Annotated in this window: 51 protein-coding genes; 24 read left to right on the top strand and 27 right to left on the bottom strand. The window is 65.9% G+C overall.

Annotated elements, in window-relative coordinates; all coding sequences use genetic code 11:
- Nucleotides 1-90: 90 nt before the first annotated feature.
- Genes AC3WOH_RS13445 through AC3WOH_RS13420 form a run of 6 tightly spaced genes read right to left on the bottom strand, consistent with a single transcriptional unit; the run spans nt 91 to nt 6,707 of the window.
- Nucleotides 91-1,632 carry an Ig domain-containing protein gene (locus AC3WOH_RS13445; RefSeq protein ID WP_492229831.1) on the bottom strand — a complete coding sequence of 514 codons (1,542 nt, stop codon included), beginning with the start codon at nt 1,630-1,632 and terminating at the stop codon, nt 91-93.
- 11 nt (nt 1,633-1,643) lie between these two features.
- Entirely contained in the window at nt 1,644-3,782 is a 2,139-nt protein-coding gene (locus tag AC3WOH_RS13440) for a type IV pilus secretin PilQ (RefSeq protein ID WP_492229830.1), read from the bottom strand.
- Nucleotides 3,779-4,324 (bottom strand): pilus assembly protein PilP, encoded by a 546-nt coding sequence (locus AC3WOH_RS13435; protein ID WP_492229829.1) that lies wholly within the window; start codon nt 4,322-4,324, stop codon nt 3,779-3,781. The genes AC3WOH_RS13440 and AC3WOH_RS13435 overlap by 4 nt, the downstream gene beginning before the upstream one ends.
- Nucleotides 4,321-5,019 (bottom strand): type IV pilus inner membrane component PilO, encoded by a 699-nt coding sequence (locus AC3WOH_RS13430; protein ID WP_492229828.1) that lies wholly within the window; start codon nt 5,017-5,019, stop codon nt 4,321-4,323. Before AC3WOH_RS13430 ends, AC3WOH_RS13435 begins: the two co-directional genes overlap by 4 nt.
- 3 nt (nt 5,020-5,022) lie before the next feature.
- Complete coding sequence (locus AC3WOH_RS13425; RefSeq protein ID WP_492229827.1) at nt 5,023-5,631, bottom strand: PilN domain-containing protein; 609 nt, start codon at nt 5,629-5,631, stop codon at nt 5,023-5,025.
- Nucleotides 5,628-6,707 (bottom strand): pilus assembly protein PilM, encoded by a 1,080-nt coding sequence (locus tag AC3WOH_RS13420; RefSeq protein WP_007855788.1) that lies wholly within the window; start codon nt 6,705-6,707, stop codon nt 5,628-5,630. Before AC3WOH_RS13420 ends, AC3WOH_RS13425 begins: the two co-directional genes overlap by 4 nt.
- A gap of 265 nt (nt 6,708-6,972) precedes the next feature.
- On the opposite strand from AC3WOH_RS13420, the gene AC3WOH_RS13415 reads away from it, so the two are divergent.
- The gene (locus tag AC3WOH_RS13415; protein WP_492229826.1) at nt 6,973-9,384 is read left to right on the top strand and encodes a penicillin-binding protein 1A; all 2,412 of its coding nucleotides are present in this window, start codon (nt 6,973-6,975) and stop codon (nt 9,382-9,384) included.
- Nucleotides 9,385-9,444: 60 nt separating this feature from the next.
- Here the strand turns inward: AC3WOH_RS13415 and cyaY are convergent, their stop codons facing one another.
- A complete protein-coding gene (gene cyaY / locus AC3WOH_RS13410) occupies nt 9,445-9,774 on the bottom strand; it encodes an iron donor protein CyaY (protein ID WP_492229825.1) in 330 nt (109 codons plus the stop codon).
- Between the two features lie 12 nt (nt 9,775-9,786).
- Between cyaY and lptM the strand changes: the two genes are divergently transcribed.
- Together lptM and AC3WOH_RS13400 are read left to right on the top strand one after the other, a co-directional pair.
- The gene (gene lptM, locus AC3WOH_RS13405; RefSeq protein ID WP_492229824.1) at nt 9,787-9,996 is read left to right on the top strand and encodes an LPS translocon maturation chaperone LptM; all 210 of its coding nucleotides are present in this window, start codon (nt 9,787-9,789) and stop codon (nt 9,994-9,996) included.
- Between the two features lie 110 nt (nt 9,997-10,106).
- On the top strand, nt 10,107-10,931 hold the full coding sequence (locus AC3WOH_RS13400; RefSeq protein WP_492229823.1) for an oxygen-binding di-iron domain-containing protein: 825 nt from the start codon (nt 10,107-10,109) through the stop codon (nt 10,929-10,931).
- Between the two features lie 20 nt (nt 10,932-10,951).
- On the opposite strand, the gene msrQ is transcribed toward AC3WOH_RS13400, so the two are convergent.
- From msrQ to AC3WOH_RS13375, 5 genes are all read right to left on the bottom strand, one after another.
- Nucleotides 10,952-11,587, bottom strand: coding sequence for a protein-methionine-sulfoxide reductase heme-binding subunit MsrQ (msrQ, locus tag AC3WOH_RS13395; RefSeq protein WP_184859700.1), 636 nt, complete (start codon nt 11,585-11,587; stop codon nt 10,952-10,954).
- A gap of 22 nt (nt 11,588-11,609) precedes the next feature.
- Entirely contained in the window at nt 11,610-12,614 is a 1,005-nt protein-coding gene (gene msrP, locus AC3WOH_RS13390; protein WP_492229822.1) for a protein-methionine-sulfoxide reductase catalytic subunit MsrP, read from the bottom strand.
- Nucleotides 12,615-12,753: 139 nt separating this feature from the next.
- Nucleotides 12,754-14,094 (bottom strand): c-type cytochrome biogenesis protein CcsB, encoded by a 1,341-nt coding sequence (gene ccsB, locus AC3WOH_RS13385; protein ID WP_184859696.1) that lies wholly within the window; start codon nt 14,092-14,094, stop codon nt 12,754-12,756.
- Complete coding sequence (locus AC3WOH_RS13380) at nt 14,091-16,244, bottom strand: cytochrome c biogenesis protein ResB (protein ID WP_492229821.1); 2,154 nt, start codon at nt 16,242-16,244, stop codon at nt 14,091-14,093. Before AC3WOH_RS13380 ends, ccsB begins: the two co-directional genes overlap by 4 nt.
- Before the next feature lie 149 nt (nt 16,245-16,393).
- Nucleotides 16,394-17,038, bottom strand: a complete 645-nt coding sequence (locus tag AC3WOH_RS13375) for a c-type cytochrome (protein WP_184859692.1) — start codon at nt 17,036-17,038, stop codon at nt 16,394-16,396.
- 75 nt (nt 17,039-17,113) lie between these two features.
- Between AC3WOH_RS13375 and yihA the strand changes: the two genes are divergently transcribed.
- Both yihA and AC3WOH_RS13365 read left to right on the top strand, forming a co-directional pair.
- Nucleotides 17,114-17,857: a ribosome biogenesis GTP-binding protein YihA/YsxC gene (yihA, locus tag AC3WOH_RS13370; RefSeq protein WP_492229820.1), complete on the top strand. Its 744-nt coding sequence runs from the start codon at nt 17,114-17,116 to the stop codon at nt 17,855-17,857.
- 54 nt (nt 17,858-17,911) lie between these two features.
- On the top strand, nt 17,912-18,817 hold the full coding sequence (locus AC3WOH_RS13365) for an alpha/beta fold hydrolase (RefSeq protein ID WP_492229819.1): 906 nt from the start codon (nt 17,912-17,914) through the stop codon (nt 18,815-18,817).
- A gap of 12 nt (nt 18,818-18,829) precedes the next feature.
- Here AC3WOH_RS13365 and AC3WOH_RS13360 read toward each other — a convergent pair whose 3' ends face one another.
- Nucleotides 18,830-19,696 (bottom strand): lysophospholipid acyltransferase family protein, encoded by an 867-nt coding sequence (locus AC3WOH_RS13360; RefSeq protein ID WP_492229818.1) that lies wholly within the window; start codon nt 19,694-19,696, stop codon nt 18,830-18,832.
- The gene (locus tag AC3WOH_RS13355) at nt 19,693-20,547 is read right to left on the bottom strand and encodes a lysophospholipid acyltransferase family protein (protein ID WP_492229817.1); all 855 of its coding nucleotides are present in this window, start codon (nt 20,545-20,547) and stop codon (nt 19,693-19,695) included. The genes AC3WOH_RS13360 and AC3WOH_RS13355 overlap by 4 nt, the downstream gene beginning before the upstream one ends.
- Before the next feature lie 132 nt (nt 20,548-20,679).
- Here AC3WOH_RS13355 and metK point away from each other — a divergent pair, with 132 nt between their 5' ends.
- From metK to AC3WOH_RS13340, 3 genes are all read left to right on the top strand, one after another.
- Nucleotides 20,680-21,861 (top strand): methionine adenosyltransferase, encoded by a 1,182-nt coding sequence (metK, locus tag AC3WOH_RS13350; protein ID WP_184859682.1) that lies wholly within the window; start codon nt 20,680-20,682, stop codon nt 21,859-21,861.
- 341 nt (nt 21,862-22,202) lie between these two features.
- Nucleotides 22,203-22,388 (top strand): DUF1328 domain-containing protein, encoded by a 186-nt coding sequence (locus tag AC3WOH_RS13345; protein WP_492229816.1) that lies wholly within the window; start codon nt 22,203-22,205, stop codon nt 22,386-22,388.
- An 86-nt stretch (nt 22,389-22,474) separates the two neighbouring features.
- Nucleotides 22,475-22,930 carry a hemerythrin domain-containing protein gene (locus AC3WOH_RS13340; protein ID WP_492229815.1) on the top strand — a complete coding sequence of 152 codons (456 nt, stop codon included), beginning with the start codon at nt 22,475-22,477 and terminating at the stop codon, nt 22,928-22,930.
- 31 nt (nt 22,931-22,961) lie between these two features.
- On the opposite strand, the gene AC3WOH_RS13335 is transcribed toward AC3WOH_RS13340, so the two are convergent.
- Nucleotides 22,962-24,203 (bottom strand): diguanylate cyclase, encoded by a 1,242-nt coding sequence (locus AC3WOH_RS13335; RefSeq protein ID WP_492229814.1) that lies wholly within the window; start codon nt 24,201-24,203, stop codon nt 22,962-22,964.
- A 310-nt stretch (nt 24,204-24,513) separates the two neighbouring features.
- Between AC3WOH_RS13335 and AC3WOH_RS13330 the strand changes: the two genes are divergently transcribed.
- From AC3WOH_RS13330 to AC3WOH_RS13315, 4 genes are read left to right on the top strand one after another with little or no spacing between them, the layout of a single operon-like run.
- Nucleotides 24,514-25,368, top strand: a complete 855-nt coding sequence (locus tag AC3WOH_RS13330; protein WP_492229813.1) for a cysteine hydrolase family protein — start codon at nt 24,514-24,516, stop codon at nt 25,366-25,368.
- Between the two features lie 11 nt (nt 25,369-25,379).
- The gene (gene pncB / locus AC3WOH_RS13325; RefSeq protein WP_492229812.1) at nt 25,380-26,570 is read left to right on the top strand and encodes a nicotinate phosphoribosyltransferase; all 1,191 of its coding nucleotides are present in this window, start codon (nt 25,380-25,382) and stop codon (nt 26,568-26,570) included.
- Between the two features lie 31 nt (nt 26,571-26,601).
- Nucleotides 26,602-28,302: an NAD+ synthase gene (locus tag AC3WOH_RS13320; protein ID WP_492229811.1), complete on the top strand. Its 1,701-nt coding sequence runs from the start codon at nt 26,602-26,604 to the stop codon at nt 28,300-28,302.
- Between the two features lie 14 nt (nt 28,303-28,316).
- Nucleotides 28,317-29,369: a bifunctional nicotinamide-nucleotide adenylyltransferase/Nudix hydroxylase gene (locus AC3WOH_RS13315; protein WP_492229810.1), complete on the top strand. Its 1,053-nt coding sequence runs from the start codon at nt 28,317-28,319 to the stop codon at nt 29,367-29,369.
- Between the two features lie 33 nt (nt 29,370-29,402).
- Here AC3WOH_RS13315 and AC3WOH_RS13310 read toward each other — a convergent pair whose 3' ends face one another.
- From AC3WOH_RS13310 to AC3WOH_RS13280, 7 genes are all read right to left on the bottom strand, one after another.
- Nucleotides 29,403-31,526, bottom strand: a complete 2,124-nt coding sequence (locus AC3WOH_RS13310) for a putative bifunctional diguanylate cyclase/phosphodiesterase (RefSeq protein ID WP_492229809.1) — start codon at nt 31,524-31,526, stop codon at nt 29,403-29,405.
- A 146-nt stretch (nt 31,527-31,672) separates the two neighbouring features.
- Nucleotides 31,673-33,196 (bottom strand): methyl-accepting chemotaxis protein, encoded by a 1,524-nt coding sequence (locus AC3WOH_RS13305; protein WP_492229808.1) that lies wholly within the window; start codon nt 33,194-33,196, stop codon nt 31,673-31,675.
- Nucleotides 33,197-33,696: 500 nt separating this feature from the next.
- Nucleotides 33,697-34,953 (bottom strand): Zn-dependent hydrolase, encoded by a 1,257-nt coding sequence (locus AC3WOH_RS13300; RefSeq protein WP_492229807.1) that lies wholly within the window; start codon nt 34,951-34,953, stop codon nt 33,697-33,699.
- A 16-nt stretch (nt 34,954-34,969) separates the two neighbouring features.
- On the bottom strand, nt 34,970-36,442 hold the full coding sequence (gene hydA, locus AC3WOH_RS13295) for a dihydropyrimidinase (protein WP_492229806.1): 1,473 nt from the start codon (nt 36,440-36,442) through the stop codon (nt 34,970-34,972).
- A gap of 84 nt (nt 36,443-36,526) precedes the next feature.
- Entirely contained in the window at nt 36,527-38,020 is a 1,494-nt protein-coding gene (locus AC3WOH_RS13290; RefSeq protein ID WP_492229805.1) for an NCS1 family nucleobase:cation symporter-1, read from the bottom strand.
- Between the two features lie 137 nt (nt 38,021-38,157).
- On the bottom strand, nt 38,158-39,471 hold the full coding sequence (preA, locus tag AC3WOH_RS13285) for an NAD-dependent dihydropyrimidine dehydrogenase subunit PreA (protein WP_492229804.1): 1,314 nt from the start codon (nt 39,469-39,471) through the stop codon (nt 38,158-38,160).
- Between the two features lie 42 nt (nt 39,472-39,513).
- A complete protein-coding gene (locus AC3WOH_RS13280; protein WP_492229803.1) occupies nt 39,514-40,866 on the bottom strand; it encodes an NAD(P)-dependent oxidoreductase in 1,353 nt (450 codons plus the stop codon).
- A 343-nt stretch (nt 40,867-41,209) separates the two neighbouring features.
- On the opposite strand from AC3WOH_RS13280, the gene AC3WOH_RS13275 reads away from it, so the two are divergent.
- Nucleotides 41,210-41,938 (top strand): TetR/AcrR family transcriptional regulator, encoded by a 729-nt coding sequence (locus tag AC3WOH_RS13275; RefSeq protein WP_492229802.1) that lies wholly within the window; start codon nt 41,210-41,212, stop codon nt 41,936-41,938.
- 1 nt (nt 41,939) lies between these two features.
- Here AC3WOH_RS13275 and AC3WOH_RS13270 read toward each other — a convergent pair whose 3' ends face one another.
- Nucleotides 41,940-42,650 (bottom strand): Crp/Fnr family transcriptional regulator, encoded by a 711-nt coding sequence (locus tag AC3WOH_RS13270; RefSeq protein WP_492229801.1) that lies wholly within the window; start codon nt 42,648-42,650, stop codon nt 41,940-41,942.
- A gap of 205 nt (nt 42,651-42,855) precedes the next feature.
- Between AC3WOH_RS13270 and AC3WOH_RS13265 the strand changes: the two genes are divergently transcribed.
- The 8 genes from AC3WOH_RS13265 to AC3WOH_RS13230 all read left to right on the top strand — a co-directional run bounded on the left by AC3WOH_RS13265 (nt 42,856) and on the right by AC3WOH_RS13230 (nt 50,455).
- Complete coding sequence (locus tag AC3WOH_RS13265; RefSeq protein WP_492229800.1) at nt 42,856-43,383, top strand: ester cyclase; 528 nt, start codon at nt 42,856-42,858, stop codon at nt 43,381-43,383.
- A complete protein-coding gene (locus tag AC3WOH_RS13260) occupies nt 43,380-44,165 on the top strand; it encodes an SDR family NAD(P)-dependent oxidoreductase (RefSeq protein WP_492229799.1) in 786 nt (261 codons plus the stop codon). The genes AC3WOH_RS13265 and AC3WOH_RS13260 overlap by 4 nt, the downstream gene beginning before the upstream one ends.
- A gap of 10 nt (nt 44,166-44,175) precedes the next feature.
- Nucleotides 44,176-45,267, top strand: coding sequence for an MBL fold metallo-hydrolase (locus tag AC3WOH_RS13255; RefSeq protein WP_492229798.1), 1,092 nt, complete (start codon nt 44,176-44,178; stop codon nt 45,265-45,267).
- Nucleotides 45,268-45,321: 54 nt separating this feature from the next.
- Nucleotides 45,322-46,650: an MFS transporter gene (locus AC3WOH_RS13250; protein ID WP_492229797.1), complete on the top strand. Its 1,329-nt coding sequence runs from the start codon at nt 45,322-45,324 to the stop codon at nt 46,648-46,650.
- A 66-nt stretch (nt 46,651-46,716) separates the two neighbouring features.
- Nucleotides 46,717-47,079: a hypothetical protein gene (locus tag AC3WOH_RS13245; protein WP_492229796.1), complete on the top strand. Its 363-nt coding sequence runs from the start codon at nt 46,717-46,719 to the stop codon at nt 47,077-47,079.
- 143 nt (nt 47,080-47,222) lie between these two features.
- On the top strand, nt 47,223-47,834 hold the full coding sequence (locus AC3WOH_RS13240) for an SCO family protein (RefSeq protein ID WP_492229795.1): 612 nt from the start codon (nt 47,223-47,225) through the stop codon (nt 47,832-47,834).
- 30 nt (nt 47,835-47,864) lie between these two features.
- The gene (locus AC3WOH_RS13235; protein WP_492229794.1) at nt 47,865-48,341 is read left to right on the top strand and encodes a copper chaperone PCu(A)C; all 477 of its coding nucleotides are present in this window, start codon (nt 47,865-47,867) and stop codon (nt 48,339-48,341) included.
- 8 nt (nt 48,342-48,349) lie between these two features.
- A complete protein-coding gene (locus tag AC3WOH_RS13230) occupies nt 48,350-50,455 on the top strand; it encodes a TonB-dependent receptor (RefSeq protein ID WP_492229793.1) in 2,106 nt (701 codons plus the stop codon).
- A 170-nt stretch (nt 50,456-50,625) separates the two neighbouring features.
- On the opposite strand, the gene AC3WOH_RS13225 is transcribed toward AC3WOH_RS13230, so the two are convergent.
- Nucleotides 50,626-51,633, bottom strand: a complete 1,008-nt coding sequence (locus AC3WOH_RS13225; RefSeq protein WP_492229792.1) for a zinc-dependent alcohol dehydrogenase family protein — start codon at nt 51,631-51,633, stop codon at nt 50,626-50,628.
- Nucleotides 51,634-51,730: 97 nt separating this feature from the next.
- Between AC3WOH_RS13225 and AC3WOH_RS13220 the strand changes: the two genes are divergently transcribed.
- Complete coding sequence (locus AC3WOH_RS13220; protein ID WP_492229791.1) at nt 51,731-52,621, top strand: LysR family transcriptional regulator; 891 nt, start codon at nt 51,731-51,733, stop codon at nt 52,619-52,621.
- Nucleotides 52,622-52,636: 15 nt separating this feature from the next.
- On the opposite strand, the gene AC3WOH_RS13215 is transcribed toward AC3WOH_RS13220, so the two are convergent.
- Entirely contained in the window at nt 52,637-53,275 is a 639-nt protein-coding gene (locus AC3WOH_RS13215) for an FMN-dependent NADH-azoreductase (RefSeq protein ID WP_492229790.1), read from the bottom strand.
- A 25-nt stretch (nt 53,276-53,300) separates the two neighbouring features.
- A complete protein-coding gene (locus AC3WOH_RS13210) occupies nt 53,301-53,624 on the bottom strand; it encodes a DMT family transporter (RefSeq protein ID WP_492229789.1) in 324 nt (107 codons plus the stop codon).
- A gap of 85 nt (nt 53,625-53,709) precedes the next feature.
- Between AC3WOH_RS13210 and AC3WOH_RS13205 the strand changes: the two genes are divergently transcribed.
- The gene (locus AC3WOH_RS13205; protein WP_492229788.1) at nt 53,710-54,099 is read left to right on the top strand and encodes a winged helix-turn-helix transcriptional regulator; all 390 of its coding nucleotides are present in this window, start codon (nt 53,710-53,712) and stop codon (nt 54,097-54,099) included.
- A 104-nt stretch (nt 54,100-54,203) separates the two neighbouring features.
- Nucleotides 54,204-55,634: a GGDEF domain-containing protein gene (locus AC3WOH_RS13200; RefSeq protein ID WP_492229787.1), complete on the top strand. Its 1,431-nt coding sequence runs from the start codon at nt 54,204-54,206 to the stop codon at nt 55,632-55,634.
- Between the two features lie 61 nt (nt 55,635-55,695).
- Here AC3WOH_RS13200 and AC3WOH_RS13195 read toward each other — a convergent pair.
- On the bottom strand, nt 55,696-56,057 hold a 362-nt coding region (locus tag AC3WOH_RS13195; RefSeq protein ID WP_492229786.1), incomplete at its 5' end, for a hypothetical protein.

Raw genomic sequence — 56,057 nt, 5'->3', positions numbered from 1 at the left:
CGGGCCTGGGCCTGCGGGGTTCTTCAATTGGGTAGTGCAGGACTCAGCAGATGCGAGAAACTCGACCTGCCAAGCCCGCCACCAGACTTATCAAGGGCAAGCTGCCGTATTGGCACCGATCTGCACGGCCACTTGCTGGGTCACGGACACCGCGCCGCGGGTCGCAGTCACCAAGAACCTGGCGTTGCACGAGGCCGTGGGAGTACCGCTGATCACGCCGCTGTTACCCGTGCTGCTGCCACGCAGACCTGCAGGCAGTGGAGTCGGTGCAAAGGTCCATACCACGGGGTCCGTCGCATTTCCACCGGTCACTGTCAAGCTATACAAATAGGCCTCGCCGACGTTCCCAGCAGGCAGCGAGCACACAGCACTGCCGTTGCTTACGCAGCCATTCACCGTCAGAGGATTAGGCACCGATGCGCCAGCAGCCACTGTGAATGAGATATTGCCCATGACCTTGGCACCACGAGCGTCGACCACCGTGACTACCCCACGGTACAAACCAGGACCTTGTGGTACGCCACTGATAATGCCGTCATTGCTTATCGAAAGCCCACTTGGCAAAGCGATAGCTGACCAAGTATAGGGAGCCACACCGCCTTGTATAGGGAACACAGCGGCAAAAGGCAGGCCAACTACCGCATCTTGGTCCTCCATTGGGGGCAAGGAAAGTGGGGCCAACGCTATCGAATCATTCACAGGAATTGAATGAAGGGAAGTTACTGGATCCTGAATGCCATTGGTAACATCGTTGTCAAACCGGTCAGTCACATACTCCAGCACGATAGCGCCAGGATTGGGTCCGCTAGAAAGCGAGAACAGTCCTATGCCACCGATGGTGCGCACCTGCAACACGCTGCCCGACTGGTTTCCTTGCAACAAGCGCGCGCCTACTGCAGCCTGACCCAACGGACGGATGCTGATTTGCAAATTAGGAGCAGAGGGAGCCGGAATAGGCTGGTTGGCATCATCCATGACAAACGCCTGGATGCCGATGTTGTTACGGTATGCCGGGTTGGGAAGATTGACTGGTGGGTCGATTGGCGGTCGGTTAGTACTATCGCGGGTGAGAAGTGCAAATGGGGCTTCAGCTCTGCCGATGACGCTCGCGACCTTGCCTGTTGCAGCCCCAACAGCGATATCCACACTAGCACTGTAGACCTTTTTGTCGCGAGGATCGGTCACCGAGCACACGACACGTGCCGTGCCCGCTTGGTTAGATGCGTGGAAGTGAAAGGACGCACCGCCAGCGTTCGCGCCCAGAACTACGGAACGGAAAGCGGCAGGATTACCATTGTCGTCCTCGTGCTCGTCATCGCCGTCCATGTAATACAGAGCACCCGAATCCAGCCCTTGGACGATATTGCATGCAAAAATGTCCTCGCCGCCAGGAATCGGGTTAGAACCAACGCGCGCATCCACATACAACGTGGTTGTGTAAGGCGCAAAAGCACCAGTACTAGGCGGCAAATCCGAGATATTAATAGGCAGTTGCGATTTAGCGGTACTCAATGTAATGCGGTACTGCAGTGCCGACTCACCACCACTCCCCCCCCCGCCACCGCATGCTGCCAGCATCGCAGCAGAAGCGAGAAGAAGGCTCTTCCATAATTTTTTCATTTTCTTTCCCATTTCAAAAAACTTTAACGGAATGCCGAACGGTCGGTAATGACTTTGGGCGTGATGAAGATCAGCATTTCCTGCTTGTTGGCAGACTTCGAACGGGTCTTGAACAAGTTTCCGACACCAGGAAGATCACCCAAGAAAGGGACCTTGGTTTCACTGTTGTCTTCAAACAACTCAAAAATACCACCAATCACCACCGTCCCGCCATTTTCAACCAGCACTTGCGTCTTGATGTGCTTGGTGTTGATCGCCCGCACGTTGTTAAGCACCTCACCCGGGCTGTCCTTGTTGACATCCAGGTCCAGAATGATATTGCCTTCGGGAGTGATCTGCGGGAGCACTTCCAGCTTGAGCACAGCCTTCTTGAACGCAATCACCGTGCCGCCGTTTGGAGCCGTCACCGGATAAGGAAACTCCGTACCTTGCTCGATGGAAGCCTTGGTCTGATCCGCTGTCACAACCCGAGGGCTGGACACGATCTTGCCTTTGCCATCCGCCTCCAGCGCCGAGATCTCCAGATTCAGGAATCGGTTTGCGGCCGAGTTGAAAATAGATATCGCGAAGCTGGAAGGATCGTAACCGCCAAGCGCAGTGGCCGGCAGATTCACAAAGTTACCATTTGTATTAACTACCCCACCAGCAGATGTGGATGCAACGGCGTTGCTGTAATTGGTACCAAAACCGATTCGGTTACCGCTGGTTCCCAACGAGTATCCACCATCGCCACCACGGGCAGCGCGAAGGTCGGTCGCGCCCAGGCGGACGCCAAGAGAGCGCCCAAAAGTATCAGAGGCTTCTACGATCCGCGCTTCAATCATCACCTGGCGAACCGCTACATCCAGGGTGGAAAGGAGTTGGCGTACCTCTTCCAACTTGGTGGGCGTATCCGTCACAAACAACTGATTGGTCCGAGGCTCGGCAATCGCGCTGCCACGCTCACTCAGGAAACGATTGGACACCCCGCCGGAGCCCCCAACCGTAGTCGACAGCTGTACAACCATATCCACGGCCTTGGCATAGTTCATCTGGAACGCTTGTGTCCGCAGCGGCTCCAGCTTCTGTATGGCCTGCAAAGCTTCGAAATCTTTCTTTGTCCTGTCGTCGATCTCATCTTTGGGAGCGATCCAGAGAACGGAGCCGTTCTTTCGCATGCCAAGGCCCTTGGCATCCATGATGATTTGAAGTGCCTGATCCCATGGAACGTCTTTCAGTCGCAGGGTCAACGCGCCCGTCACCGTGTCAGACGTCACGATATTGAAGTTGGTGAAATCAGCGATCACCTGCAACAGCGAACGCACCTCGATGTTCTGGAAATTCAGCGACAGCTTTTCGCCGCTGTAGCCAGGACCCTGGGTCAGCTTGGTCAAATCCACCTTCTTCTGGCGCACTTCGACCACAAATTGGTTATCGCTTTGGTAGGCACTGTGCTCCCACTCACCGACCGGTTCGATCACCATCCTCACCCGTTCACCCTGCTGGGTGGTGGAGATGATCTGCACCGGCGTTCCAAAGTCTGTGACATCCAAACGCCGGCGCAGGCCTTCCGACAACGAGGACTTCAGGAAGTCCACCGTCAAACCCTTGCCAACAGGTCTCAGATCCACACCGATTTGGTTGTTGGGCAAGGTAACGATGACCCGCCCGGAGCCATCGGCTCCGCGACGAAAATCAACGTCTTTGATCGCCATGATTTCGGTGTTGGCACTCTCAGCAAAGCTCACCGGCTGCGCAGTGGTGGCAGCCATGGGAGCCGCATTCGTATCCAGGTACACCAATACCGATTTGCCCTGCAGTTCCGTACGGTAGGAGGACGCCTGCTTCAGGTTCAGTACCACCCGAGAGCGTCCAGGCGCCTGCACGAGATTGGCGGACCGGATATTTCCCTGATTGATCTGCACCGCCGACTTGCCCATGGCACTCGTGGTGTCAGGAAAATCCAGGGCAATGCGGGCCGGAGATTGGGTCACGAAGCCCGTCGGGAGCGCCGAAACAGGCTCCGAAAAATCAATCCGGACAATTTCCACCCCGCCTTGCATGGCACCTGAAATATTCTCGATGGAGCCTTGCGCCCATGCCAGCGAGGACGCAGCAATCGACGTCGCAAGAAGTACGCCCCGATTGAAAAATCGCATCATTTCGAAACTGTTTTGCTTCATTTTTTCACCCCTTCTTGCAACTCAAGCGACGTCGTACGTTCAATCCAGTCTCCCGTCGCATCCTGCACGATCTCACGCAGTTGAATGGCTGTTTCATTGATGGACGTGATACGCCCATAACTCTGCCCAAGGTACTGCCCTACCGTGACCTGGTAAAGCAGCTTGTCGGCGGTTACGAGCGCGGCAGGCTGCCCCTTCTTCTGCAGGCTGCCCACCATCTTGATGGTGTCCAGCGGATAAGCCTCCAAGGGCTCCTTGCGCCGCGCCATTTCGGGAGCAATCAGCGCGGCATTGGAAGCCAGCTGCGAAGAATCCCTGCGCAGGGCCTGTGTCAACTTCAGGGGATTGAAGGGCTCCAATTGCGCATCCGCTGCATAGGCTTCGGGCTTGAACTGCTTGGGCTCTGTAATGGGAGTCACACGCGACTTGGCCTGCGCACGCTCTTCACTGATCCATTGCCGGACCTCATCCTCACCTGAGCCAACGCAACCGCTCAGCACCGCCACACAGGCCAGCAGCAGACTACTTTTTAGGAATCTCATTTTGCAGCTCCCTTCGCTGCAGCCTTGCGCTGTGCTTGGATTTCTTCGGTATCCAGGTACCGGAAAGTCCGTGCCGTGGCATCCATGACCAGAACCCCATTGGCGATATCCCGCTCCTTGTCTTTGCCTTGCGGCGCGGAAATTGCCACATCGTTCAAGGTAACGATGCGCGACAGGTGGGCGATGTCCGAGGCAAATGCCCCCATGTCGTGGTAACGCCCAGTGACCCGCACTGAAATAGGCAATTCCGCATAGTATTCGCGAACCACAACCTGCCCTGGCCGGAAAAGCTCAAACTGCAGACTGCGACCCAAGCCGGATTGGTTGATATCGGAGAGGAGCGCAGCCATTTCTGCCTTGCTGGGCAATTGCTTTTCCAACTGGATCACGTATTGCTGGACCTGCTCACGCTGCTTTTTCAAGGCATCCAGGCTGACCGCCTTTTGGAGCTTTGTTTTGTAGTCCTCGCGCAGCGTCAGCTCGGTAGCCTGTTCCGTCTTCAGTTCGGTTTCATAGTCCGTCAGCTTGACAAACCAAAGAACCACCGCGACCGCCACCACGATGAGCAGGCACAACATATACCGAGGCACCGGCGGCCACAGTGACGGATCCTTGGTATCCAGGTTGGTGAACTGGCGCTGCAGGTTTGCAAACTGCTCAGAAACGTCGACTTTTTGAACTTTATTTTTCGCCATGGGTCAGCCTTTAGCAGAGCTTGCCGCTGTTTCCATCGCCTTGCGCGCTTCGCTGGACTTCACCAATTGGAAGCGAAGGTTGAACGACGCCACACGCCTGGTGTCCCGAGGACTCAGCGCCACGTTGCTGGCCACGATCTCGACCAGTTCCGGCTTGGACAACCAGGGGGTGTTGTTGGAAAGATTGCGCAGCATTTCCGAGATTCGCTCATTGGACTGCGCGACCCCCTTGATTTCAATCGACTGGTTGGTCTGCTTCAGGCTGGTGACATACACCCCGTCAGGCAACTGCTTGACCAATTCCGTCAACAGGTGAACCGGCAGATTGCGGTCCGCCTGCAGGTCTTCCACCGCTTTTTGGCGCGCGCGCAGCGCCGCAATTTCCTCTTCAATATTGGCGATTTCCTTGATTTGCCCCTCAAGCACTTGAATTTCAGCTTTGAGGACACCATTTCTTGCTTGCTGGTCCGCAATCAGCGTCTGCAAGACCCAATAGATAAGCCCTGCAATCAGCAAGCCGACAATAGCGGAAGCCACCATCGTCGCCTGAAAGGTTTCACGGCGGCGTTTTCTAGCGGCTTCCCGGTGGGGAAGTAGGTTAATCAAAATCACTGCAGGAACCTCCGCATGGCCAAGCCGCACGATGTCAGATAGGACGGCGCTTCGCGCACCATCTTCTTGAGCCGCACCGAGTTGCCGATTTCCATGCCATCAAAGGGATTGGCCAGGCTGCAGGCGAAGCCTGTTTGCTGGGTGACGGCCTCTGTCAGACCCGGCAATGGCGCCGAACCGCCCGCCAAGACAATGTGATCGATGCGGTTGTGGGGTGTGCTGGTGAAGAAGAATTGCAGCGCACGGCCGATTTCCTGGGCCATGTTGTCCACAAAAGGACGCAGTACCGCAGCCTGATAGTCCTCGGGCAGGTCGCCACTGCGCTTCTTGTTCTCGGCCTCTTCTACCGAAAAACCATATTGGCGCACGATCAATTGGGTCAGCTGCGCGCCACCGAATGCCTGGTCGCGGTCGTACACCACTTCCTCATTGCGGATGACCTGCATGCTGGTGGTCACGGCGCCCACTTCGAACAAGGCCACCAAGGCATCCACGCCCTTGTTGGGCAAGGCTTCGATCAGGCGCCCGGCCGCCAGGCGCGAGGCATTGGATTCAATATCCACCACCACGGGCTTGAGACCGGCAGCTTCTGCCAGACCCTGGCGGTCCTGTACCTTTTCCTTGCGGGAAGCGGCAATCAACACCTCCACATCTCCCGGGGAACTCTTGCTGGGGCCTATGACACAAAAGTCCAGGCTCACCTCGTCCAGAGAGAAAGGAATGTACTGATTTGCTTCGGACTCGACCTGGACTTCGAGCTCCTGCTCGGTCATCCCGCCGGGCAGGGTGATCTTTTTGGTGATCACCGCCGAAGGCGGCAAAGCCAGCGCCACATTTTTGGTGCGGGTGCCGCTTTTCTTGACGAGGCGACGCAGGGCTTCAGCCACTTCGTCGAACTTTTCGATATTGCCATCGGTGATCCAGCCGCGTTCCAGCGGCTCGATGGCACAGCGCTCAAGGACCAGGCCTCCCGCCTTGTCCCGCCCCAACTCGACCAACTTGACGCTGGATGAGCTGATGTCGATACCCAGCAGAGGCGCAGCCTGGCGACTGAACAAAGATCCCGTTGAGATCAAGATTGGTCCCCTGTAACTTGTCAAAATGACGCAACAAAACTTAACACTTCACATGAATGCTATCAGTAAGGTAGTTCACCGGCAAAGAATTTTCCCCATCTGAACCGTTCCGAGCGTTGCCAAAACCACACGATCGGTTGGGCATGCTCGGCGCAATTGCAAGACCGTAAAGCGGCCGCCGAGACCGCTGGTCGGAGCCTTTGGGCCGTTTCCACTGAAAGAGGCGCGAGATTTTTATAATGGCGTCTCCACCAATCGGAGCGATATGCCGCCGTCCTCTTCTCCACAGCAAAAGCCAGCCGACTCCTCGACCACTGCTTCCGCGCCTTCCCGTCCCACTTGGCTCCGCTGGCTGATCCGCTTCGTGCTGTGGACCACAGGCCTTGCCGTCGCCGGAGCACTCGGCCTGTTGCTGACCATTGCCGTGGCACTGTCGGTGGCCTACCCCAACCTGCCCGACATCTCGGACCTGGCGGACTACCGCCCCAAGCTGCCGCTGCGGGTCTATTCGTCGGAAGGCGCCCTACTGGGCGAGTTCGGCGAAGAGCGGCGCAACCTCACCCCGATCCAGGAGATCCCCAAGGTCATGAAGGACGCGGTGCTGGCCATCGAGGACGCGCGCTTCTTCCAGCACGGCGGTGTGGACTACAAGGGCGTGATTCGCGCGGGTCTGGCCAATCTGGGCCGTGTGAAAAGCCAGGGCGCCTCCACTATCACAATGCAGGTGGCGCGCAATGTTTATCTGTCGTCAGAGAAAACATTTACTCGCAAAATTTACGAAATATTACTGACATTCAAACTGGAACATATGTTGTCCAAGGACCAGATCCTTGAGATTTACATGAACCAGATTTACCTGGGCAACCGCGCTTACGGATTTTCTGCGGCTGCAGAGGCTTACTTCGGCAAGCCACTCAAATCCATTTCGATTGCCGAGGCGGCGATGCTGGCCGGCCTGCCCAAGGCGCCCTCGGCCTACAACCCCATCAGCAACCCCAAGCGCGCGCGCTCACGCCAGCTCTACATCATCGAGCGCATGGAAGAGAACGGCTTCATCACCGCCCAGGAAGCCGCCGCCGCCAAGAAGGAAGACCTCAAGATCCGCAGCGGCCCGGACAACACGCGCATCCATGCCGAGTACGTGGCCGAGATGGCCCGCCAGCTCATCTTCACGCAGTATGGCAACGAGGCCTATACCCGCGGTTTGAATGTCTACACGACCCTGAACGCCGGCGAACAGGAAGCCGCGTACACCGCCCTGCGCCGCGGCATCATGGACTACGAGCGCCGCCAGCAGTACCGCGGCCCCGAGAAGTTCGTGGTGCTGCCCACCGCTGCGGCCGAGGTGGAGGACGCCGTGGACGACGCCCTGGCCAACCACCCCGACAATGGCGATGTGATGGCGGCCGTGGTGCTTGAAGCCGGCCCGCGCAAGATCCTTGCGGCCCGCGCGAATGGCGACAACCTGGAGATCACGGGCGACGGCTTGAAGCCCGCCCAGTCCGGCCTGAGCGACAAGGCACCGCCCAACATCAAGATCCGCCGTGGCGCCGTGATCCGCGTGGTCAAGACCCCCAAGGGCGCCTGGGAGATCACCCAGCTGCCTGAGGTCGAAGGCGCGTTCGTGGCGCTCGACCCGCGCAATGGATCGATCCGCGCCCTGGTCGGGGGCTTCGACTTCGACAAGAACAAGTTCAACCATGCGGCGCAGGCCTGGCGCCAGCCGGGCTCCAGCTTCAAGCCCTTCATTTACTCGGCGGCGCTGGAAAAGGGCTTCACTCCCGCCACCGTGGTCAACGATGCGCCGCTGTTCTTCGATGCCGGCACTACCGGCGGCCAGCCCTGGGAGCCCAAGAACTACGACGGCAAGTACGACGGCCCCATGACCTTGCGCACGGGCCTGGCCAAGTCCAAGAACATGATCTCCATCCGCATCCTGCAGGCCGTCGGACCCAAGACCGCGCAGGAATGGGTATCGCGCTTCGGTTTCGATGCCGAGAAACACCCCGCCTACCTGACCATGGCTCTGGGCGCCGGCTCGGTCACACCGCTGCAGATGGCATCGGCGTACGCGGTCTTCGCCAACGGAGGCTACCGCGTCAATCCCTGGCTGATCGCCAAGGTCACCGACCACAAGGGCCGCGTCATCTCCGAAGTCACTCCACCGACCACGGCCGAACTGCCGCGCGCCATCGATGCGCGCAATGCCTTCGTGATGAACAGCCTGCTGCAGGAGGTCACCCGCTCCGGCACGGCGGCGCGCGCCCAGGGCACCTTGAAGCGGCCGGACCTGGCCGGCAAGACCGGCACCACCAACGACTCGGTGGACGCCTGGTTTGCCGGCTACCAGCCGACCATCGCCGCCGTCACCTGGATCGGCTACGACACGCCGCGCAACCTGGGCAGCCGCGAAACCGGTGGTGGCCTCAGCCTGCCGGTGTGGATCAGCTTCATGGAACGCGCACTCAAGGGCGTCCCGGTGAGCGAGCCTGTCGTGCCGCCCGGCGTGGTCAACGTGGGCGGAGAATGGTTCTACGAGGAATATGCGCGCAACTCCGGCATCGCCAGTGTGGGGCTGGAAGAACAGCAGCGCAGCACCGGCGGGCCCGATGTGGCCCCGCACGCTCCACCGCCCACGGAAGAGCGCAACCGCATTCTCGATCTGTTCCGGAATTGACCGCCGGGGATTCTTGAACCGAGAGCCGCACCATGCGGCCCTCGGTTTTTTGGAAGGCCCTCAGGGCGCGAAAACCAGCGGCAACCCCGACTGCGTTCGCGCGTCCTGGGTCAGCCGCGCAAAGAACTCACCACCACCCTTGGTGTCTTGCCACACCGCGCCATCGAACTTGTAGTGGTAGCCGCCCGACTTGGCCGCCATCCACACTTCGTGCAGCGGCTTTTGCAGGTTGATGACGATCTGGCTGCGGTTGGCAAAGCTCAGCGTGATCATGCCACCCGAGCGCTGGTTGTCGATGTCGGCGTCTGTGGTGTCGTTGAGCTCATCGCAACTGCGCTCGACAGCTGCCAGCAGTTTCTCGGCCTGGTCCTGGAATTCAAGGTCAGTCATTACAATTTGCGCATGTTGAAAGCATCCCAAATTCTAGTCAGGACGCTTGTCCTTGCTGCCAGTGCGGCAGCCATCTCGGGTTGTGGCCAGCGCGGCCCGCTGTACCTGCCCTCCGGTCCCGCCGCGGCCCAGCGTGCCACCTTGCCTGAAACACTCACCCCGGGCGCAGCCCCTTCGACGGCCACCGCCGCACCCCAGGCCCCCGCTTCCGCGGCGCGCTGATCGACCCTGGCGGCACGCAAGGCCGCCCTGATTGCCTGCCGCTTGATCTCCATCAAGCACGGCAGGGCGTCCCCGGCCTACAGTCGCGGCTTTAGCACTGCAGCATTGCCATGGCCATCGAACTGTACCGAGACAAGAACCACGCCTGCCTGATGTTCACCGACCTGATCGAGGAGGATGGTCAGGCGGTGCAGGCCAACCAGTTCCTGATCGTGGACGACGACACCGGTGCCATCATCGATCCGGGCGGCAACCTCGCGTTCAACGAGCTGTTCATCGGCATGACCAAGCACTTCGCGCCGCACAAGCTCTCGTACCTGATCGCCTCACACGCCGACCCGGACATCATTGCCTCGCTGGACCGCTGGATGACCAGCACCAAGGCCTCGCTCGTGATCTCGCGCGTCTGGGAGCGCTTCGCGCCCCACTTCACCAAGGTTGGCAAGACCGAGAACCGTGTGATCGGCGTGCCCGACAGCGGCGGCCACCTGCCCCTGGGGCGCCATGAACTGGTGCTGCTGCCCGCCCATTTCCTGCACTCGGAGGGCAACTTCCACTTCTACGACCCGGTGAGCCGCATCCTCTTCACGGGCGATCTGGGCGTGTCCATGATGTCGGGGGCCGAGGCCAGCATCCCCGTGACAGACCTCGCGGCCCACATTCCCCGCATGGAGGGCTTTCACCGCCGCTACATGGTGTCCAACAAGATCCTGCGCCTGTGGGTTCGCATGGCGCGGCAGCTCGATATTTCCATGCTGGTCCCGCAGCATGGCGCGCCCATCCTGGGCAAACGGGCCATCAACGACTTCCTCGACTGGGTGGAAAACCTCATGTGCGGCATCGACCTCTTCGACGACCGCGCCTACCAGATTCCCACCGCGCACATCGATCCAGTCACGCGCCAGATGCGCCCTGCCCTGCGCGCCGTGGGCTGACACCTACGGAGGCGGACCCTCTAGCGTGATACCGCAGCGGCGGCGCCGGCCTTCACCGCGCGCTTGCGCGCCGCTTGCCACACGCGCCAGCCCAGCAATGCCGCCAGGATGGCCGCATACACCGCCACCTCGCCAAAATTGTTCTTGCCCGCGCGCATCCAGAAGAAGTGCAGCACGGCCAGGCCGGCCACGGCATAGACCGTGCGGTGCAGCGCCTGCCAGCGCTTGGCCCCGAGGGCGCGGATGGCACGGTTGAACGACGTGGCCGCCATCAGCAAGAGCAGAACGAAGGCCGCGAACCCCACCAGAATAAAGGGGCGCTTGGCAATGTCCGCCGCGATCTCGGACAGCTCAAAACCCATGTCGAACCAACCGTAGCCCAACAGGTGCAACAGCGCATAGAAGAACACGAACAGGCCCAGCATGCGCCGAAAGCGCGCCAGCTGCGGCGTCGATGTCATGACCCGCAGCGGCGTCACCGCGAGCACCAGGCACAGGGCACGCAGCGTCCAGTCGCCGGTAGAGCGGATCAGGGCCTCGGCGGGGTTGGCACCCAACTGGTTGGACACCGCGGCATAGACCAGCCATGCCAGAGGCAGCAGGCACAGCACGAACACCACCGGCTTGGCCAGGGGATGGAGCAACAGCTTTCGCATGGGAGCATGCCCGGCGGGCGGCTCAGTAGAACTTCTTGAGATCCATGCCCGCGTAGAGCTGGCCCACCTGGGCCTCATAGCCGTTGAACATCAGCGTCTTGCGCTTCTTGGCGAACAGGCCGTCCTCGCCGATGCGCCGCTCGGTCGCCTGGCTCCAGCGCGGGTGGTCCACGTTGGGGTTCACATTGGAATAGAAGCCATATTCCTGCTGCGCCGCCTTGTTCCAGGCCGTGCCCGGCTCCTTGTCGGTGAAGCGGATCTTGACAATGCTCTTGGCGCTCTTGAAGCCATACTTCCATGGCACCACCAGGCGCACCGGCGCGCCGTTCTGGTTGGGCAACACCTCGCCATACATGCCAAAGGCCAGCAGCGTCAGCGGGTGCATGGCCTCGTCCATGCGCAGGCCTTCCACATAGGGCCATTCGAGCACGCGCGAGCCCACGAAGGGCATGGTCGCCTTGTCCGCCAAGGTCACGAATTCCACATACTTGGCACTGCCCTGCGGCTCCACGCGCTTGATGAGCTCGGCCAGCGAGTAGCCCACCCAGGGGATCACCATGGACCAGCCCTCCACGCAGCGCAGGCGGTAGATGCGCTCTTCCTGCGCGCTGAGCTTGAGCAGGTCCTCGATGCCGTACTTGCCCGGCTTCTTGACCATGCCCTCGACTTCCACCGTCCACGGCGAGGTCTTGAGCGTGTGCGCGTTGCGCGCGGGGTCGGCCTTGTCGGTACCGAACTCGTAGAAGTTGTTGTAGGTGCTGGCGTCCTTGTAGTCCGTCAGCTTCTCCATGGACACGGCCCCTGGCACGGCAGACTTGGCGCCGGCCAGCGCCGCCAGCTTGCCCGGCCGGGCCGGGGTCGCGGCCTGCGCCAGCGCCTCGCGCCCCGCCCAGGCCGCCACGGCTGCGCCCGCCGCACCACCGGCCATCAGGCGCAGCATGTCACGGCGCCCCTCATAGGCCGCGCGCGGCGTGATCTCGGAAGAATGCGGGTGGTTGAAACCCGGATTGCGGGAATGGAAGGGCATGGGGGCTCCGATCAGGCGGTGGTGGTTTCGGCTACGGGTAGAGCCAGTCCACCCCTAGTTCGTTCCAGATACGCAGCAGGTTACACCGCAGATGCAATATTTGCAGGACCCCGCCCTTTCGCCCCCGCGCACGGGTGCCTCACAGGGTGCCGTAGCTGTGCAGGCCGCTCAGGAACATGTTGACGCCGAGGAAGGCGAAGGTCGTGACCGCCAGGCCCACCAGCGCCCACCAGGCCGACACCGTGCCCCGCAGGCCCTTCATGAGGCGCATGTGCAGCCAGGCCGCGTAGTTGAGCCAGACGATCAGCGCCCAGGTCTCCTTGGGGTCCCAGCTCCAGTAGCCGCCCCAGGCCTCGGCGGCCCAGAGCGCGCCCAACACCGTGGCGATGGTGAAGAAGGCAAAGCCCACGGCGATGGACTTGTACATCACATCGTCGAGGATCTCGAACGAGGGCAGGCGCTCGGCGATGCGGCGGCGCCCGAAGAGGATGCCCGCGACGATCAGCGCCGAAATACCGAAGTACACCATCCAGTAGCCGCCGCCATTCTCGGTGGCGCCCTGGCGGAACACGATGGGCTCAAAGCACAGTACCACGCCCAGCAGCCACAGCGGTGCCAGCTTGTACCAACGGGTCTCCGTGGCCTGCTGCTTGATCAGGTAGGCGAACGCCACCATCGCCGACAGCGCGAAAGTGCCGTAGCCGATGAAATTGGCCGGCACATGCAGCTTCATCCACCAGCTCTTGAGCGCCGGCACCAGGGGCTGGATCTCATGCGCCTCGCGCACCACCGTGTACCACAGCAGAAAACCCACGGCCGCGCTCACCACCAGCATCACAAAACCGCCCAGCGCGCGCGTCTTGTACTGCGCCTCGTAGTACAGGTAGAAAGCCGCCGTCATCCAGCAGAACAGCACGAACACCTCGTACAGGTTGCTCACCGGGATGTGGCCGATGTCCGGGCCGATCAGGTAGCTCTCGTACCAGCGCACCAGGGTGCCGATCAGCGCCATGCCCACCGCCACCCAGGCCAGGCGCGAACCGATGAGGTTCATCGCATGGCCTTCGCCGCGCGCGAACATGCCGATCCAGTAGAACACCGTGCTCATGAAGAACAGCACGCTCATCCACAGGATGGCCGACTGGCTCGACAGGAAGTACTTGAGGCCGAAGACCGTGTCGGCGCGCGCCAGGCTGCCGGCACCATCGACCTGGTACAGGCCGATGGCCATCAGCGCCACCGCCGACACCACCAGCATCAGGGTGCGCAGCGGGCGCCAGAACCAGCCCAGCCAGATGGCCGACGGGATCGTGCCCAGCAGGATGCCCTTTTCGTAGCCGTCCATGAAGCTGCCATAGCGCTGCAGCGCGAACAGTCCGCCCGCCGCCACAATGGCGGCGAAAGCCCAGTCCAGCCAGTTGCGGCGGGAGAAATACCCCTCGTTCAGGGTGATCGTGGTGTTGCGGGTGGCCGTGTTCATGGGTTGCCTTGCAGGGGCTTGGCCCCGATCAGTTTTTCTGCGAGCTGCACAAACTCGTTGTCTCCGTCCAGGGTCTTGCGGTTGGCCGACAAGGCCATGGTGGCATGCGTTCTGCCATCCTGCGGCGCCACCCAGATCCAGATGCGGCGCTCGCGGATGTAGAGCATGGCAAAAACGCCCAGAATGAGCAAGGCACAGCCCAGGTAGACGATGTTCCTGCCGGGCGCACGCGCCACCTGGAACACACTGGCCTGCACCTGCGTGAAATCCTTGAGTTCGAAGGCAATGGCGGCCGGGTAGACCTGCGCATCGCTGAGCGAGAGCACGGCCTGGGTCATGAAGCCACGGGTCTTGTCGTCCGGCGCAAGGGGTGCCAGACCGGCGTTCTTGCGCGACAGCTGCGCCAGTTCGAACAGGCTGCCGTTCAGGATGCGGATCAGCACCTCGCCGGCCCGGCCCCGCTCGGCCTCAGGGACATTGGCCTCCATGAAGTCGGAGATCGCCTGCAGGCCGCCCGTGGGCTTGCCCTCCACCATGCCGCTGCCGGCAAACAGTGCCAGCGCACGCAGCGCCGATTGCGCCAGTTGCTCGCCCACATCGGGGCGCGAGGGATCGATGGCCTGCGCCACATAGCTGCGCACCGCCTGCTCGCGCGCCGCCGGATCGGCCAGGGCGTTGCGCAAACGCAAGAAGCCCTCCATGCCGCCCTGGTCGTCAGTGGGAATGCGCAGGTAGCGGAACGGGTCGGCCGGTGTCTCGCGCACGCCCAGCAGGTACACCGGCACGCCATCGCCCGTGTCCACGGGCAGCATGTAGTTGTGGAACTCGCGCGCCTGGCCTGCCGCGTCGCGCAGCTTGTAGCTCACGCTCGGGCCGACATTGCGCAGCTCCTTCTTGGTCACGGTCTTGTTGGCCGCGCCCAGGCGCGACTCCACGGCCTCGCGCAGGTCCACCTTGCGCACATCCACCCCACTGGCACCGGGGCCGGCACCACCGAAGTTCTCGACGTTGATGGTGCGCAGCGCCGTGAATTCCAGCGTCATCGTGTCACTGCCCGGCATGCCGCCCTTGTTGGTCAGCTGGGTCGAATCGCCGACCACGCCCTCCACGTCGAAGGCCTTGGCACCCGGCGCCATGGGCACGGCGCGCAGCTTCAGGTGCGAGCCCCCGTCATCGAAGCTCGACTGGTAGATCTCCACGCCCTTGTAGCTGGCCGGGTGGTTCACCTCCACGCGGGCCGGCGTCTTCTCGCCCGTGGCCTTGTCATGGATGACGATCTCGCTGGCGAACAGCTTGGGCATGCCCGTGGAATAGTGCTCCACGATGAACTTCTTGAGCTCGATGGCAAAGGGCAACTCTTGCAGCAGCACCCCGTCGGACTGGTTCAGCAGCGCGATGCTCGACTGCGTGCCCTCGGCCACCAGCAGGTTGCCGCGGAAGGTGGGGTTGCGCTCGGACAGCCGGTGTTCGGGCTTCACATCGGCGATCAGGCCACCGCCGGCATAGGGCGTCTTGCCGCCCAGCAGCATCTGCGCGCGCACGATCAGGTCGCCATCGAGCAGCCCGCCCACGCAGACCAGCACGATGGCGCTGTGCGCCGCGATGTAGCCGATCTTGTTGGCGGCGCCCGCCTTGGCCGCCACCATCCAGCCCGTGCCGGCACCGGCCGCCGTATCGCGCTGCTGCAGGCGCACCTTCCAGCCACCGCCGGCGAGCATCTGGCCGATGCGCCGCGCCTCGGCCTCGGCGCTCTCGGGCAGCTCGGCCTCGGCCTTGTGGTGGAAGGCCTTGAGGCTCTGCTCGCGGATGTTCTCCTTGTAGACGCGCAGGTCCACCAGGATCTTGGGCGTGTTGCGGGCGATGCACAGCGAGGTGCTCAGCACCAGGAAGGCCAGGATCAGCAGGAACCACCACGCGCTGTACACCGCATTGAGCTGGATGGCGCCGAACAGTGCCGCCCAGAACGGGCCGAACTGGTTGACATAGTTGGCAGCGGGCTCGTGCTGCTTGAGCACCGTGCCGATCACCGAGGCGATGCAGATCACCGTCAGCAGCGAAATCGCGAACCGCATCGAGGACAGCAGTTCGATCCCTGCTCGCAAGGCCTGGGAGCCGTACTGGACGCGAACGCCTTGGGTGTTGTCAGACATGGGGGAGAGCAAAGGAGCGGAGGGGCACGCAAAGAAAAAGGGCGGGACCATCGGCTCGATGGACCCGCCCTTTTTGGGTTTGTTATTGGCGGTTGGTTCCGTGCGGCCCGCGTCAGGTGGGCTGCACTTGATGAAGATCGGTCAATCAATCAGCGCAGGCCGGCGATGTAGTCCGCCACGGCCTTGATCTCGCGATCGTTCAGCTTGGCGGCCACCTGGGTCATCTGCAGGCTGTTGGCACGCTTGCCATCGCGGAAGGCGACCAGCTGCGTGGCCGTGTAGTCGGCGTGCTGGCCCGACAGGCGGGGGTACTGGGCGGGGATGCCGGCACCATTGGGGCTGTGACAGCCTGCGCAGGCGGCGATCTGGCGGTCGGCGATGCCTCCGCGGTAGATGCGCTCACCCAGGGACACCAGGGCCTTGTCCTTGGCAAAGCCGGGCTTGGCCGCCTTGGATGTCACCCAGTAGGCAATGTTCTTCATGTCCTCGTCCGACAGGGCCATGGCAAAGCCCTTCATGACGGGGTCGTTGCGTTTGCCCGACTTGAACTCCTGCAGCTGCTTGACCAGGTACTCGGGATGCTGCTGCGACAGCTTGGGGTTGGCAGCGATGGCCGAATTGCCATCTGCGCCGTGGCAGGCTGCACACACGGCCGTGAAGCTGGCCTCGCCCTTGACCAGATCAGGCTTGGCTGCCGCTTTGGGCGGCGCTGCGGGTGTCTCGCCCGCGGAAAAGGCCGGAAGAGCAGGTGCTGCCAGCGCGGCAGCTATCAGCATAGAGGCGAGCAACTTCATATCGAGGGTCTGTGTGTTTATGTACGCAAATCTCCACGATTCTACAATGAGGCCCCACTCGCATCTCAACTTCTCATGACGACCACCCCTTCCGCGCCAGTTGCTGGCCCTCTTCCGCCCGCACCCGACGCCAAGATCGCCATGGGTTGGATGCACACGGCCAAATTCCTCACCACGGCGGCGCAACTGCACCACCTGCCCCCCATCACGGTGCCAGAGATTGCCTTCGTGGGCCGTTCCAATGCCGGCAAATCCACCTGCATCAACACGCTGACCCAGCAAAAACAGCTCGCCTTCGCCTCCAAGAAGCCCGGCCGCACCCAGCACATCAACCTGTTTTCCCTGGGCAAGCAGGGCGTGATGGACGCCGTGCTGGCCGACCTGCCGGGTTACGGCTACGCCGCCGTGTCGCGCTCGGACAAGGTGCGCTGGCAGCAGGTGATGGTCAACTATCTGGTCAGCCGCCCGGGCCTTACCGGCATCGTGCTGCTGTGCGACCCGCGCCTGGGCCTCACGGAACTCGACGAAGCACTGCTCGAAGCGGTGCGCCCGCGGGTCGAAGAGGGCCTGAAATTCCTCATCGTGCTCACCAAGGCCGACAAGCTCACGCGCGCCGAGCAGGCCAAGGTGCTGTCGATTACGCGACTGCAGGCCGGCGGCGGCGAGGTGAAGATGTTCTCGGCCCTGAAGAAACAGGGCGTGAACGAGGTGGCCCAGTTGCTGTGGCAATGGGCCCACCCTTTGCCTGGCGCCGAACCGGCTGGCGGCGATGCCCCGGCTATGGACCCGGCCAGCGACCAGGAACCCGAGAAAGACTGAGCGCCCGCGCCGGGTCCCTTGGCGTTGGCTGCCCCCAACGACAGCAACAACGCCATGATCCAGACCCGCGACATCCCCCTGCCCCACGGCACCACCCTGCAGTGCCGCGAAAGTGGCAGCACCGGCCGGCCGGTGCTGCTGTTCCTGCACGGCTTTCCCGAAGGCGCGTTCATCTGGGATGCCCTGCTGGCCCATTTTGCGCGGCCCGAAAACGGCGGCTACCACTGCGTGGCCCCTTATCTGCGCGGGTTTGGCGCGTCCAGCAGCCCCAGGGAGGTCGAGGCCTACCGGGCCAAACACCTGGTGCAGGACCTGGCAGCGCTGATCGATGCCGTGAGCCCCGGCCAGCCACTGGCCTGCCTGGTGGCCCATGACTGGGGAGGCGCCGTGGCCTGGAACCTGGCCAACCAGCACCCGAAGCGGATGGAACGCCTGGCCATCGTCAACTCCCCCCACCCCGGCGCTTTCCTGCGCGAGCTGCAGCACAACCCGGCGCAACAGGCCAACAGCCAGTACATGCACTTCCTGTGCCGGCCCGATGCTGAAACCTTGCTGGCCGAGAACGATTTCGCGCGCCTGTTCGCCTTCTTCGACGACCCCGAGGGGCGTGCCCCTGCCTGGCTGACCGCAGAAGTGCGTGCCCGCTACCGCGCTCTGTGGCAGCAAGGCTTGACCGGCGCCTGCAACTACTACCGTGCCAGCCCTCTGCGCCCGCCCCGCGGCGACGACAACACCATCGCCGGCATCACCTTGCCCGAGAGCATGCTGACCGTGTCCATCCCCACCCTGGTGGTCTGGGCCATGCAGGATCCGGCCCTCTTGCCCGGTTTGCTCGACGGCCTGCCCGGCTGGATCCCCCAGCTGCAGATCGACCGCGTAGAAGGCGCCTCCCACTGGGTGGTGCACGAGCAGCCGGAGCGGGTGATGAGTGCGCTGGGGCGCTTTCTTGGCCAGGCCTGAGCCCGCCGCGCCTCAGTAGATGGAGGGATCGCCCTCAGGCCGGGTCTTGAAGCGCTTGTGCACCCAGTAATACTGGCCGGGCGAGACGTCGATGTAAGACTGCAGATGCCGGTTCATGAGCGCCGTGTCGGCCTCGGCATCTTCGGTGGGATAGCCGGGCCAGGCCGGCGAGATCTCGGCCAGGTAGCCCGTGGGCGTGATGCGCGTGACCATGGAGATCACCTTCGCGCGCCCCAGCCGCGCAAAGCGCGAGAGCGAGGGCACGGTGGCCGCCGTGACCCCGTAGAACGGCACGAACAGCGAATCGTTGCGCCCGAAATCCATGTCGGGTAGCAGGTACAAGAGGCCGCCCTTGCGCAGACCGCTCAGGATGGGCTTGACGCCATCGCCGCGATTGAGCATGCGCACATTGCCAAAGCGCTGGCGCCCGTTGCGGATCCAGACATCCACCGCCGGATCGGGCTGGGGGGTGAAGATCGATGTGAAGGCCCGGTCGGTGTGCAGGGTGAGCGCCGAGCCCCCTGCGTCCATGCCGTAGAAATGCGGAGCGAAGATGATGGTGGGCGTGTCGCCCAGCAATTCGTCCAGCGCACCCTGCAGCTTGACCCGCTTGAGCACCGTCTCGCGCGGCGCGAACCACAGCCAGCTGCGGTCCAGCCAGGTCTGGCAAAAACCGACAAAGCTCTCGCGCGCCCACTGGCGCCGCTGGGCCTCGGTGAACTCCGGGAAGCACAATTCCAGGTTACGCAGCGCCACCCTGCGCCGCGGCGCCGCCAGCAGGTACAGCGCCTGGCCGATCAGCCAGCCCATGGCCCGCAGCACGCGCAATGGCAGCAGGGCCAGCACGCGCATGAACCACACCCCCAGGCGACCGGTCATGCGGCACCTCCGGCGGGGGCTGCTTCCACGCGGGGCTCCTTGTAGCGGCCGTAGCCCCACAGGTATTGGTCGGGGGACTGTCGTATCAAATGTTCCATGGCCTGGTTGATCTGCAGCAGGGCTGCGTCAGCGTCTGGTGCCAGCGGGGCTGCGGGCAGGGGTTCGAAATGCACGACATAACCACGGCCCCAGGACAGGCGCTCGCAGCGCGCCAGCACCACGCTCGCACCCGTCTGGTGGGCCAGGCGCACGGCCAGCGTCATGGTGTAGGCGTCCTTGCCGAAGAACGGGCTCCACTGGCCCTGTCCATGCGGCGGCACCTGGTCGGGCAGCAGGCCCACGGCCTCGCCGCGGCGCAATGCCTTGATCATCTGGCGCACGCCAGAAAGATTGGTCGGCACGGCCAGCATGCCGGGCCGGTTGCGCGCGGTTTCCATCACCTTGGCCAGCCAGGGCTGGCGGGCGGGGCGGTAGAGCACGGTGATGGGGCCGTGCTCGGCGCTCCAGCGCTGGGCTGCCGCCTGGGCCGAGAACTCGAAGCAGCCCAGGTGTGGCGTGAGGTACAGGATGCCGCGGCCCTGGGCATAGGCCGCCTCCACGCAGGCGCCACCCTCGATGCGGTAGGGCAGTGGCGCCCCCAGCCACAGGCGCGGCAGCTCGGCCACCATGCGGCCTGCATGGGCCACCGCACCGCGCACCTCGCCAAAGCGGTAACCCGCCAGGGCGGCATTGGCCCGGAAACGCCCGCGGTAGATCGGCGAGGCCAGAAATGCCAGCCAGCCCATGGCAGCGCCCAGGCCATGGAGCAGCCACAGTGGGAACACGGAAAAGAGACGGAACAAAGATGGCATTAAAATGTCGGGGTCGCTGAGTTAAATGAGCAACTTGCAGGGCGACGGTAAATATTTCTGCTAAAGCGTTCGCCAAAGCTCCTTCGGGGTGAGGGCAACGCCCCAAATGCCGGAACACAGGAGTTTATTCAAATGGCGAACGACTTTCTCTTTACCTCGGAATCCGTCTCCGAAGGCCACCCCGACAAGGTGGCTGACCAGATCTCGGACGCGATTCTCGATGCCATCTTCAAGCAAGACCCGCGCAGTCGCGTCGCCGCCGAAACGCTGACCAACACCGGTCTCGTGGTGCTGGCAGGTGAAATCACGACCAACGCCCATGTGGACTACATCCAGGTGGCACGCGACACCATCAAGCGCATCGGTTACGACAACACCGACTACGGCATCGACTACAAGGGCTGCGCCGTGCTCGTGGCCTACGACAAGCAGTCCAACGACATCGCCCAGGGCGTGGACCATGCCAGCGACGACCACCTGAACACCGGCGCCGGCGACCAGGGTCTGATGTTCGGCTACGCCTGCGACGAGACGCCCGAGCTGATGCCCGCGCCCATCTACTACGCCCACCGCCTCGTGGAGCGCCAGGCCCAGCTGCGCAAGGACGGCCGCCTGCCCTTCCTGCGCCCTGACGCCAAGAGCCAGGTGACCATGCGCTACGTGGACGGCAAGCCCCACAGCATCGACACCGTGGTGCTCTCCACCCAGCACCACCCCGATCAGAGCGAATCGCAGACCAAGATGAAGGCCTCGTTCACCGAAGCCGTCATCGAGGAAATCATCAAGCCCGTGCTGCCCAAGGAATGGCTGCAGGACACGCGCTACCTGATCAACCCCACCGGCCGCTTCGTCATCGGCGGCCCGCAAGGCGACTGTGGCCTCACGGGCCGCAAGATCATCGTCGACACCTACGGCGGTGCCTGCCCCCACGGCGGCGGCGCCTTCAGCGGCAAGGATCCAACGAAGGTAGACCGCTCGGCCGCCTATGCCGCCCGCTACGTGGCCAAGAACATCGTGGCCGCCGGCCTGGCCCGCCAGTGCCAGATCCAGGTGGCGTACGCGATCGGCGTGGCCGAGCCGATGAACATCACGGTCTACACCGAAGGCACGGGCGTCATCCCCGACGACCAGATCGCCAAGCTGGTGCGCGCGCACTTCGACCTGCGCCCCAAGGGCATCATCCAGATGCTGGACCTGCTGCGCCCGATCTACGAAAAGACCGCCGCCTACGGCCACTTCGGCCGCGAAGAACCCGAGTTCACCTGGGAACGTACGGACAAGGCTGCTGCACTCCGTGCAGCAGCAGGGCTGTAAGCCCTCCGCGCGCAGGCGCGGCTTGTCGGTACGTGGGCGAAGCTCATATCGCGCAAGCGATGTGAGCGCAGACCAGAAGACCGACAAAGCTGCTGCGCTTCGCGCGGCAGCCGGGCTGTAAAGTCACACACATCCCACTCGGCCTGCTTGGCCGATGGTTGAAAGGAAAGCCGCAGCGCTCACGCGCTGCGGCTTTTTTCATTGGCGTGTGTTCCGCTCAGTGGGCGCCCTCCTACATCCGCATCCCACACCTGCCGACGGCACTGGCAAAGGCACCCCGGTATCGTTCCGTCACACCCTTTCGCAGCAGCCGCTGCACCCACTGCAAGGAAGACACCATCATGCTCAAGTACGCCATCATTTTTGCCCTGATCTCGCTGGTTGCTGGTGCCATGGGCTTCACCGGCGTGGCCGCAGGCACCGCTGGCATCGCCAAGGTCCTGTTCGTGCTGTTCCTGGTGCTGGCGGCCATCTTCGTGGTGCTGGCGGTCCTCGGCGTCGGGGCCGCCCGCAAGGCGCTCAAGTAGCAAGCCCGAGCGCTCGCAGGGCCGGCAAGGCTGCATGCCCTCGCCTGCCCATGAATCAATGACAAAGAGGGAAAGGACACCACACCATGAGCGAGCAGAACATCTTCGAGGCCCTGCGCGAGAGCCATGAACGCCAGCGCGAGTTGTACCGCAAGCTGGTGAAAACCAGTGGCGACACGCCCGAGCGCCACGAACTGTTCCAGCAGCTCAAGAACGAGCTGGCGGCCCACGAACTGGCCGAAGACCGGAATTTCTATGCCCCGCTGATGCAACTCGATGCCGGCATGGACCTGTCGCGCCACGCGATCTCGGAGCACCATCAGATCGACGAACTGGTGGAGTCGCTGGAGGAAGCCGATCCGTCCACCCCCGCCTGGCTGCCCCTGGCGAAAAAGCTGGCCGAGAAGGTAGAGCACCACCTCAAGGAAGAGGAGCATCGTTTCTTCCAGATGGCAGGCAAGCTGCTGACGGAGAAGCAGAAGTCCTCCCTGGCCAGCGACTACCTCACCGACTACGACGAGGCCAAGGCTGCCACGGCCTGAGGGCGCAGCCGTGGCGCGCCGGGACGCAGGCTCAGACCGCGTCCTTGGCCTGCACCACGCAGTTGCGGCCGCTGGACTTGGCCACGTACAGGGCCGTGTCGGCACGCTTGATCAGCGCGTGCGCATCTTCCACCTGGTTCCAGGTGGCCACACCGAAGCTGGCGCTCACGTGGCCCACCGAATCAAAAGGCACGCCGGCGATGCGCGCGCGCACGGCTTCGGCCATGGCCATGGCGGCATCCACCGGCGTTTCCTTGAGCAGCAGGATGAACTCCTCGCCCCCAAAACGCGCCGCGCAGTCGGAAGAGCGCAGCAACTCGCGCACCCGCAGGGCCGTGGCCTTGAGCACCACGTCGCCCGAGTCGTGCCCGAAGGTGTCGTTGATGCGCTTGAAGAAGTCGATGTCGAACATCACGACCGACAGGCTGCTCTTCTTGATGCGTGTATCGGCCATCTCGGCTTCCAGCCGCTCGAAGAACTTGCGGCGATTGACCAGGTCGGTCAGGAAGTCCTTGGTGGCCAGGTCTTCGAGCTTGCGGTTCAGGCGCGCCATGGGCTCGATGACCAGCGAGGACAGCGACAGGTTCAGCACCGCGAACAGCAGCAGGAAGCTGCCGGCCAGTGCCGTCATCACCGTGTTGAAGGTCGTGCGCGCCTTCTCCAGCGGGTAGAACATGGGCACCCGCACCACCTGGATGCCGATGGTTTCGTTCATCTGCCAGCCAAAGCCGTTCTTGTCGCCGTAGATCTTGAGCATGGTGGGTGGCGCGGCAGCAGGCGTGCTGTGGCAAGCCAGGCATTGCGGCTGCTTGATGGTGATGGGGCGCGCCACATACAGCGTGCGGTGCATGCCCTCACCCACCTCCCCCGTCACTTCCTTCTTGAGGTCGGCCCGGCCGTCGCGGAAGTCCTTGATGATGCGTTCTTCCCACTCGTTGGCACGGTCGCGCAGGTTGGTGGGGTTGAGCACCGCCTCCTTGTACTCGTAGCCCGGGAAGCGGCTCTGCAGCCGGCGCAGCGTTTCGGTGGCGGCAAAGGCCGGCACCGTCTGCGGCAGGAACTGCTCGGCCAGCGTCACATCGAGGTGCGGCTTGACCAGCTCGGTGGTGTAGTCGCGGATGGCCATGGCCGCATGCATCATGAGCTGCGAGTTGTGCTGCACCTCCTCGATGGCGGTCTTTTGCAAAAAGCGGTGCACATACAGGCCCGTGCCTGCCGCCGCCACCAGCAGCACGCAGGCCAGCACCAGATTGAATTTGAGCCGCAATGACATGAAAAGAACCCCTTGTGGCCGACTGTAGCCAGCATGTATGACGGATGGCAAGCAGGCATTGCGCAGCCCGCCCTGCGCCCCGGCCGTGATCGCGTGCCCCGCATCGGACCCGCCACCCCTTGCAACGGGACACAAAATTTTCGTTTTTGCCAGATTTCTGCGGGCCGGTCCAATGAATTTCGACCACCGGTGCCGCGCCAACCCTCTTGGAGCCGCCCGACTCCCGGGGCATTCTTCTCACCACCAGGTCATGTTAGTTGCACAATTGAATTAACTGTTTTACACTGCAGCCACCGACAGGAGAAAAACCATGGCATACCGCACCCAGCTTCTGGTGATCGACCCGCAAAACGATTTCTGCGACCTGCCCACCGCATGGCAAGCCACCGCGCCGACCACGGGCATGCGCATCGCCCCCTCGCTCCCCGTCGCAGGCGCCCATGCCGACATGCAGCGCACAGCCGCATTCATCCGCGCCCACGGCAGCCGGCTTGATGCCATCACCCTCACGCTGGACTCGCACCAGGTCTTCGACATCGCCCACCCCGGCTACTGGCAGCAGGCCGACGGCAAGGCCGTGCCGGCCTTCACGCCCATCACGGCAGCCCAGGTGCGCGCTGGCGCCTTCCTACCGCGCGACACCACCCTGCTTGAGCGCACGCTGCGCTACCTCGATGCACTGGAGCAGCAAGGGCGCTACACCTTGATGGTGTGGCCCATGCACTGCGAGATCGGCAGCTGGGGCCATGGCGTGCACGCCGAGGTGCAGGCCGCCTGTGGCGCCTGGCAGCTGCAGCGCCAGCGCGCAGTGCGCAATGTTTTCAAGGGCACCAACCCCTTCACCGAGCACTACAGCGCCATCGAAGCCGAGGTGCCCGACGCACAAGACCCCGACACGGCCCTCAACACCCGCCTCCTGGCAGCACTGGGCACGGCCGAGCGGCTGTTCATCGCGGGCGAGGCCAGCAGCCACTGTGTGCGCGCCACCACCGAGCACATCGTGCAGCACCTGCCCCGGCTGCAGCCGGGCTGGACGCCCGCGCGCATCACCCTGCTGACCGACTGCATGAGCCCCGTGGGCGGCTTCGAGGCCCAGCACACCGACTTTCTCGATGCCATGCGCGCCCAGGGCGTGCAGCTGGCCCGCAGCACCGACAATTTCTGAGGAGCATCTTCATGACCGACCATGTGATCCACAGCCTGCTCGATACCGACCTCTACAAGTTCACCATGTGGCAGGCCCTGCTGCACGGCCACCCGCAGACACAGAGCGAGTACCGCTTCGTCTGCCGCAACCAGAGCGCTTACCCGCTCACCGAGTTGCTGGGCGAGGTGAATGCCGAACTCGACCACCTGTGCACGCTGCGCTTCACGCCCGATGAACTGGCCTACGTGGGCGCCCTGCGCTACATCAAGAGCGACTTCATCGATTTCTTGCGTATCTTCCAGTTCCAGCGCAGCTTCATCGAGGCATCGGCCCAGGATGGGCAACTGCACATCGTCGCGCGCGGCCCGCAGGTGCACGTGATGGGCTTCGAGATCTTCGTGCTGGCCATCGTCAACGAGTTGTACTTCCGGCGCTTCGACCCGGCCGCGGCACTCGCCGAAGGGCGCCGCCGCCTGGCCGTGAAGATCGAGACCCTGAAGGATCTGGCGCAGCAGGCCACGCACCGCCACCCGTTCGAGCTGTTCGACTTCGGTCTGCGCCGGCGCTACAGCGGCGCCTGGCAGCGCGAGGTGGTGCAGGCCTTCGCCCAAGAAACACCGCAATGGTTCAAGGGCACCTCCAATGTGCTGCTGGCGCGCGACCTGGGCCTGGTGCCCATCGGCACCATGGCACACGAATACCTGCAGACCTACCAGGCCCTGGGCGTGCGGCTGCGCGACTTCCAGAACACGGCACTGGAGGACTGGGTGCAGGAATACCGCGGCGACCTGGGGATCGCGCTGACCGACACCGTGGGCATGGACGCCTTTCTGGCCGACTTCGACCTGTACTTCGCCAAGCTGTTCGACGGCCTGCGCCACGACTCGGGCGACCCGGTGGTGTGGGGCGAAAAGGCCTTGGCCCACTATGCGCGCCTGCGCATCGATGCGCACACCAAGCGCCTGGTGTTCTCCGACGGGCTCACCCTGCCCAAGGCGCTTGCGCTGTACCAGCATTTCGGCGACCGCACGCAGCTGGGCTTTGGCATCGGCACCCACCTGACCAACGACATGGGGCAGACGCCGCTGAACATCGTGATGAAGCTCACGCGCGCCAACGGCCAGCCCGTGGCCAAGCTGTCGGACACGCCCGGCAAGACGCTGTGCGACGATGAAACCTTTTTGGCCTACCTGCGCCAGGTATTCAACGTCAAGGGATGAGCACAGGGATCCACCACAAGGAAAAGAACGCATGCTCCGCATCACCATCGCCCAACTCAACTTCACCGTCGGCGACATCGAAGGCAATGTCGCACGCATGGTGGCCGCTGCCCGGCAGGCCGCCAGCGAGCAGGCCGACCTCGTGGTCTTCAGCGAACTCGCGCTGTGCGGCTACTACCCGGGCGATATGCTCGACGAAAGCGCCTTCCAGCAGCGCGTGGCCGATGGCCTGGCCGCGCTGCAGCAGGCCTCGGCCGAGCTGCCCCAGCTCCACTGGGTGGTGGGCGCACCCACGCCGGCCCAGGGCCCCGGCAAGCGCCTGCACAACAGCCTGCTGGTGCTGCGCGGCGGCGAGGTGCGGCTGCGCTATGCCAAGCAGCTCTTGCCCACCTACAACATCTTCGACGAGCGCCGCCACTTCGAGCCCGGGCCCGACGTGGCCAAGGTGCTGCGCATCGGCAACGCCCAGGTGGGCCTGCTCATCTGCGAGGACGGCTGGAACGACAGCGGTGCAGACTATGCCACCAACCCTTTCGACCGCATGCGCGACGCCGCGCCCGACCTGGTGGTGAGCATCAACGCCAGCCCCAGCCACATCGCCAAGCGCGAGCAGCGCCACCAGATCTTCGGCGACGCCGCGCGCCGCAACGGCCTGCCCATCCTCTACGTGAACCAGATCGGCGGGCACGACCAGGTGGTCTACGACGGCGCCTCCTTCGCTGTGGAGCCTGAGGCCGGCGTGGTTTTCGAGGCCCAGCGCTTCGTCGAAGACGTGCGCACCCTGCAATTCGACAGCGGCCGCTTCCTCACGGCCGAAGGCCAGGCACCGCAGCCCGTGCCCGCCGAGGGCCTGCCCACGATGGAGTTCTACCGCCAGCAGATCGTGCTGGGCCTGTCGGACTATGCGCGCCGCTGCGGCTTCAAGCAGGTGGTGGTGGGCAGCTCGGGCGGCATCGACAGCGCCCTGACCCTGGCCCTGGCCGCCCAGGCGCTGGGCCCCGAGAACGTGGTGGGCGTGACCATGCCCTCGCGCTTCTCTTCGAGCGGCTCGGTCGATGACTCGGTGGCCCTGTGCCGCAACCTGGGCGTGCGGCTGCACACCCACCCCATCGCCGAACTGGTGGCGGGCTATGCCCAGCAGTTCGAGGCGAGCTTCGGCCAGGCCCTGCAGGGCCTGCCGCTGGAGAACCTGCAGGCGCGCATCCGCGGCACCATCCTCATGGAGTACTCCAACGCCTTCGGCCACCTGCTGCTCACCACGGGCAACAAGTCGGAGATCTCGGTGGGCTACTGCACCCTGTATGGCGACACCAACGGCGGCCTGGGGCTGATCGGGGACCTCTACAAGACAGAAGTCTTCGCCCTGTCGCGCCACGTCAACGACCACGCGGGGCGCGAGCTGATCCCCCAGGCCATCATCGACAAGGAGCCCTCGGCCGAACTGGCACCGAACCAGCGCGATGTCGACAGCCTGCCTCCCTACCCCGTGCTCGACGAAATCCTCAAGCAACTGATCGAGGGCGATCGCCTGGGGCCCTTGGAGTACGCAGCGTCGCGCAGCTTTGTGCAGCAACTGGAGCAAAGCGACGATGGCAAAGCCCTGGTGCAGCGCGTGCGCATGATGGTCGCCCGCAACGAATACAAGCGCCGCCAGGCGCCGCCCATCGTGCGCGTGCGTGCCCGCGCCTTCGGCAGCGGCCGGCAGATGCCGATCGCGGCCCGCTACGTCTGATCCAATAGAGCCCCATGTACGACACCGCCATCTATATCGGCCGCTTCGAACCGGTCCACCAGGGCCACATGGCCCTGCTGCAGCGCGCGCTGGACAGCGCACGCCACGTCATCGTGGTCATGGGCTCGGCCTGGCAGGCCCGCTCGCCCAAGAACCCCTTCACCGCTGCCGAACGCGAGCAGATGCTGCGCGAGGCCCTGCCCGAGGCCGACCGCGCCCGCGTACAGGTGCTGCCCGTGCGCGACTACTACAACGAGGCCGTGTGGGTGCAGGCCGTGCGCGAAGGCGTGGCCCGCATCGCGCCCGGGGCCGGGCGCATCGGGCTGGTGGGCCATTTCAAGGACGCGACCAGCAGCTACCTGAGCGCCTTCCCGGGCTGGGAGCTGATCCACATGGAGCGCCAGGGCCGCATCGACGCCACCGCCATCCGCGACGCCTATTTCGGCGCCACGCCCGAGACGGTGCGCGCGGGCCTGTCCGGTCTGCAGGGCGAGATGCCGGCCAGTACCCTGGCCTTTCTCGACGCCTTTGCCCAGACGCCGCACTACCCGGCGCTGCAGGAGGAATGGCGCATGCTGCGCCGCTACCGCGAGGCCTGGTCGGCCGCGCCCTACCCGCCGGTCTTCGTCACCGTGGACGCCGTGCTGCGCTGCCAGGACCAGGTGCTGCTGATCCGCCGTGCCCACGCCCCCGGCAAGGGCCAGCTGGCCGTGCCCGGCGGCTTCATCGAGCAGCGCGAGACAGTGTGGCAGTCCTGCCTGCGCGAACTGGTGGAGGAAACCCACTGCGCCCTGCCCGAGGCCACCATGCGCGCCGCACTGCAGGCAGTTGCCGTGTTCGACCACCCCGACCGCAGCCAGCGCGGGCGCACACTCACGCACGCACACTACTTCGACCTGGGCAATGCTCCGTTCCCTGCCGTGCAGGCCGACGACGATGCGCAATTGGTGCAATGGACGCCGATCAGCGCGTTGGCCGGCATGGAAGAGGCCTTCTTCGAGGACCACTTCCACATGCTGGACCATTTCCTGGGCCTGACCGGCGCACGGCCTCCGTCCGGGCGCTGAGGTCACGCCTGCGTTGATCGGCTGCGCGGCCGATCAGCGCATGGGATGGTCGCGCAGCCAGTCGGTGAAAGCACGCACCGGCATGGGCCGTGCGTACAGATAGCCCTGGTACTGCGCGATGCCCCGGCGCGCCACCCAGTCGAGCTGTTCCTGCGTCTCCACGCCTTCGGCCACGGCGGTGAGCTTCATCAGGTTGGACAGCGACACGATGAGCTCGGCGAGCGAGCGGTTGGCGTCCGTGTCCTGGATGAAGGTCTTGTCGATCTTGAGCGTGTGGACCGGAAAGCGCTGCAGGTAGGCCAGGTTGGAGTAGCCCGTGCCGAAGTCGTCCAGCGCAATGGTCAAGCCCAGCGCCGACAGTTCCCGCAGCACGCTCAGCACATGCTGGTCTTCGCCCAGCAGGATGGATTCGGTGATCTCCAGCTCCATGCGGGCGGGATTCACGCCAGTCTGGCGCAGCACCTCGGTGATGTCATGCAGCAGGTCGGACGAGGCGAACTGGCGCGGCGACAGATTGACCGACACCACCAGGTCCCAACCCTGGGCCGCCCACGCCACCTGCTGGTGCGCCGCCTGTGCCAGCACCCAGAGCCCGAGCGCGCCGATCAGGCCCATGGTCTCGCAGGCCGGAATGAAATAGGCGGGAGACACCAGGCCCAGGCGCGGGTGGTTCCAGCGCACCAGGGCTTCCACCGCGCGGATGCGGTTGGTGGCCACATCGACGCGGGGCTGGAAGTACACCTCGAACTCCTCGCGCTCCAGCGCCTGGCGCAGTTCTTTTTCGAGCTCGGTGCGGCTGCGCACCGTCTCGGCCATGTGCCCGTCGAAGTAGGCCAGCGTATTGCGCCCGCGCTCCTTGGCCGCATACATCGCCAGGTCGGCGTTGCGCAGCAGGAGCTCGATGGTTTCGCCATCCTGCGGGTACAGCGCCACCCCGATGCTGGAAGTCACGCGCAGTTGCGTGCCGGCCACGGCCAACGGCGCAGCCAGCGCGACCGAGATGCGCTCGTGCAGCGCATCCAGGTCCGCGCGGATGCGCGGCGATGTGAGCAGCACCAGGAACTCGTCGCCGCCCCAGCGGGCCAGCACCTCGGTGCCATGGCGTGCATGGCGCAGGCGCTGCGCCATGGCCACCAGCAGCTCGTCGCCCGCCGCGTGGCCCAGCGTGTCGTTCACGTCCTTGAAGTGGTCCAGGTCGATGAGCAGCAGCGCCGCCTCCAGCGACTGGGCCCGGGCCTCCTCCATGGCACGCACAAAGCGCTGCGCGAAGTGGGCCCGGTTGGGCAGGCCGGTGAGCACATCGTGCAGCGACTGGAAATTGGCGCGCTCCTCCGTGTGCTTGATGGCGCTGATGTCGGCCTCGCTCACCAGCACCGCCTCCAGGCCCGTGACGGCGTCCTTGCAGCGGCGCGCCGACAGCTCGTGCCAGCGGTCGCCCAGGGGGGTGCGCACAGCCAGCGTGAGCGTGCCCACGCCGTGCTGCTCCAGGCTGCGCGCGAGTGCGGTGAAAGCCGCGGTGCTGCCGATGCGGTCCTGCAGCCGCTCGCCCGGGCTGAGCACGGCGGCCCGCGCCGCCGGGTTGCGGTACAGGGCCGCTCCGCCCTGGTCGTACAGGGTGATCATGACCGCGGTGTGCAGCAAGGCTTCCACCGAGCGCAGGGACTCGGGGGGCACCATGCCCACGGGCTCGGCCTCGCAGAGCATGCTCATGCGGCCATCGGGCAAGCGGTGGCCGCTGAAGCGCACGTTCAGGGACACCGCCACGCCACCGGGGTAGATGGTCCACTGCTCGTTGAAGCTGGCATCGGCGCGCAATACGAAGTCGCTCTGGTACTGGGCCAGGCGCCGCGCCACCGATTCGGACATGTCATGCCCCATGTCGCGCCCGCACAGCTCGGCCAGCGTGGCAGCATTCCACACGGCCAGCGCGGGGGTGTTGGCCCAGTGCACGCAGCGGCCATCGATGTCGAACACCCACACCGGGCGTGACAGCCACTCCAGGGCCGCATAGCGCACGGCACGCGCGGCCAGTTCATTGCCCGACGGCAGGCGGCTGGCCGGCAGGCGTGCTGCCGGGATGGGCACCGACAGGCTCATCCCAGCCCGCAGCCCGGCGTCGGGCGCGCGGCCTGCATGCGCGGAAGGGTCGGCAAGCACGGGGCGGGCATGGGCGTCAGGGCAGGTCGGTGTGAGTCAAACGCAAGGGCGGCTTGCGCCAGATGCAATTGCTTGCATCTTCGCACACTCCCGTGGCATGTCCAGCGCGCTTTGACCAGCCCATCGGCCTCCACAGGCCCGTCCGCTCAGGCCACGCGGAACTGCCCCACGGTCTGCGACAGGGCCACGGCCTGCTGGCTCAGCGACTGGGCGGCGGCCAGGGCCTCCTCGACCAGCGCGGCGTTCTGCTGCGTGCCCTGGTCCATCTGCGAGATGGCCTGGTTGACCTGGGCGATGCCGGCGCTCTGCTCGCCGCTGGCGGCGCTGATCTCGGCCACCATGGTGGTCACGTTCTTCACGCCTTCGACCACCTCGCGCATGGTCGAGCCGGCCTGTTCCACCAACTGCGTGCCCACGCCCACCTTGGCCACGGAGTCATCGATCAGGCCCTTGATCTCCTTGGCTGCCGCAGCGCTGCGCTGTGCCAGGCTGCGCACCTCGCTGGCCACCACCGCAAAGCCACGCCCCTGCTCACCGGCACGCGCCGCTTCGACCGCCGCATTGAGCGCCAGGATGTTGGTCTGGAAGGCGATGCCGTCGATGACGCTGATGATGTCCACGATCTTGCGCGAGGACTGGTCAATAGAGCCCATGGTGCCCACCACCTGCTGCACCACGTCGCCGCCGCGCACGGCCATGTCGGAGGCCGTGCGCGCGAGTTGGTCGGCGCGGCGGGCGTTCTCGGCATTCTGCTGCACGGTGGAAGTCAGTTGCTCCATCGATGCGGCCGTCTCCTGCAGCGCGCTGGCCTGGGATTCGGTGCGGCCCGACAGGTCACCGTTGCCGGCCGCGATCTCGGCCGACGCAGTGTTGATCGAATCGGTGCTGTCGCGCACCTGGCGCACCAGGTGGGCCAGGTTGTCGCGCATGGCGCGAATGGCATGCAGGATGCTGGTCTCATCGCCCGGCAGGGTGACCACTTCCACGGCCAGGTTGCCCTCGGCGATCTGCGTGACCACCTCGGCCGCGTATTGGGGTTCGCCACCGAGCTGGTGCACCAGGGTGCGCAGCATGCGCCAGGCCATGAGCGCAACGATGAGCATGAGCACCGCGCCGATGGACAGCAGGATGGCCGTGTTGCGCCAGAAGGCGTCGTCGATGTCGTCGATGTAGTCGCCAAAGCCGATGGTCCAGTCCCAAGGCTCGAACTTGATGATGGCGTAGAGCTTCTCCACCTCGTCCTTGGCACCGGGGCGCGTGCCCTTGGCGATCACCGTGCCGATGGTCTTGCCCTGCAGCGCGGCGCGGTAGCGCACGCCGGCTTCCTTGCCGCCCTTTTCATCGACGATACCGATGCGCTTGGGGTTGGGGTGCACGTAGTTCACGTCGTTGGTGAAGCCACGCACGAAGAAATACTTGTCCTTCTCGACAAAGCTGCCGATGTTGCTGCGGGCCTGCTTCTGCGCCTCCTCGCGGGAGAGCGCGCCGCTCTTTTCCTGTTCGTAGGACTTCTGGGCTGCGGCATGTGCAAGCACCACCAGGTTGGACAGCTGGGCCGTGCGCTCCTTCATCATCGACTGGTACAGCGTGGTCAGGGCGACGGCAGACAGCACGACCAGGCCCAGCAAGGTAGCCGCACAGAGCCAGAGGATCCGGGTTCGCAATTTCATGGGCAGGCTTTCTCTTTCAGGATACGGAACAAGACGTAACCAGAAGATACGCCCAAGCTGCCCAATTTTTCATCAAACCCGTGTTTTGTCACGGTTTTGTCACAATTTCACCGTACGGAAAGGCAGCCCCATGGTCGCATGGGCTGGGCGCCGCAGGCCGGTAGGTACCCTCGGCGCGGGAGAGGGCGGCCCATGTAAAGCCCATTGCGCGTGTGGCGCAGCCACAACGCGCAGGCAAACCCACGGCAAGACGGTGTCAGTTACCCATAGCGCTGCGCGCCACCCGCGACGCATAAAACTGGCGCGACCCAAGCCAGTGCCCCCGTGCAAGGGCCGCCCCGCCGCACTGGGGGCGTCCCCCTCCCGACTCGCGCAGCGAGTCGAGAGAGGGGCTGAGGGCCGCGGCTCCAAGCCTGCCTGCGCAGGCTTGGACGTGCCCGAAGAGCCACCGCCTCTGGCGGTGGCACCGAGGCGCGAAGCGACTCAGGGGGTGTTTCACTTCAGGTCCCGGCACGCTCCAGCATGGCGTGCAGCAGCACATTGCACCCGGCGGTGATGTGCTCGGGCTTGGCGTCCTCGATCTCGTTGTGGCTGATGCCGTCCTTGCAGGGGATGAACACCATGCCGGCCGGTGCCAGGCGTGCCATGTAAACGGCATCGTGCCCCGCGCCCGAGACGGCGGGCATGTTGGAGTAGCCCAGCTTGGCCGCAGCGCGCGCCACGGCGTCCACGCAGTCGGCGTGGAAGACCTGGGCCGGGTAGGCCGAGACCTGCTCGATCGTGATCGCCAGGCCGGTGTCGGCACTGAGCCTGGCGGCCACGGCGCGGATGTCCTGGTCCATGCTTTCGCACAGCGCATCGGTGGCGTTGCGCAGGTCGATGCTGAACTTGACCTGCCCGGGGATCACATTGCGGCTGTTGGGGTGCACGTGCACCATGCCCACGGTGCCGCGACCGTGCGGTGGGTGGCGGTGGGCGCAGGCCACCACCTCCTGCATGAGGTGGGTGGCGACCTGCAGCGCATCCTTGCGCAGGGCCATGGGCGTGGGGCCGGCATGGGCCTCCATGCCGGTCACGGTGCAGTCGTACCAGCGGATGCCCAGCACGCCGGTCACCACGCCGATGGTCTTGTCATGGTCCTCCAGCACCGGGCCCTGCTCGATGTGGGTCTCGAAGTAGGCGCCGATGGGGTGGTCGCCCGGTACCTGCTCGCCGATGTAGCCGATGCGTTCGAGCTCGCCCTTGACGGTCTTGCCCTCGGTATCGGTGGCGGCGTAGGCATGCTCCAGCGTGAAGGCTTTGGCGAACACGCCCGATCCCATCATCACCGGCACGAAGCGCGAGCCCTCTTCGTTGGTCCAGAAGGCCACCTCGATCGGCGCCTCGGTCTCGATGCCATGGTCGTTCAGGGTGCGCACCACCTCGATGCCGGCCAGCACGCCGTAGTTGCCATCGAACTTGCCGCCCGTGGGCTGGGTGTCGATGTGGCTGCCGGTCATGATGGGCGGCAGGCTGTTGTTGCGCCCGGGTCGGCGCATGAAGCCGTTGCCGATCTGGTCGATGGTCACGCTCATGCCGGCCTCGCGCGCCCAGCGCGTGACCAGGTCGCGGCCTTGCTTGTCCAGGTCGGTCAGCGTGAGACGGCACACGCCGCCCTTGGGCGTGGCGCCGATCTGCGCCAGTTCCATGAGCGAATCCCACAGGCGCTCGCCGTTGATGCGCAGGTTCTCGATATCGGTTTTCACTTTGGTGTCCATGTTGTTCTCCATGCGATCAGCGGGCCACCGCCGTGGGTGCGAGGTCCTGGGTGCGCTTTTGCACGGCCTGGAAGTTGGCGCCGAAGGCCGGGCGCTTGATGTAGCGGCCCTTGCCCTGCTCGGCGCGCAGATCGCCGTTGGCAAACACCACGCGGCCCTGGCTCACGGTGTGGCTCGGGATGCCGCGCACGGTGCGGCCCTCGAAGATGTTGAAGTCGCCCTTGCTGTGCTGGGTCTTGGCCGTGAAGGTCTTGGTGCCCTCGGGGTCCCACAGCACCAGGTCGGCATCGGCACCTTCGCCGATGAAGCCCTTGCGCGGGTAGATGTTGAACAGCTTGGCCGCATTGGCCGAGGTGATGGCCACGAACTCGCTGGGCGTGAGCCGCCCGGTGTTGACGCCACCATCCCAGATGGCCGCCATGCGCTCCTCCACACCGCCCGTACCGTTGGGGATCTTGGCAAAGCTCTCCTTGCCCATGGCCTTCTGCGCGGCGCAGAAGGTGCAGTGGTCGGTGGCGGTGGTGTGCAACTGGCCCGACTGCAGGCCGCGCCACAGCGCCTCCTGGTGGCCCTTGGGGCGAAACGGGGGACTCATCACGTAAGCGGCCGCCTTGGCAAAGTCGGGGTCGCGGTACACGCTTTCGTCCACCAGCAGGTGGCCCGCCAGCACTTCGCCGTACACGCGCTGGCCACGCGCGCGGGCGCGGGCAATGGCGTCGGCCGACTCGATGCAGCTCACATGCACCACGTAGATGGGTACGCCCAGCACGTCGGCAATCGCGATGGCGCGGTTGGCGGCCTCGGCCTCGACCATGGGCGGGCGGGACAGGGGATGGCCCTCGGGCCCGGTGATGCCCATCTTGGCCACTTCCTGCTGCAGCAGATACACAAGCTCGCCGTTCTCGGCGTGCACCGTGGGCATGGCGCCCAGCTCCAGGGCGCGCTTGAAGCTGTTCACCAGGGTCTCGTCGTCGCACATGATGGCGTTCTTGTAGGCCATGAAGTGCTTGAAGCTGTTCACGCCCTCGTCCTGCACCAGGGTGCCCATGTCGGCGCGCACCTGCTCGCTCCACCAGGTGATGGCGACGTGGAAGCTGTAGTCGGCCGCGGACTTCTCGGCCCAGCCGCGCCACTTGCGGTAGGCGTCCAGGATGGGCTCCTGCGGGTCGGGGATCACGAAGTCGATGATGCTGGTGGTGCCCCCCGCCAGCGCCGCTGCCGTGCCGGTGAAGAAGTCGTCCATGGTGACGGTGCCCATGAACGGCAGCTGCATGTGGGTGTGCGGATCGATCCCGCCGGGCAGCACGTACTGGCCGCTGGCGTCCAGCGTTTGCGTGCCGGCCGGGGCCAGGGCCGCCGCACCGTCGCCCACGGCGACGATGCGCCCGCCCGCGCACAGCACGTCGGCGCGCTGTTCACGGTCAGCGTTGACCACGGTGCCGCCGCGGATCAGCAGGGCGTCTTGAAAGGCAGAGGGAGCGTTAGTCATGCGGTTTCTCCGGCAGGTGGGCCGGCACCCTCGCAAGCGCCGGTATGGTTGGGACGGGCCGCACAGGGTGGCCCGGATGCAAGGTCAGACCTTGCGGAGCACAGCGCCACGCGCGGGCATCTTGCTTGCCATGCCGGCACGGTAGACCACGGCTGCGATGGCCAGGCCGATGAACCAGGCATAGGCGTAGATCTGCTTGAACGCCTCGCCCACGTTGGGGAAGCTCGCGGGGAAGGCGGCGTTCAGGAAGCCCGGGATGTTGGGCGCCACGCCCAGCACGAAGGCCGCCACGGCCACCCAGTTCCAGCCATTGCTGTAGCTGTAGCGGCCGCGCTCGTCGTACAGCGCGTCGACGTCGAGCTCGGTGCGGCGGATCAGGTAGTAGTCCACCATCAGGATGCCGGCCACGGGGCCGAGCAGCGCGGAGTAGCCGATCAGCCAGGTGAAGATGTAGCCCTGGGTGGATTCGAGAATCTTCCAGGGCATCATCAGGATGGCAATGCCCACGGTGACGTAGCCGCCCACGCGATAGCTGATGCGCGAGGGGCTCAGCGCCGAGAAGTCATAGGCCGGGCCGACCAGGTTGGCGGCCAGGTTCACGCTCACGGTATCGATCAGCAGGATGATCAGCGCGATGAGCACGGCTGCACCGGTCATGCGGCTGGCCAGGTCCACGGGATCCCACAGGGCCTTGCCGTAGATGACCACGGTGGCCGAGGTCACGAACACCGCCAGCGCGGCCAAAAGGCCCATGGGCACGGGCAGGCCGATGGCCTGGCCCACGACCTGGTCGCGCTGCGACTTGGCAAAGCGCGTGAAGTCGGGGATGTTGAGCGCCAGCGTGGCCCAGAAGCCCACCATGGCGGTCAGCGACGGCCAGAAGGTGGCGGCGAACTGCCCCTCCTTCTTGCCGCCCGGTGCGAATTGCGAGGGCTGCTCCAGGATGGGGCCGAAGCCACCGGCCTTGTCATAGGCCCACCACAGCAACACGAAGCAGATCACGATCTTGATCGGCGCGGTCCAGGTCTCGAGCTTGCGGATGGACTCGATGCCGTGCACCACGAAGTAGAACTGGATGGCCCAGAAAATCAGGAAACAGACCAGTTGCCCGATGTTGATGCCCAGGCCGGCGATCTTGTCACCCTCCAGCGGGTGACCGATGAGCACGCCCACCAGGGTGTAGATCATCATGCCGCCGAACCAGGTCTGGATGCCGTACCAGCCGCAGGCCACCAGCGCCCGCAGCAGCGCGGGCAGCTTGGCGCCGCTGGTGCCGAACGAGGCGCGCGCCAGCACTGCATAGGGAATGCCGTACTTGGCGCCCGCATGCCCGATGAGCAGCATGGGCAGCAGCACGATCAGATTGCCCAGGAACACCGTGCCCACGGCCTGCCCCCAGGACATGCCGCTCTCGATCAGGCTGGCGGCCAGCATGTAGGCCGGGATGCACATCACCATGCCCACCCACAGGGCTGCAAAGTGGTACCAGCGCCAGGTGCGCTGGTGCAGTTGGGTGGGGGCCAGGTCGTCGTTCCACAGCTCGCTGGGCGCGCCGGACGAATACGGTGTCGTCGTCATTGGGCTATCTCCTCGGTGTCGGTGTTGGAATAGTCATTCATCGCTTCGTGGGCAGTCCGCACGCCCCGAACCTTTGCCGGCGCCCCGACTGCCTGCCGCACTGTAGGGGCTTTTGGCCTGTCGTGGGCATCCGTTCGTCAGGCCGGCGCCACCACCCGCTGCGGGTTGTTCGGGTGGGTGGTCCAGTTGGCGTACTCGCCCGTGACCACCTTGCCGGTGCGCGCATCCACCTCGCCCGGCTCCAGGCTGCGCAGCGTGATGCACTCGGGCACGGGGCAGATCGAGACACACAGGTTGCAGCCCACGCACTCGGCATCGTTGACCTCGAACTTGCGCACCCCGCCTTCCTTGGTGAAGGTGATGGCCTGGTGCGAGGTGTCCTCGCAGACCACGTGGCAGCGGCCGCACTGGATGCAGGCGTCCTGGTTGATGACGGCCTTGTCGATGTGGTTGAGGTTGAGGTTCTTCCAGTCCTTGACGGTGGGCACGGCCTGGCCGCGGAAGTCATCGATGGTCGCGTAGCCGTGTTCGTCCATGAAGTTGGACAGGCCGTCGCACATGTCCTGCACGATCTTGAAGCCGTAGACCATGGCGGCCGTGCACACCTGCACCGTGCCGCAGCCCAGGGCGATGTACTCGGCCGCATCGCGCCAGGTGGTGATGCCACCGATGCCGCTGATGGGCAGGCCGGCAGTCTGCGCATCGCGCGCGATCTCGGCCACCATGTTCAGGGCGATGGGCTTGACGGCCGGGCCGCAGTAGCCACCGTGCGAGCCCCAGCCGTCGGTGCTAGGGCTCATGACCATGCGGTCAAGGTCCACGCCCATGATGGAGTTGATGGTGTTGATCAGCGACACCGCATCGGCCCCGCCCGCCTTGGCCGCGCGCGCCGGGTGGCGCACGTCGGTGATGTTGGGCGTGAGCTTCACGATGACCGGCAGGCGGCTGTAGTGCTTGCACCAGGCCGTGACCATCTGGATGTACTCGGGCACCTGGCCCACGGCGGCGCCCATGCCGCGTTCGCTCATGCCGTGCGGGCAGCCGAAGTTGAGCTCGATGCCATCGGCACCGGTGTCCTCAACCATCGGCAGAATGCTCTTCCAGCTCTGCTCCTCGCAGGGCACCATGAGCGAGACGACCATGGCGCGGTCGGGCCAGTTGCGCTTGACGCGCTTGATTTCCTCCAGGTTGGTGTGCAGGGGCCGGTCGGTGATGAGCTCGATGTTGTTCAGCCCGATCACATGCCGGTCCTGCGACATCAGCGTGGAGTAGCGCGGGCCGTTGACGTTGACGACCGAGGGGTCCTCGCCCAGGGTCTTCCAGACCACGCCGCCCCAGCCGGCTTCGAAGGCGCGGGTGACATTGATCTCCTTGTCGGTGGGCGGCGCCGAAGCCAGCCAGAAGGGGTTGGGACTCTGGATGCCCAGAAAATTGCTGCGGATATCGGCCATGGTGCGGTGCTCCGGTAAAAGGCAGTGGGGCGCGGCGTGGGCTCAGATGCCCTGCAGCGTGGCGTGGATGGAGATGGCAGCTACCTTGCCGTGTTCCACGGCCTCCACGGTCAGGTCGCGCCCGCCGGCGCGGCAGTCGCCGCCGGCCCAGACACGCGCCAGGCTGGTACGGCCCTCTTCATCGGTGGCAATGCGGCCACCCGTGAGCGCGATGGACTGGCCCACGGGCTCGGGCACATAGGTCTGGCCGATGGCCTTGAGCACCATGTCGGCAGCGATCACAAAACTCTCGCCCGTCTCCACCAGGCGGCCGCCGTCCATCGCCGTGGCCGCAAAGCGCACGCCGGTGACGGCACCGTCGGCGCACAGCACCTCCTTGGGCGCGGCGAAGTGGCGGATGGTGACGCCATTGGTCTGCGCCCATTCCTGCTCTACGTGCGAGGCGGACATGCTCTCGGCGCCCCGGCGGTAGGCAATGGTCACCTCTTCGGCACCGAGCTTGCGCGACTGCACGGCGGCATCCACCGCCGTCATGCCGCCGCCGATCACGACCACGCTGCGGCCCACGGGCAGGGTGGACAGGTCCGCGGCCTGGCGCAGCTCGGCGATGAAGTCCACCGCGTTGCGCAGGCCCGTGGCCGTGGGTTCGGCAATGCCCAGGGCGTTGACGCCCGACAGGCCCACCCCCAGGAACACCGCATCATGGCTGGCCAGCAGGCCATCGAGCGTGATGTCACGGCCCAGCAGCTGGTGCGTGCGCACCTCGATGCCGCCCACGGACAGCAGCCACTCGATCTCCTTCTGGGCGAAGTTGCCGGTGGTCTTGTAGCTGGCCAGGCCGTATTCATTGAGGCCGCCAAGCTTGGGGCGGGCGTCGAACAGCACCACATCGTGGCCGCGCACGGCCAGGCCATGGGCGCAGGCCAGGCCCGCAGGGCCGGCACCGACCACGGCGATGCGCTTGCCCGTGGGCGCGGCACGCTGGAACAGCGGGGCACCGGGCTTGGCGAAGAAGGCATCGGTGGCGTAGCGCTGCAGCGAACCGATCTCGACCGGCTTGTCCTCATTGGTGTTGCGCACGCAGGCCTGCTCGCACAGCACCTCGGTGGGGCAGACGCGGGCGCACATGCCGCCCAGGGGATTGGCCTCCAGGATGGCCCGGGCCGCGCCGCGGTTGTTGTCCTGCGCGATGCGGTGGATGAAGGAGGGGATGTCGATGCCCGTGGGGCAGGCCGTGGCGCAGGGCGCGTCATGGCAGTAGTAGCAGCGCTCGGCCTCGATCAGCGCCTGCGGCCGGGTCAGCGGAGGGTGGGCGTCGCCGAAGCGCACGGCATAGTCGGCCAGGTTCAGGCGTGCGGCATGCAGGCCGCAGGCATGGCTTGCGGGTGTGTCCATCAGGTTTCCTCCGGAAGGGTCAGGGTGGGGTGTGCGGCCTGGGCATGGCCGTGCCGTGCGGGCGCCGGGCGGGTGCTCCGCCAGCGCCAGGATCCTGCGCACGGGGCGTGCGCGACGCCTGCCAACGCAGGGCGCGGGCTGCATGCGCCAGAGCATGCAGCCGCAAATTCCGGAGGTGTCATCGTGGGCCTCGCTAGGGTGCGGGTGCCCGGGCCTTGGTCGGCGCCGGTGCCCCGCGTTTGCCGTTCAATTTACCAACCGGTAAAAATTTACCAATTAGTAAAATCCCTACAGCAAGCCGCATGCCAGCTTTCTGCCAGCCACATTGGCACACAATGGTGCAATGACCGATGCCCGACTGCCCCCTTCCGCCCCACCACGGCGGCGCCCGGACGCCACCGGCCTGCCGGCCCCGGAGACCGCCGCCAAGGCCCCCACGGCGTCGCGCCTGCTCAAGGAGCAGGGCATCCTGACCGAGGCCGAGAACCATTTCGCGCAGTTCGGCTTCGAGGGCGCCTCCCTGGAAAACATCGCCGCGGCCATCGGCATCAGCCGGCACAACCTGCTGTACTACTTCCCGAACAAGGAAGCGCTGTACCAGCGTGTGCTCGACGACATCCTCACCCAGTGGCTGGCCGGCATGGACGACCTGTCGCACGGCGACGACCCGCAGCAGGCGCTGCGCCGCTACATCCGCGCCAAGCTGCGCTACTCGCGCGAGCGCCCGAATGGTGCAAAGGTGTTCACCAAAGAGGTGATTGCCGGTGCACCACGGTATGGCAAGGCCATCGCGGCCCGCGTGGGCCCGTTGCTCAAGGCCGAGGTGCGCACCTTCGAGCGCTGGGCACGCGAGGGGCGCATTGCGCGCGTGAACTTCACGCACCTGATGTTCATCATCTGGTCCGTCACCCAGGCCTATGCCGAGCAGGAGGCCCAGTTCGCGCTGCTGCTGGGCAAGCCCGCTCTGACAGAGCGCGACTATGCCAAGGCCGAGGAGCTGATCTGCCGCATGGTGATCAAGGCGCTGGAGCCCGAGGCCGGCCAGGACAACAGCGCGCCCGAACCGGATTGATTCAGCCCGGCTGCGCGCACTGGGAAAGGCGCTTGCGGTCGAGCAACTCGACCACGCGGTAGCCCACGCGCAGCACCCCTTCTTCCTCCCACTGCTTGAGCTGGCGGTTGATGCTCTGGCGCGAGACGCCGAGCATGAAGGCCAGGTCCTCCTGCGAAACGGCCAGCACGGTGCTGGCGCCGTCACCGGCCGAGCGGGAGTCGAGCGTCATGAGCCGGTGGGCCAGCCGCACGGGCAGCGGCTGCAATATGGCGTCGTCGATCCAGGCCAGGGCCTGGCGCAGCCGCAGGCACACCAGGCGCGTGAAGGCCATGTGCAGCGCCGGCTGGGTGGCGATGAGGTGGTGGAAATCCGCCGCCTGGACCACGGCCACCTCGGACGGTTCCACCGCGCAGGTGTCGTAGACCCGCTCCTGCCCCACGAACAGCGAGACCTCGCCGAACCAGTGGCCGGCTTCGAGCACGGCGATCACGGCCTCGCGCCCATCCTGAGCGGCCACGCTCACGCGCAGCGCGCCCTGCACCATGCCGAAGAGCGCGTCGGGCGCCGAGCCCTTGAGGAACAGCGAATCGCCGCGCTGCAGCTGGCGCCGGTGGGCCACCTGCAGCAGTGCATGCTGCACCTCCTCGGGCAAGCGCAGCCGCTCGTCGGCCCGGGGGCCGAGGTGGGGCGGCAGTTCGGTGGTGCTTGCCGGTGCAGGCAGGGATGGCATGGCGTGCGCTCGCTGGGGGAAGGTGGCTGGCGCAGCCATTGTGCGGGCGCACGGGCCACCCGCGCGACGCCTGGCGGACACCTGCGGGTTTGTACCGAGCCGCAATTGCCAACACCGGACAGTCTCGCCGCGGCGCTCTGCGGATAGTGGGACTGCTGCAGCGCACGGCTGCATCCCCGTACCGCAACCCACGCCAAGGAACCCCATGATGAACACCCCCACCGCCCTCGCCGAGCGCAACGCCCGCCGCGAAAAGACCGTACTCGACCACTTCGCCGACGAGACACGCCAGGACTTCGATGCCGTGCTGAGCACCTTTCCGCACCCGCACTACGAGCTGATCCCCACCGGCGAGGTGCACGACGGCAACGAAGACGTGCGCCGCTACTACACGGCCACGCGCCAGGCCTTCCCGGACCAGCGGCACGAAATCATCCAGCTGCGCCATGCGGGCGACTCGGTCATCGTGGAGTTCTGGCTGCTGGGCACGCACAAGGGGCCGCTGGGCGCCCTGCCACCCACGGGCAATACCTTCCGCTGCCGCATGATCGCGCTGTTCATCTTCGACGAGGCCGAGCACCTGGTCTGCGAGCGGGTGTACTTCGACACGCTGACCATGCTGCGCCAGCTGCTGGTGGGCGTGCCGCCTGCCGCACTGCCGGGCATCATCGGCTCGCTGCTGGGCGGGCAGGCCGCCACCGCCGGCAAGGTGCCCGAGCAGGCCTTGGCATGAGCGGGCGCCTGCAGGGCCACCATGCCGTGGTGACCGGCGGCGCCCAGGGCATCGGCCTGGCAATTGCAAGCCGCTTTCTCGATGAAGGGGCGACCGTGTCGCTGTGGGACATCGGCGAGCGCCCGCTGCAGGCGGCCACGGCAACGCTGAACGCGCCCGGGCGCGTGTTCACTGCCCTCACCGACGTGCGCAACGAAGCTGCCGTGTCCGCAGCGGCCGAGGCCAGCGCTGCCGCACTGGGCCCCGCCACCGTGCTGGTCAACAACGCGGGCGTGCTGGGCCCCCTGGTGTCCACCTGGGAGCACAGCGCCGACCAATGGCGCACGGTGCTGGACATCAACCTCACCGGCGCCTTCCTGTGCTGCCGCGCGCTGGTGCCGGCCATGCTGGCCGACATGCAGGCGCAGCGTGCCCCCGCACTGGGCCGGCGCGTGGTCAACATCGCCTCGGTCGCAGGCAAGGAGGGCAATGGCCTCAATGCCGCGTACTCGGCATCCAAGGCCGGGTTGATCGCGCTGACCAAATCGCTGGGCAAAGAGCTGGCCGGCGCGGGCGTGCTGGTGAACTGCATCACCCCGTCCGCCGCGGAGACTGCGGTGTTCGACGGCATCCCCGCAGAACACCGCGCCCAGCTGCACCAGGCCCTGCTGTCGCGCGTGCCCATGGCGCGCTTTGTCGAGCCGGCTGAGGTGGCGGCCATGGCGGCCTGGCTGGCGTCTGCCGACTGCTCGTTCAGCACCGGTGCCGTCTTCGACATCTCGGGCGGCCGTTCCCTGTATTGAGGAGAGCTCCATGAACATGATGACCGAACCCCTCACGCCGGCAGGCCTGCTGCTGCAGCCCGTGGCCGACTTCGACGGCGCGCGCAGCGCCCCCGCCCCACAGGACCGGCTGCGCGCGCTGCGCCGGGCGGGCGAGCAGTTCCGCGAACGCTTTCTCGCCGAGCCGGCCGTGCGCTATGCACGCAGCTTCGACCTGCTGCGCATCCCCTACCCAGCCTGGTACGCTTTCAACGGCGTGTATTCGCAGCAGTTGCTCAAGCCGCACATGGTGCACCTGCTGGCACGCACGGTGCTGGTGCAGTTCGAGGACTTCGGGGGGCACCTCCGGCACCTGCTGTTCACCCCCGCTGACTTCGAGACCGGCAGCGAGACGCCGTACTTCAAGCGCCTGAGCGAGCAGACGCCGAAGTTTTTGCACGGCGTGATCGCGCCTGTGCACGGCACGGTGCTGCAGGCCCTGGCCTCGGTGGGCGTGGCGCCGGAGCAGATCGACTTCATCACCTACGACCACCTGCACACGCAGAACCTGCGCCGCTGGCTGGGCACGGGCAGCGAGCGCGGGCTGCTGCCCAACGCGCGCCTGCTGGTGCACCGCCAGGAGCTGGCCAGCGTGGCCGGCCTCCTGCCCACGCAGGCCGACTGGTACTGCCCCGCGGGCCTGCAGGGCGTGGCGCCCGAACGCATCGTGCCCTTCGACGCCAGCGTGCAGCTGGGGCGCGGCATCGCGCTGGTGCACACACCAGGCCATACCGAAGGCAACCACTCGCTGGTCTACCGCACGGCCGACGGCCTGCGCGTGAGCAGCGAGAACGGCGTGAGCGCCGACAGCTGGGCACCCGAGGCCTCGCGGCACAACGGCATCCGCCGCTATGCCAAGGCCACCGGCTCCGAGGTCATTCTGAACGGCAACACCCAGGAGGGCAGCGTGGACCAGTACCTGTCGATGGTGCTGGAGAAGACCATCGCCGGCACCTCGGCCACGCACGGCTTCAGCAACGTGGTGCCGTCCAGCGAATGCTCACCGCACTGGCTGTTTCCGGGCGCGCCCACCAGCCACCTCTGGGGCACCACCACCTCGGGCGTGCTGCAGCGGCCTGGGTGACCCTGGGCGGTTTCTTGCGCGGATTTCCAACACCAACGATACGAGATAAACGCCATGAACTCCCCCACCGCCATCTTCACCGTCCCCGCGGGCTCTGCGCCGGCCGCCGCCGACGATGCCACCTACCGCCAGATCGCCTGGCGGCTGATCCCCATCCTCTTCGCCTGCTACGTCTTCAACTACCTGGACCGCACCAACATCGGCTACGCCCAGCTGCAGATGAAGAGCGACCTGGGCTTCAGTGATGCGGTGTTCGGCCTGGGTGCGGGCATCTTCTTCATCGGCTATGCGCTGTTCGAGATACCGAGCAACATGCTGCTGGCGCGCGTGGGCTTTCGGCTCACGCTGCTGCGCATCATGGGGCTGTGGGGCCTGGCCTCGGCCGCCACACTGTGGGTGACCACGCCGGCCCAGTTCTATGTGCTGCGCTTCCTGGTGGGCGTGTTCGAGGCGGGCTTTGCGCCGGGCGTGCTGTTCTACCTGACGCTGTGGTTCCCGTCGCAACGCCGGGCCAAGGTCACGGCCCTGTTCTTCATGGCCTATGGGGCAGCGCCCATCGTCGCCGGCCCGCTGGCGGGCGCGACCATGACCTGGCTGGACGGCGTCTGGTCGCTGCACGGCTGGCAGTGGCTGTTCCTGGTGGAGGGCCTGCCCTGCGTGCTGTTGGCCGTGCTGGCCTACCAGTTGCTCGACGACGGACCGCAGGCTGCGGCCTGGCTCACGCCTGCGCAGAAGCGCCAGGTGCAGGACGACCTGGCGCGCGACCAGGCGGCCAGCGGCGCGGATGTACGCAGCAGCTTCGGCAGCGCACTGCGCAACGGCCAGGTGTGGCTGCTGGGCTTCATCTCCTTCCTGGTGATCCTGGGCATCTACGCCATGTCGTTCTGGCAACCGACTCTGCTGCAGTCCATGGGCCTGTCGGTCATGCAGATCGGGCTGTATTCCGTCGTACCCGCAGTCGCAGGCATCGCGGCCACGCTGCTCATCGCCGGGCATTCCGACCGCCGGCAGGAGCGGCGCTGGCACTTCGCCACCACAGCCTGCATCGGCGCCGCCGGGCTCTCGCTCACCACCCTGTTCATGCACAGCCCCGTGGCGGCCGTGGCCTGCCTGTCGCTGGCCTCCGTCGGCATCTCCAGCGCCTTCGCCATCCTCTGGGCCGTGCCGGGCAGCCTGCTGAGCCGCAATGCCGCGGCCATGGGCATTGCGCTCATCACCACCCTGGGCGGCACCGCCGGCGTGGTGGCGCCGGTGATGGTGGGCGCCATCAAGGCGGCGACCGGCGGCTTTACGCTCAGCCTCTACCTGCTCAGCGGCGCCCTGGTGTTGGCCGCCGTGCTGATGGTGCTGGCCGTGGGGCGCGGCCGCAGCGCACCCGCTTGAACGCCAGGGGTGGACATATTGCCCCACCCCCAACCCAGCGCGCGAGGCCACGGCGATAATGCAGCGATGCACGCGCTGCGCACCTCGTCATTGCTGGCCCGCCTGGTCCTGGCGTGGTTCGTGCTGACCGTGGGTGCGGCCATCGCATCGCCCATCGTCCACCCCCAGGCCCTGCAACTGGTCTGCGCCACCGGCGCCACCGTGAAACTCATGGTGGTGGGCGAGGACGGCGCCGCCACCGATCTGGGACACCACAGCCTGGACTGCGCACTGTGCCTGGGTGCCAGTGCACCACCGCCCCCCGTGCAGCAGCCTGCACAACGCCATGAGCCCCTGGCCCATGCACTCACGCCCATCGTTGCAGCCAGCATCGCTGCCATCGTTGGCGCCCCCCTGCCCGCCCGCGGGCCTCCGACCTCCCTCGCCTGAGCCTGCGTTTTCGCGTGCCCGCTGCGGGCATGCGTGAACACGCCTTGCGCCACCGGCATTCCGTGCCGGTGTGCGCCGTGCCTGCCTGCCAGCCCCCTGGCGGCATGCAGGCCATCCCCCTTTCATCCAGACAGGTTTCCCCCATGCCCATCGCCCCCTCCTCCCACCGCCGCGGCCTGCTGGCTCTGGCTTTCGCGCCCTTGCTGGGCGCCTCGCTGGCCGGCTGCCAAAAGGCCCCCGTCGCCTACAAAGGCATGGACATCACGGGCGCCGAGTACGCGCGCGGCTTCACCTTGCAGGACGCCCAGGGCCAGGTGCGCACGCTGGCCGACTTCCGCGGCAAGGCGGTGATGCTGTTCTTCGGCTTCACCCAGTGCCCCGATGTCTGCCCCACGGCCCTGACCCGCGCGGCCGAGATACGCCAGTTGTTGGGCACCGACGGCCAGCGCCTGCAGGTGCTGTTCGTCACCATCGACCCCGAGCGCGACACGCCCGCCGTGCTGTCCACCTACACCCAGGCCTTCGATGCGAGCTTCATCGGCCTGTTCGGCGACGCCACGCAGACCGAGGCCGCGGCCAAGGAGTTCAAGGTCTATTACAAGAAGGTGCCCACCGGGTCCTCCTACACCATGGACCACTCGGCCTTCAGCTATGTCTTCGATCCAGAAGGCAAGCCGCGCCTCGTGCTGCGCCACGAGCAGAGCGCCAAGGACTGCGCCGACGACCTGCGCCAGCTGCTGCAGCAATCCGCCTGAACCGAACACCACCCCTTCTAGGAGATTTCCATGCCCCCCATTCCACGCTCCATCGCATTCGCCTTCGCCCTCGCCGGGCTGGCATTCGCAGCCCAGGCCCAGGTCAGCGTCAAGGACGCCTGGGTGCGCGCCACCGTGCCCCAACAGCAGGCCACCGGTGCCTTCATGCAGCTCAACGCCGCGCGCGACACGCGCTTGGTGGCGGCCAGCTCCCCCCTGACCCCGGCCGTGGAGGTGCACGAGATGGCCATGCAGGACAACGTGATGCGCATGCGCCAGGTGCCCGGCCTGGACCTGACCGCGGGCAAACCCGTGGACCTCAAACCCGGCGGCTACCACGTGATGCTGATGAACCTGAAACAGCAGGTGAAGGCCGGCGACACCGTGCCGATCACCCTGGTCTTTGAGGGCAAGGACGGCAAGCGCGAGTCGGTGGAGGTGCAGGCCCCCGTGCGCCCGCTCAATGCCACGGCGGCACCGGCGGCCCATGGCGAGCACAAGCACTGAGAGGCCCCATGTCCCCCACCCTTCGCACCACCGTGCACGCCGTGCAGGTGCTGGCCGGCCTGCTGGCGGCATCGCAGACCATGGCGCAGGATGCATCCGCATCCCTGCCCTCCGTCACCGTCACCGCCTCCCCCGCGCGCGAGGCGCAGCAGCGCGCTGCCAGCCTGGCCACGGGCAGTGCAGCACCGCTGCTGGGGGTACCGGCCTCCGTCTCCACCGTGCCGATCGAACTGATGCGCGCCCAGGCTGTCACCACGCTGCAGGAAGCGCTGCGCAATGTGCCCGGCGCGCAGGCCGACTCGGGCTTCAACGGCAGCCACAGCCAGTTCTTCGTGCTGCGCGGCGCCATTGCCGACAGCGGCACGGGATCGAGCCGCGTGCTGCGTGATGGCGTGCGCCTGTCCAACTACGCCTTTGTGCCGGCCTTCACGGGGAGTGTGGACGTGTTGCGCGGGCCGGGCGCGGCCCTGGGGCTGCGCAGCGAGCCCGGCGGCAGCGTCAACATCGTGACCCGCCAGCCCGAGCTGGCCAACTTCGGCTCGGCCAGCCTGGGCGGCGGCGCGCACAACGCGCTCGACGCCACGGTGGACCTCAACCGCGTGCTCTCGGCCGAGCAGGAACTGGCGGCGCGGCTCATCGTGACACGCTCCACCGCGAGCGAATGGCGCGATGTGCGGGACCGGCTTGACGGGTTGAAGCTCGGCATCGCCAAGAGTGACGGCGAGCGCTACCACCTGCGCCTGGGCGTGGAGGCCACGGACCAGACCTACCAGCCCGACTACGGCCTGCCCGGCGTGAACGGCCGCCCCGCCGCCGTGCCGATGGACCGGCAGCTCGGCGAACCCTGGGCGAACTCCACCACGCGCAACACCCTGGTCGACCTGCATGGCGACCTGGCGATCGCGCCCGACACCCGCCTGGCCGTGGACTTCACGCACCTGCGTGGCAACAGCACCTCGGTGCGCCAGTCGGTGGGCGCGGCCGTGGCGGGCGCGCCGCTGGGCACTTTCGTGCGTCGGCTCGCTTATGAGCCTGATACACAGCGCCGCATCAACGCCCTGGCCACCAGCCTGAGCCACGAGCAGGCCTGGGGTGCCACGCGCCACCACCTGTTCCTGGGGCTGGACCGCTACACCGAAACGCTGGACCAGCCCTCGGCCGGCGTCGCCAGCGCCAACAACCCCAACATCAACGTCTTCAACCCCGTCTACGGGCTGACCACGCGGCCAGGCAATTTCACCTTCACCACCACCACGCAGGACCTGTCCAGCACGGCCCTGTCGCTGCAGGACCGCATCGAATGGGGCGACTGGAGCATCGTTGCCGGGCTGCGCCACACGCGGCAGGACTTTCTCTACGGACCGGTCGGCACTCGCGATGTGCAGGAGCGCACCATCTCGCCCAAGCTGGCCGTGCTGCGCAAGCTGTCGGGCGCGGATTCGCTCTACGCCAGCTACGGCACCGGCATCGCGCCCAACCAGGCATCGTCCGCCTCGGGCCAGTCGCTGCCCTCGCGCAAGAGCCGGCAGTTCGAGGCCGGCTGGAAGTCGCTGTGGAACGGCGGGCGCCTGCAGTCCGACCTGGCGCTGTACCGGCTGGAGCAGACCAACCTGCTGTCGGGGGACCTGTCCACGCCCAGCATGTTCGACAAGACCCTGGCCGGCAGCGGCCGCTCGCAGGGCCTGGAGGCCAGCCTGGGCGGCGACCTCACGCGCGATGTGCGGGTACAGCTCGCCTATGCCTACACACAGGCGAAGTTCACGGACAACACCGAGTACCTGGGCAAGGCCATCCCCAATGTGGCGCGCCATGCCCTGAGCCTGTGGGGCCAGTACCGCTGGAATGCCGAGCACGCCACGGGTGCAGGCCTGTACGCCCAAGGCGCCCGCTATGCCGACATCTACAACACCACGGTGCTGCCCGGCTATGCGCGCCTGGACCTGTCGCACACCTGGCGCATGCCGCTGGACGGAGGCCGGCAACTGGAGCTGCAGTTGGCCCTGCGCAATGTGTTCGACAAGGCCTACTTCGTGTCGAGCCACCTGCACCTGGCCAGCTACCTCACGCCAGGGCAGCAGCGCAACCTCTACGCCTCGGCACGCTACAGCTTCTAAGGCAACGCAAAATCAAGTCTTCGCGATGGCGCGTGCCCTGGTTTGGGATGGGCTGCCAGGCGCAAAGCGCAGCCATAGCCCGTGCTATGGCGAGCATTTGCAACGAAGCAGACCGCACAAAGCGGGGCGCGCGCCGCGCGAGGGACTTGGTTTCGCGTTGACCTCAGCCCCTACACCGCCAGAACGATCTTGCCGAAATGGGCGCCGGACTGCAGGTAGCGCAAGGCCTCTGCCGCCTCGGTCCAGGGAAAGACCCGGTCGACCACCGGGCGGATCGGCCCTGCAGCGTAGGCAGCCACCAGGTCTTCCAGCATGCGCCGCGAGCCCACGGGAATCCCGCGCACGGTGGCCTGGCGCCGAAAGATGTCCAGGGGGTTGACCAGGCCCTCGGTCCCGCCGAGGTAGCCGATCACATTGATCTGCCCGCCCGGCCGGATGGCCTGCAGCGACTGCGCAAAGCTGCCCGGGCCTCCGACCTCCAGCACATGGTCGACACCGCGCCCCCCGGTGAGGTGCCGCACCTCCTCGCCCCAGGCGGGGTTGCGCCGGTAGTTGACGGTAGCGCAGGCCCCAAGCTCCCGGGCGCGCTCGAGCTTCCCGTCGCTGCTGGACGAGGCGATCACGCGCGCACCGGACATGCGCGCGATCTGCAGCGCAAACAGCGACACACCGCCGGTGCCCTGCACCAGCACGGAGTCTCCGGGCCGGATGCCCCCAGCGGAGACCAGCGCATGCCAGGCCGTAGTGCCGGCGCAGGGCAGGCTGGCAGCCTGCGCATCGGTCAGCGCATCGGGCACGACCACGATGCGGTCCTCGGACGCAACGAGTTCTTCGGACAGCACGCCATCCTGGGGCCCTCCCAGCTGCGTGCCCGCATCGGCGGGGTGGAAGGCGCCATCGGTCCAGCGCTCCCAGAAGGACAGGATCACCCGGTCGCCGGGCCGGGCGCGGGTTACCCCTTCGCCCACAGCCAGTACCTCGCCCACCCCGTCGGAGAGCGGCACCAGCGGGTGCGCGAAAGGCGTGTGGTAGTGCCCCAGCAGGATCTCCAGGTCGCGGTAGTTGAGGGCCATGGCCCGCATGCGCACGAGCACCTCGCGCGAGCCCGGACAGGGCGACGGCCGCTGCACGGGCTTCAGGCCGCCAAAGCCATGTTCATGGATTTCAAATGCTTTCATTGCAAGCTCTTGGAGTGGAGACAGCAGCGCACTGTGCCGTTATGCCAAAAAACCTGCAAATTCATTATTTTCAGAATTTTCATGCAAAATTGGAATTATGATCACCGAGCTCAAAGCCTTTGTCCTGCTGGCCGAAACAGGGTCTGTGCAGGCCGTGGCAGAACGCCTGCCGCTCACGCAGCCTGCGGTCACGCGCCAGTTGCAACGGCTGGAGAGCCTGCTCGACGTGAGCCTGCTGGACCGGCGCGCCAAGCCCGCGCGGCTGACCTCGGCCGGCCAGGCCGTGCTGCGCGAGGCCCGCAAGGTACTGGCCGCGGTGGATGAACTCAAGCGGGCCGCCTCCACCAATGCCCAGCCCCAGGGCACGCTGCGCCTGGGCGTGGTGCACGCACTGGCCGATGCGCAGCTGGCCGATGGCCTGGAGGCGCTCGGGGCCCGCTATCCCGGCCTGGGCCTGCAGTTGGCCAGCGGCTGGACCAACGAGCTGCTGCCGCGCATCGACCAGGGCGAGCTCGATGCGGCGGTGGTCTTCATGGCGGGCACAGCCGGCGGGGTGCCTCACGCGCCCGGCCGGCTCCTGGCGACCGAGGAAATCGTCTTCCTGGCCGCACGCAAGGCGGCACTGGGCCGGCACCCCACGCTGCTGGAACTCAACCAGATCGGGTGGGTGCTGACACCCGACGGCCTGTGCGGCTCACGCTCGGCCCTCAGGGCAGCGGTGGAAAGCGCCGGGGCGCCCTTGCACATCGCCGCCGAGGTGCACGACATCGGCCTGCAGCTGTCCCTGGCAGAGCGCGGTCTGGGCGTTGCGCTGCTGCCCCGGCAACGGGCCATGGCCCTGCGGCGCCCGCAACTGCGCCGCATTGCACCGCCCGGGTTGCGCCTGGCGATGCAGGTCTCGCTGGTCCAGGCCCCCCACCTGGGCGCCTTGCAACAGGCTGTGGACTGGCTGGCGCAGCGCCTGGCGGGCCAGGACCGGCAGCCCTGATCCGCGGGGAGGCAATCAAGCCACACTGCTGCCGGCACCTGCAGCACGGGCGCTGGCCAGGGCCCGCTGCTTGAGGGCATCCACCTCAGCCGCTGGCGCGAGCGTCGGCGAAGCACTGATTTCGCCCACCACCTCCATGCCCAGAAAGCGCAGCCAGCGCCGCATGAAGGGCTTCTGGAAGTCCGCACCGTCCTCGTGCGGTGCCACCGGGTAGTCGCCCGCGCTGGAGTAGACCAGCGAGGCCCGCTTGCCCGGCAGCAGGCTTTCGTAGCCTTGCTCGCGCGACCAGCGCCAGTTCTGGCCCGGCAGGGTCACGACGTCGATGAAATGCTTGAGCCGGTACGGAACACCAAAATTCCACATGGGCAGGCTGAACAGGTACTCGTCTGCCGCGTTGAAGCGCTGGGAGACGGTCACGGCCTCGGCCCACAGCCGCTGCTGGTCCACCGTGGCCTGCTGCGCGCGCAGCACCGCGAACTTGGCGGCAATCATGTCCGCGTCGAACGCGGGCAGCGGCAGGTCCCAGACGTTGAGCACGTCGACCGTGGCGCTGGGGTGCGCTTCGCGCCAGGCATCGAGCCATGCGCCCGCCACGGTGCTGGAGGTGGAGGCCGATGGCATCGGCGACGCTTGGACATACAGGAGATGGGTCATGCGGTGCTTCTTTCTGCTGCCGGGCTCACGCATGGGTGTCGATGAGCCGCAGGCCCACCATGCCGGCCACCACCAGGCCGATGAAGAACAGGCGCGCGGGTGCGGCGCTCTCGCCCAGCGCCACGATGCCGACCAGGGCCACCCCGACCGATCCGATGCCGGTCCAGATCGCGTAGGCCGTGCCCATGGGCAAGGTCTTGAGGGCATGCGTCAACAGGTAGATGCTGGCGCCGCCGGCGACCAGGCCCATCAGGCCCGGCCAGATCCGGGCCCAGCCATCGGAGGCCTTGAGCAGCAGCGCCATGGCGATTTCCACCGCACTGGCCGAGAGTAAAAGAATCCATGCCATCGCTTGTTTTCTCCAGTTCAAAAAAGGGATGGCGCGAGCTTAGGGATATGATTTCCGGCGCAAAAGTAGGCACCTGTTGGTAACCATGACAATGCTGCAAGGCGCCGCTGAAGGCGGCGCAAACGTGCTAAGCCAGGCCTGCCCGTCGCGCGCAGCGCTGGAGCTCGTGGCGGGCAAATGGCCCCTCCTGGTCATCCCGGCGCTGGCGCCGGGCCCGCTGCGCAACAACGAGCTGCTGCGGCGCGTGGAAGGCATCTCGCAGAAGGTGCTTTCGCAGACCCTGCGAGAACTGGCCCGCAATGGCCTGGTGCTGCGCGAAGACCACGGCACCGTGCCGCCCCATGTCGAGTACAGCCTCAGTCCCCTGGGCCAGTCGCTCAGCGAAACCCTGATTGCGCTGGACCGCTGGGCCGAGCGCCACCACGATGCCCTGCGCCAGGCCCGCGAGGACTTCGACGCCGCTTTCCTGCCCTGAGACGGCTTCCCGACGGGCGTGCCCAGGCCTTAATGCTATGTAATCAAATAGTATTTTGTGTAACCGAAAGCTAGTATCCGGCGAACACGGCAAGGCCTGCCGCCATGAACCCCAACCCGCACCAACCGCCATTCCACGCGTCGCTCGCCAGCGAGCCTGCGGGGCCCCGAAAGACCTTTGCGGCCTGGGCCGCGGTCGTTCTTTCGTTGGGCCTGTTCGCATTCGCCCTGCCTTATGCCGGGGTACCGCTGTCGCCCTTTCCGGCGTTCATTCCCATCTATGTCACCGCCCTGGTCATCTTCGATCTGGTCACGGCCGTGCTGCTGTTCGGGCATTACCGGGCCTTGCGGTCCGTGGGGCTGATGGTGCTGGGCGGCGCTTACCTGTTCAGCGCCACGGCCACTGCGGCCTATGCACTCATCTTTCCCGGCCTGTTCGCGCCGGCAGGCCTGCTGGGATCCGGCCCCCAGACCTCCTCCGCCCTCTACATGCTGTGGCATGCCGGCTTTCCGGTGGGCTTGATTGCCTATGCCTTCATCAAGCGGCGCGAGCAGACGGGTACATGGCGCCCCCGGGGACCGCGGGCCCTCTGGTGCATCGCGGCCACGACCATCCTGGTGCTTACTGTGGTGGCGCTGTTCACGGCATTCGCCACGGCCGGGCACGATGCGCTGCCCGTGTTTCTCGACGGCCACCGCACCACGGCCACCGGCAAGGCTTTCCTGGCCGCCATCTGGCTGCTGAGCCTGGGCACGCTCCTGCTGCTCCTGCGCAGCAGGCCCCATTCGCTCCTCGATGTCTGGCTGCACGTGGTGATGTGCGTCTGGCTGCTGGACCTGGCGTTGGCTGCGGTGCTGAACACGGGGCGCTACGACCTGGGCTGGTACATGGGGCGCATCTATGGCCTGCTGGCTGCGGGCCTGCTGTTGATCGTGCTGCTCAGTGAGAACTCGCGCCACCATGCGCGGCTGCGGGAACTCACTGCCGCATTGGAAACCGCCAACGAAAGACTGTGGCGCCTGTCGATGCAGGACAGCCTGACCGAGGTGGCCAACCGCCGCGCGTTCGACCTCCATCTGGCCGAGCATGTGGCCCTGGCCCTGCGCCACCAGCGGCCACTGGCCCTGGTGCTGCTGGACGTGGACCACTTCAAGACCTACAACGACGAATACGGGCACCAGTCGGGCGACGAGTGCCTGAAGGCCATCGCCCGGGTCCTCCAGGCCAGCGGCAAGCGCCCCTCCGACCTCGCCGCGCGCTACGGCGGCGAGGAGTTCGCCCTGGTGCTGCCCGAAACCGATCCCGAAGGCGCCATGCACATTGCCAATGCCGCCCAGGCGGCCGTGGCGCAGTTGGGCATTCCCCACCGCCATTGCCCGACCGGGCCCCACGTGACCATCAGCGCCGGAATCGCGGCCTTGCACCAGGGCGGCAAGCTCACGCCGCAGAGCGTGATCGAGATCGCGGACAAAGCGCTCTACCAGGCCAAGAATGCCGGCCGCAACCGGGTCGTGCTGCTGCAGGCCTCGGCCTGAGGCAGGCCCGGAGAAGAAGGCCGGGGCCGAGCCAGGCCCCGGTACCCAGCCCCCCTCCAGCTCAGTTCAGCGTGTGCACCACCCGGTAACGCCCCGCACGCACCATCTCCGCCACCGCACTCGCATCATCCCCCACCCCATACCCCACCACCAGCTGCACCCCCTCCAGCCCGCTGAAGTTCAGCCCCGAGGCAATGCGCACCGCCGCCGTGCGCGGCAGCGCTCCCGACAGGTACGCCGGGAACGCCCCGCCCGCATACACCGACCAGCCGTTGGACCCCAGGAACAGCACCGTGGAGCCCGCCAGCGCAGCCACATAGACCCGGCCCGTCTTGCCCCGGTGCAACGGCGAGACCGTGGCCCCCACGTCCAGCGTGACGTTGCTCAAGGGGCCCGTCTGGCTTCCCGCAAAGGTGCCGCTGG

The organism is Acidovorax sp. FW305-C-20-28, from assembly GCF_058783375.1.
The sequence above is the reverse complement of the archived record's forward strand: the minus strand, read 5'-3'. Positions and strand labels throughout refer to the sequence as shown.

Excerpts from the sequence above, each read along its gene's own strand:
- AC3WOH_RS13330 (WP_492229813.1), top strand. The coding sequence starts at position 24,514 with ATGGCATACCGCACCCAGCTTCTGGTGATCGACCCGCAAAACGATTTC.
- yihA (WP_492229820.1), top strand. The coding sequence starts at position 17,114 with ATGACGACCACCCCTTCCGCGCCAGTTGCTGGCCCTCTTCCGCCCGCA.
- AC3WOH_RS13250 (WP_492229797.1), top strand. The coding sequence starts at position 45,322 with ATGAACTCCCCCACCGCCATCTTCACCGTCCCCGCGGGCTCTGCGCCG.
- AC3WOH_RS13200 (WP_492229787.1), top strand. The coding sequence starts at position 54,204 with ATGAACCCCAACCCGCACCAACCGCCATTCCACGCGTCGCTCGCCAGC.
- msrQ (WP_184859700.1), bottom strand. The coding sequence starts at position 11,587 with ATGCGAAAGCTGTTGCTCCATCCCCTGGCCAAGCCGGTGGTGTTCGTG.
- AC3WOH_RS13260 (WP_492229799.1), top strand. The coding sequence starts at position 43,380 with ATGAGCGGGCGCCTGCAGGGCCACCATGCCGTGGTGACCGGCGGCGCC.
- metK (WP_184859682.1), top strand. The coding sequence starts at position 20,680 with ATGGCGAACGACTTTCTCTTTACCTCGGAATCCGTCTCCGAAGGCCAC.
- AC3WOH_RS13430 (WP_492229828.1), bottom strand. The coding sequence starts at position 5,019 with ATGGCGAAAAATAAAGTTCAAAAAGTCGACGTTTCTGAGCAGTTTGCA.
- AC3WOH_RS13375 (WP_184859692.1), bottom strand. The coding sequence starts at position 17,038 with ATGAAGTTGCTCGCCTCTATGCTGATAGCTGCCGCGCTGGCAGCACCT.
- AC3WOH_RS13290 (WP_492229805.1), bottom strand. The coding sequence starts at position 38,020 with ATGACGACGACACCGTATTCGTCCGGCGCGCCCAGCGAGCTGTGGAAC.
- AC3WOH_RS13315 (WP_492229810.1), top strand. The coding sequence starts at position 28,317 with ATGTACGACACCGCCATCTATATCGGCCGCTTCGAACCGGTCCACCAG.
- AC3WOH_RS13435 (WP_492229829.1), bottom strand. The coding sequence starts at position 4,324 with ATGAGATTCCTAAAAAGTAGTCTGCTGCTGGCCTGTGTGGCGGTGCTG.
- AC3WOH_RS13415 (WP_492229826.1), top strand. The coding sequence starts at position 6,973 with ATGCCGCCGTCCTCTTCTCCACAGCAAAAGCCAGCCGACTCCTCGACC.
- ccsB (WP_184859696.1), bottom strand. The coding sequence starts at position 14,094 with ATGAACACGGCCACCCGCAACACCACGATCACCCTGAACGAGGGGTAT.
- AC3WOH_RS13440 (WP_492229830.1), bottom strand. The coding sequence starts at position 3,782 with ATGAAGCAAAACAGTTTCGAAATGATGCGATTTTTCAATCGGGGCGTA.
- preA (WP_492229804.1), bottom strand. The coding sequence starts at position 39,471 with ATGGCCGATATCCGCAGCAATTTTCTGGGCATCCAGAGTCCCAACCCC.
- AC3WOH_RS13230 (WP_492229793.1), top strand. The coding sequence starts at position 48,350 with ATGTCCCCCACCCTTCGCACCACCGTGCACGCCGTGCAGGTGCTGGCC.
- AC3WOH_RS13320 (WP_492229811.1), top strand. The coding sequence starts at position 26,602 with ATGCTCCGCATCACCATCGCCCAACTCAACTTCACCGTCGGCGACATC.
- AC3WOH_RS13345 (WP_492229816.1), top strand. The coding sequence starts at position 22,203 with ATGCTCAAGTACGCCATCATTTTTGCCCTGATCTCGCTGGTTGCTGGT.
- AC3WOH_RS13300 (WP_492229807.1), bottom strand. The coding sequence starts at position 34,953 with ATGGACACCAAAGTGAAAACCGATATCGAGAACCTGCGCATCAACGGC.
- AC3WOH_RS13280 (WP_492229803.1), bottom strand. The coding sequence starts at position 40,866 with ATGGACACACCCGCAAGCCATGCCTGCGGCCTGCATGCCGCACGCCTG.
- AC3WOH_RS13205 (WP_492229788.1), top strand. The coding sequence starts at position 53,710 with ATGACAATGCTGCAAGGCGCCGCTGAAGGCGGCGCAAACGTGCTAAGC.
- AC3WOH_RS13255 (WP_492229798.1), top strand. The coding sequence starts at position 44,176 with ATGAACATGATGACCGAACCCCTCACGCCGGCAGGCCTGCTGCTGCAG.
- AC3WOH_RS13215 (WP_492229790.1), bottom strand. The coding sequence starts at position 53,275 with ATGACCCATCTCCTGTATGTCCAAGCGTCGCCGATGCCATCGGCCTCC.
- AC3WOH_RS13400 (WP_492229823.1), top strand. The coding sequence starts at position 10,107 with ATGGCCATCGAACTGTACCGAGACAAGAACCACGCCTGCCTGATGTTC.
- AC3WOH_RS13445 (WP_492229831.1), bottom strand. The coding sequence starts at position 1,632 with ATGGGAAAGAAAATGAAAAAATTATGGAAGAGCCTTCTTCTCGCTTCT.
- msrP (WP_492229822.1), bottom strand. The coding sequence starts at position 12,614 with ATGCCCTTCCATTCCCGCAATCCGGGTTTCAACCACCCGCATTCTTCC.
- AC3WOH_RS13380 (WP_492229821.1), bottom strand. The coding sequence starts at position 16,244 with ATGTCTGACAACACCCAAGGCGTTCGCGTCCAGTACGGCTCCCAGGCC.
- AC3WOH_RS13365 (WP_492229819.1), top strand. The coding sequence starts at position 17,912 with ATGATCCAGACCCGCGACATCCCCCTGCCCCACGGCACCACCCTGCAG.
- AC3WOH_RS13270 (WP_492229801.1), bottom strand. The coding sequence starts at position 42,650 with ATGCCATCCCTGCCTGCACCGGCAAGCACCACCGAACTGCCGCCCCAC.
- AC3WOH_RS13275 (WP_492229802.1), top strand. The coding sequence starts at position 41,210 with ATGACCGATGCCCGACTGCCCCCTTCCGCCCCACCACGGCGGCGCCCG.
- pncB (WP_492229812.1), top strand. The coding sequence starts at position 25,380 with ATGACCGACCATGTGATCCACAGCCTGCTCGATACCGACCTCTACAAG.
- AC3WOH_RS13235 (WP_492229794.1), top strand. The coding sequence starts at position 47,865 with ATGCCCCCCATTCCACGCTCCATCGCATTCGCCTTCGCCCTCGCCGGG.
- hydA (WP_492229806.1), bottom strand. The coding sequence starts at position 36,442 with ATGACTAACGCTCCCTCTGCCTTTCAAGACGCCCTGCTGATCCGCGGC.
- AC3WOH_RS13305 (WP_492229808.1), bottom strand. The coding sequence starts at position 33,196 with ATGAAATTGCGAACCCGGATCCTCTGGCTCTGTGCGGCTACCTTGCTG.
- AC3WOH_RS13225 (WP_492229792.1), bottom strand. The coding sequence starts at position 51,633 with ATGAAAGCATTTGAAATCCATGAACATGGCTTTGGCGGCCTGAAGCCC.
- AC3WOH_RS13240 (WP_492229795.1), top strand. The coding sequence starts at position 47,223 with ATGCCCATCGCCCCCTCCTCCCACCGCCGCGGCCTGCTGGCTCTGGCT.
- cyaY (WP_492229825.1), bottom strand. The coding sequence starts at position 9,774 with ATGACTGACCTTGAATTCCAGGACCAGGCCGAGAAACTGCTGGCAGCT.
- AC3WOH_RS13360 (WP_492229818.1), bottom strand. The coding sequence starts at position 19,696 with ATGACCGGTCGCCTGGGGGTGTGGTTCATGCGCGTGCTGGCCCTGCTG.
- AC3WOH_RS13220 (WP_492229791.1), top strand. The coding sequence starts at position 51,731 with ATGATCACCGAGCTCAAAGCCTTTGTCCTGCTGGCCGAAACAGGGTCT.
- AC3WOH_RS13340 (WP_492229815.1), top strand. The coding sequence starts at position 22,475 with ATGAGCGAGCAGAACATCTTCGAGGCCCTGCGCGAGAGCCATGAACGC.
- AC3WOH_RS13335 (WP_492229814.1), bottom strand. The coding sequence starts at position 24,203 with ATGTCATTGCGGCTCAAATTCAATCTGGTGCTGGCCTGCGTGCTGCTG.
- AC3WOH_RS13210 (WP_492229789.1), bottom strand. The coding sequence starts at position 53,624 with ATGGCATGGATTCTTTTACTCTCGGCCAGTGCGGTGGAAATCGCCATG.
- AC3WOH_RS13265 (WP_492229800.1), top strand. The coding sequence starts at position 42,856 with ATGATGAACACCCCCACCGCCCTCGCCGAGCGCAACGCCCGCCGCGAA.
- AC3WOH_RS13355 (WP_492229817.1), bottom strand. The coding sequence starts at position 20,547 with ATGCCATCTTTGTTCCGTCTCTTTTCCGTGTTCCCACTGTGGCTGCTC.
- lptM (WP_492229824.1), top strand. The coding sequence starts at position 9,787 with ATGTTGAAAGCATCCCAAATTCTAGTCAGGACGCTTGTCCTTGCTGCC.
- AC3WOH_RS13245 (WP_492229796.1), top strand. The coding sequence starts at position 46,717 with ATGCACGCGCTGCGCACCTCGTCATTGCTGGCCCGCCTGGTCCTGGCG.